Genomic DNA, 54326 nt, shown 5'->3' with positions numbered 1-54326 from the left:
CGGGGCGGGGCGCCGCTCGCCGAAGGCTGGTCCGGTTCTCTGGATTGGACCTGGAAGGGCAGGGCGGATGCAGCCCCAGAACAGCCTGTTGTCGGCAACCGGCACCACCATCTTCACGGTGATGAGCGCCCTCGCGCTCGAACATGGCGCGATCAATCTCGGCCAGGGCTTCCCGGATTACGACGGGCCCGCGGATGTCATCCATGCCGCCGCCGCGGCGCTGCTCGATGGCCGCAACCAGTATCCGCCGCTCGCCGGCGTGCCGGAACTGCGCCAGGCCGTCGCCGCCCACAACCGCCGCTTCTACGGGATTGAGGCCGATCCCGCCGCCGAGGTCGTCGTCACCTCGGGCGCCACCGAGGCGATCACCGCCTGCCTGGTGGCGGTGCTGAACCCCGGCGACGAATGCGTGCTGATCGAGCCGCTCTACGACACCTACCTGCCGGTGGTGAAGCTGCTCGGCGCGGTGCCGCGGCTGGTGCGGCTGAGCCCGCCCGAATGGGCGCTGCCACGGGCTGAGCTGGCCGCCGCCTTCGGGCCGAAGACCAAGGCCATCCTGTTCAACAGCCCGATGAACCCGACCGGCAAGGTCTTCACGGCGGCCGAACTCGCCTTCATCGCCGATCTCGTGGCCAGGCATGACTGCTACGCGATTTGCGACGAGGTCTATGAGCACCTCACCTTCGATGGCTGGCGGCACATCCCGCTGATGACCCTGCCGGGCATGCGCGAGCGCTGCATGCGGATCGGCAGCGCCGGCAAGACCTTCAGCCTGACCGGCTGGAAGGTGGGCTACATCACCTGCGACCGGTCGCTCGCCGGCAATGTGGCCAAGGCACACCAGAACCTCACCTTCACCACGCCGCCCAACCTGCAGCGCGGCGTGGCGGTCGGGCTGATGAAGGACGATGCCTATTTCGCCGGGCTCTCCGCGCATCTCCAGGCCAAGCGGGACCGGCTGGCGGCCGGCCTGGCGGGGCTCGGCTTCGGCGTGTTGCCGACCCAGGGCAGCTACTTCATCACCACGGATTTCCGCCCGCTCGGCTTCAATGGCGACGACGTGGCCTTCTGCCGGGCGCTGACGGAGCAGGCCAAGGTCGCGGCGATTCCCGTGACCGCCTTCTATGCTTCCCCCGATGCGCCAAGCCACTATGCCCGCTTCGCCTTCTGCAAGAACGAGGCGCTGCTGGATGCGGCGCTGGAGCGGATGCGCGGCTGGGTGGAGGCCCGCGCCACGGCTCGCGGCGCGGAAGGACCGGCGCCTGGGCAAGGCAGCATATTGACGGCGGCGGCCGGCTAGACGTATCTCCCGCGGCCCGGGCCTCGGTGCCCGGCAGTGTGGCGGCCATAGCTCAGTTGGTAGAGCGCCAGGTTGTGGTCTTGGATGTCACGGGTTCGAGTCCCGTTGGTCGCCCCACCTTTCCCCCGTCCCCCCGGACCGGCAGGATGGTTCCAGCAACCATCCCAATGGGGGGAATGATCCGATGCAATTGACACTCGATGGCCGCGCGGCCCTGATCACCGGCGGCTCCAAGGGGCTTGGCCTCGCCATGGGCCGCGCCTTTGCCGAGTCCGGCGGGCATGTGGCGCTGGTGGCGCGCGGCGCCGAGGCGCTGGCCAAGGCCGAGGCCGAACTCCGCGCCGCCGCGCCCGCTGCCAAGGTGGTGGGCATCGCCGCCGACATCGCCACCGCCGAGGGCTGCGCCCATGCCTTCGCCCAGGCGGAAAAGGCGCTGGGCCAGGTGGATATCCTCATCAACAACGCGGGAACCAGCCAGCGCGGGCCCTTCCTGGAGGTCTCGGACGAGCTCTGGCAGCATGACCTCGACCTCAAGCTCTTTGCCGCCATCCGGCTGGCGCGGCTGGCCATGCCGGGGATGCAGGCGCGGAAATGGGGCCGCATCATCAATGTGCTGAATGTCGGTGCCAAGGCGCCGCCGGCCGAAGGCGCGCCCACCGCCGTCTCCCGCGCCGCCGGCATGGCGCTGACCAAGGTGCTGGCCAATGAGGGGGCAAAGCACAACGTCCTGGTGAATGCCCTGCTGGTCGGCATCATCGAGAGCGACCAATGGGTGCGCCGCCACGCCGCCGAGAAGCGCAACATCACCTGGGAGGAGTGGAAGGCCGAGGCGGGCAAGCCAGTGCCGGTCGGCCGCCTCGGCAAGCCGGAGGAATTCGCCGGCCTGGCGCTGTACCTGTGCAGCCAGGTCGGCGGCTATGTGACGGGCACCGCCATCAATGTGGATGGCGGCCGCAGCCCGGTGGTGTAGCCGGTGGCCGGCCGGCGGAAGCCCCGCCGGCCGGCCCTTGAGGCGTCAGCGCCTGGCCGGATAGGCGCCGGAGGTATTGGACCCGGTCGCGCGGTCATAGGCGCGCTCGGCGGCCGTGCCCGGCGGGTTGGCGCGGGTGCCGTCCGACTGGCCCGGATAGGCGCCGGAGGTATTGGTGCCGGCGGCGCGGTCCAGCGCCCGCTCCGCGGCGGTGCCGGAGGGGTTGCCGCGGGTGCCGTCGGCCGGGGTCGCCGGGCTGCCGGTGGCGCTGTCATAGGCGCGCTGCGTGGCGGTGCTGGGCGGGTTGTTGCGGGTGCCGTCGCGGGTATTGTCGCAGGCGGCGAGCGTGACGAGCAGCCCGGCGGCGGCGAGGCCGCGCAGCATGGTGCTGGCTTGCATGTTGGTGGTCTCCTCGGATGTTTGCGGACCTGCGTCGGGGCCGGTCATTCCGCATAAAGCGCGGCCACCCGAATGGTTCCGCATCCGGCTGCGGCGGGCCTCGCCCTTGGCTTCGGCATCTGCTACCGCGGCAGGGCAGCGGCCAGGGGAGCGGAAACATGGCAAGGACATTGACGGTGGCGATCGGTGGGCTCGGCGCCATCGGCGCGCATCTGGCGCGGGCGCTGGATGCCGGGGTGGAGGGGCTGCGCCTCACCGCCGTCGCCGCGCGCGACCAGGCGAAGGTGGCGCGGACGCTCGCCGGGTTCCGCGCGAAGCCGGCCATCGTTTCCCTGGGCGAGCTGGCCGAGCAGGCGGATATCGTGGTGGAGGCGGCGCCGGCCGCGGTCTTCGAGGAGATCGCCACCTCCGCCATCCGGCGCGGCCGCATCTTCGTGCCTTCCTCGGTCGGCGCGCTGCTGCCGCGGATGCATCTGGTGGAGCAGGCGCGGGAGAGCGGCGCGCGCATCATCGTGCCGACCGGCGCGCTGCTCGGCCTCGATGCCGTGCGCGCCGCGGCCGAGGGCGAGGTCGAGAGCGTCACCATCGAGACCCGCAAGCCGCCGCGCGGGCTGGAGGGCGCGCCCTACCTGGTGGAACACGGGATCGACGTGCTCTCCGTCACCACGCCGAGGCGCGTCTTCCAGGGCAATGCCTTCGACGCGGCGCGCGGCTTCCCGGCGAATGTGAACGTCGCCGCCGCCCTGGCGCTGGCCGGCATCGGCCCGCAGCGCACGCAGGTGGAGATCTGGGCCGATCCCGGCGTGACCCGCAATACCCACACCATCCGGGTGGAGGCGGCGGCGGTGCGGCTCACCATGACGATCGAGAATGTGCCGAGCGAGGAGAATCCCCGCACCGGCAAGGTCACGCCGCTCTCCATCCTGGCCTGCCTGCGTGGCTTGACCAGCACGCTGAAGGTGGGGAGCTAGGATAGATCGCGGACGGGCATGGACGTCCGGGAGCCTGGAGCCGCCTATGCCGAATATCGCTATGATCCCGAGCACGACCTTGCGAGTTTGGGGGCGAGGGTTCGAATCCCTTCGCCCGCAGCGGGAGGAACTGGGGAATGAAACTCTCTGGGCCTAGATGGCGTGAAGCCACTCCCGTTGGAGCGCCACCGCTCGTCGAACACCCGGTTGAACATCTTGCGAAGCATTAAGGAGCAAGTGCGGTGTCGACGACGGACCTCGGAAGCGCCGGGCTCATGGCAATGCCGCACGACTGCGGGAGCTGATCTCGTGGTGTGAGCTGCCAGGCGAGCATGCACGTCTATGGCAGACCAGGGAGCAGCCAGCCCAAAGTACCCGTCCCTGGCACCCCACTGTGCCGCTATGCCGCAGACTTCGGTTTCGCAGTGATGCTGTCGACCTCCTCCAGTTCGGCGGATGTCAGAGCCCAGCCGCCGGCGGCCACGTTCGCCCTGATCTGCTCAGGCGTGGTCGCTCCCGCGATGACACTCGAGATCGGCGGGCGGGCCAGCAGCCAGCCAAAGGCCAGTTCCAGCAGCGTGTGACCGCGCGCTTCGGCAAAATCGTTCAACTTCTCGGACAAGGCCAGGTTCTCATCCGTCAGGTATCTGTCGGCCAGGCGTTGCATCTTGGTCAGCCTGGCACCTGGCGGCAGCGACATATTCCGCTTGTACTTGCCCGTCAGCAGGCCGCTGGCGAGTGGGAAGTAGGGAAGCAATCCGAGGTCGTAGGTGCGCATGGCCGGCATCAGATCCGTCTCGTGCTTGCGGATCAGGAGAGACACCTCGTCCTGGCAAGAGATGAAGCCCGAGAGCCCGGAGCTGCGGGCGGTCCAGACCGCTTCTGCCACTTGCCAGGCAGGCAGATTGCTGCACCCGGCATAGCGAATCTTCCCGGCGCGCGTCAGATCGTCGAGGGCGCGCAGGGTTTCCTCGATGGGCGTCAGAGGGTCCGGCTGGTGCAGTTGGTAAAGGTCGATCCAGTCGGTGCGTAGCCGCTTCAGGCTGGCCTCGACGGCAGTGACGATGTAGCGCCGGCTCGCCCCTTGGAGTGTCCCCGCTGCATCCATCGGCCTGCCAATTGGTGGCCAGCACGATGTCCTTGCGGCGTGAGCCGAGAATCTCACCCAGCGCTGTCTCCGAGCCGCCTTGTTCTCCATAGACATCTGCCGTGTCGAACAGGGTGATGCCTGCATCGAGGGCAGCGTGCACGACGGCGCGGCTGGCCTCAAGGTCGATTCGGCCACCGAAGTTGTTGCAGCCCAAGCCGATGACCGAAACCCGAAGGCCCGATCGGCCGAGATTGCGCATTTCCATGACAACGCATTCCTTCCAGCAGCATGGGCTCCGAGCCTGCGGAGCGAACCTGAACTGATCCTGCCTCGGCTCGCGCCGTGTGTCTGCATCGTCCCGGTAGCCGTCACACCCATGGTCTGATGATTAAGGGCCGATCCGTAGCCCCCGTGAGTTCATCGCCCTGCAGTCAGCCAACCAAGCCGCATGTCCGGTTTGATGCGGGCTACTCCCTGCAGCAGCACCAGGTCGTGTCGCGGGAGGAGTGGCTTGCCGCGCGCAAGGCGCTCCTCGCCCGGGAGAAGGAGGCGACCCGGCTGCGAGACAGCATCAATGGGCAGCGCCTCGCGCTGTCCAGGGGCGGGTTGGCTGGCGCGACAGGCCCCGCGGGGAGTGTTCATTGCATCACCCGATCGCGCAATGCCGGCACGACCCGGCGCACTCTCCCTTGGCCACCCCGCCTGCGGCAGCGCAGGATGGCGGCGGGAGAGGGAGGTAAGGACCATGCGGTTTCATCGTCGCGCGCTGCTGGCTGTGGCTGGCGTGCTTTCGCCTGTGATGCGCGGGGCGCTGGCCCAGTCCGGCTTCCCGGACCGCCCCGTCCGCATCGTCGTCCCCTTCGCCGCCGGCACCAGTTCCGATGTGCAGGCACGGCTGGTGGCGCAGCGGATGGGCGAGCGGCTCGGCCAGAATTTCATCGTGGAGAACCGCGCCGGCGCCGGTGGCACCCTCGGCGCCGAGGTGGTGGCGAAGGCGCGGCCGGATGGCTACACCCTGCTGCTCGGCTCCAATGGCCCGCTGGTGAACAACCCGGTGCTGCAGGCCCGCATGCCCTATGACGTGGCGGCGGATTTCGCGCCGATCGCCCTGCTCAGCCGCAGCCCGCTGACGCTTTCCGTGCGCGCCGACAGTCCCTTCCGCAGCGCCGCCGAGCTGATCGCGGCGGCGAAGGCACGGCCTGGCGAGTTCAGCATCGGCTCCTCCGGCCAGGGCAGCGCCACGCATTTCCTGATCGAGCAATTGATGGCCCAGGCCGGCATCCGGCTGACGCATGTGCCCTATCGCGGCAGCAGCCTCTCGGTGCCGGATCTCGTGGCCGGCAATATCCCGGTGGTGATGGCGGAATTCTCCACCGTGCTGCCGCTCTGGCGGGACGGGCGCATCCGCATCCTGGCCGTCTCCACCGCCAGCCGCTCGGCCCTGGCGCCCGAGGTGCCAACCTTGATCGAGAGCGGATTGCCGGGCCTCACCGGCGGCTCCTGGGCGGCGCTGGTCACAGCCGCCGGCACGCCGGCCCCGGTGCTCGCCGCCCTGGCCGGCGCGGCCGCCGCGGCGCTGGACGACCCCGGCTACCGGGAGCGCCAGGCCGAGGTCGGCGCGCAATTGGCGGGCGAGGCGGAGCGCAGCCCCGCCGGCCTCGCCGCCTTCCTGGCGGAGGAGCGCGCCCGCATCCGCCGCACCGCGGAGATGGCCGGGATCCGCCCGGAATAGCCGGGGAAGTGCCGGCCTTGGCCGACAGCTTCGCCTATGCGCTGGTGGCGCTGCTGGTGATCCTGGACCCGCCGGGCACCGCAGCGCTGTTCGCCGCCATGACGCCGGGGGCCTCGGTGCCGGAGCGGCGGCGCCAGGCGCTGCGCGCGGTGGGCATCGCCTTCCTCATCCTGCTGGGCTTCACCCTCGGCGGCGGCTGGCTGCTGCGCGCGCTGGGCATCGGCCTGCCGGCGATGAAGGTGGCGGGCGGGCTCCTGCTGTTCCTGATGGCGGCCGACATGGTGATGGGCCGCCACCTGCTGCGCGCCTCGCCGGAGGAGGAGGAGGCGGCGGTGCGGGAGGAGGATATCAGCGTCTTTCCCCTCGCCATCCCGCTGCTGGCCGGCCCCGGCGCCATGACCAGCATGGTGCTGCTGCATGAGGAGGCCGGCGGCGATGCCTGGCGCCTGGCCGGCGTGCTGGCGGCGCTGGTGGTGGCGCTCGGCCTGACCCTGCTCTGCCTGCTGGCGGCGGGGCAGGTCGGGCGGCTGCTCGGCGCCACCGGGGCGAATGTCATCGGCCGGGTGCTGGGCGTGCTGCTGGCCGCGCTGGCGGCGCAGATCGCGCTGGAGGGGCTGCGAGAGAGCCTGGGCTGAAGCGGCCCGATGACCGCAGGGCCGCATGGCCTGGAGGTCTGAATCGGGCCGGAGATACAAGGCGGCCCGATGACCGCAGGGCCGCATGGCCCGGAGGTCTGAATCGGGCCGGAGGTACCAGGCATTCCCGGCCCCGGAACTTCGCCCGGGCTCCCCCGTTCCTGTGTTTGTTGCAGTGCACAATGGCTTGGCCGCCTTCCGCCCCTTGTGGAAAGCCGCGTCGCGCCGATCCGCTGCCGGAACCTGGATTTGGAGGGGGCGTGAACCGAATGGCATCGCGGGCGAAACTGCGTGGGTTATCAGCCGGGGTTTCCGGCACCGGCATCGCCTTGGGCATCGCCGCAGCCGGCTTGGCCGCCGCCCTCTGCAACCGGCAGCGGGCGCGGCGGGCGGAAGCCCGGCACCCGCCTCTCGGCCGCTTCGTCGAGGCCGGCGGGCTGCGGCTGCACTACCTTGAACGGGGCGAGGGCGGCCCGCCCATCGTGCTGCTGCATGGCAATGGCGCCATGGTGGAGGATTTCGCGCTCAGCGGCCTGATTGATCTTGTGGCGCGGCACCGCCGGGTGGTGGCCTTCGACCGGCCGGGCTTCGGCCATAGCGCGCGGCCGCGCAACCGGCTCTGGACGCCGGAGGCGCAGGCGGCGGTGCTGGTGGAGGCATTCACGCGGCTTGGGCTGGAGCGCCCGGTGGTGCTCGGCCATTCCTGGGGCACGCTGGTGGCCCTGGCCCTGGCGCTCAACCATCCGCAGGCGGTGGGCGGGTTGGTACTGGCCTCGGGCTATTACTTCCCGACGGTCCGCGCCGATGTGCCGTTCTTCGCGCCCCCCGCCATCCCGGTGATCGGCGATGTCATCCGCTACACGATCGGCCCGCCGCTCGGCCGGCTGATGGCGCCGGGGCTGATCCGCCGGATGTTCCAGCCCGCCCCGGTGACGCCACGCTTCAAGGCCGGCTTCCCGGTTCCCATGATGCTTCGGCCCTGGCAGATCCGGGCCAGCGCCGAGGATACCGGGCTGATGGTCCCGGCGGCGGCCGCCTTCCGGCACCGCTACCAGGAATTGCGCTTGCCGGTTGCCATCCTGGCGGGGGAGGGGGACCGGATCGTCGATGTCGGCCGGCAATCCGCCCGGCTGCACCGGACGCTGCCGCAGAGCGTGCTCACGGTGGTGCCGGGCCTCGGCCATATGCTGCATCACGACGCACCGGAATTGGTCGCCGGCGTGGTCGAGGCCATTGCCCTGGCCGCGGCGGAGCCGGATAGCGCCGCCGCCAATTAGATCAGATCGCCGCAGGGCGGAACCGCCCGGAGGCGTGAATCTGCTCTACAAACAACAGGCTACAGCGGCGTGCCGAACCATCAATTCGGCACGCCGCTGTAGGAGCCGGCTATGGCCTACGCGGCAGCAATTGCTCCGTCAGCGTCGCCCAGTAGCTGGCGCCGATCGGCAGGATGGCGTCGTTGAAGTCGTATTTCGGGTGGTGCACCTGCGGGTCGGCCTCGCTGCGGCCGGCGCCCAGCATGATGTAGCTGCCCGCCTTGGCGTTCAGCATGAAGGAGAAGTCCTCGCCGCCCATGGTGGGTTTCGGCATCTCCTGCACCTTCGCCTCGCCGGCCACGGCGCGGGCGGCATCGAGGGTGAGCTGCGTGCTCTCGGGCTCGTTCACCGTGGCCGGGTAGATGCGGTCGAAGCGCACCGTGGCCTCGGCCCCGAAGGCGGTGGCGACGCCGCCGGCGATCTCGTGGAACTTGCGCTCCAGCAGGTCGCCCACCTCCGGTTTGAACCAGCGCGCGGTGCCGCGCAGCCGCACGCTTTCGGGGATGACGTTGAAGGTATGGCCGCCCTCGATATGGCCGATGGTGATGACCCCGGCCTCCACCGGTTCGAGGTTGCGGGCCACCACGCTTTGCAGCGCGGTGACGATATGGGCTGCGATCACCACGGGGTCGTTGCCCTGGTGCGGCATGGCGCCATGCGCGCCGCAGCCGGTGATATGCACGTCCAGATTGGCCACGGCGGCCATGATCGGCCCCTCGCGCCACCAGAAGGTGCCTTCCGGCGCGCCGGGCCAGTTGTGCATGCCGAAGACGCGTTCCATCGGGAAGCGGGTGAAGAGCCCTTCCTCCACCATCACCCGGCCGCCGGCCAGGTTCTCCTCGGCGGGCTGGAAGATGACATGGACGGTGCCGCTGAAATCCCGCGTCTCGGCCAGGTATTTCGCGGCGCCGAGCAGCATGGCGGTATGCCCGTCATGGCCGCAGGCATGCATGGTGCCGGGGGTGCGGGAGGCATAGGGCAGCCCGGTTTCCTCCAGGATCGGCAGGGCGTCGATATCGGCGCGGAGCCCGATGGCCCGGCCCACCCCGGCGCCGCCGGCGCCATGGATCACGCCGACCACGCCGGTTTTGGCGATGCCGGTCACCACCTCGTCGCAGCCGAATTCGCGCAGCTTCATGGCGATGACGCCGGAGGTGCGGACCTCCTCGAAGCCGATCTCGGGGTGCTGGTGCAGGTCGCGCCGCCAAGCGGTCATCTCTGGGTGGAATTCGGCGATTCGGTTCAGGATTGGCATGGCATCCGCCACAGGCTGAAGTTCATCCCAGCTATCGGGAGGATGCTACGCATTTGCAAGCCCCTGCGCCACCGAAATGGCCGGGCGGCCCCGGCCATCGCGGCGCCTGCCTATTCGCCCGCAGGCCGCAGGAAGGCGAGGTCGGCCCCCTCCGGCGCCTGCAGCACCTGGTCATGCACCAGCCGGTCCCAGCCGCGGCGCGGCCGGGCAGGGGCCTTCCAGGCGGCGCGGCGGCGGGCCAGTTCCGCCTCCCCCACCAGCAGGTCCAGGCGGCGCTCCCGCACCGAGAGGCGGATGCGGTCGCCGCTCTCGACCAGGGCAAGCGGCCCGCCGGCGGCTGCCTCGGGCGCGATATGCAGCACGATGGTGCCGAAGGCGGTGCCGGACATCCGGCAATCGCTCATCCGCACCATGTCCTTCACGCCGGCCCGCGCCAGCTTCTTCGGGATGGGCAGGTAGCCGGCCTCCGGCATGCCCGAGGGGGTGAGCGGCCCAGCATTCTTCAGCACCAGGATGTCCTTGGCGGTGACGTCCAGCGCCTCGTCATCGATGCGGGCGGCGAGGTCCTCCAGCCCGTCGAAGACGACGCAGCGGGCCTCCGTCTCGAACAGGGCAGGGGTGGCGGCGCTCCGCTTCAGGATGGCGCCGTCCGGGGCCAGGCTGCCGAAGAGCGAGACGATGCCGCCGACCGGGCTCACCGGCGTGGCGCGCGCGCGGATATAGGCGCGGTCCACGAAATCCGAGCCCTCGTCCAGCCGCTCCGCCAGCGTGCGGCCATAAAGGTCCTTGCAACCCAGGTGCAGCAGGTCGCGCATCTCCCGCAGCAGTGCCCGCATGCCGCCGGCGGCGTTGAAATCCTCCATGTAGCCCTCGCCGGTGGGCTTAAGGTCGACCAGCACGGGCGTTTCCTCCGAGAGTGCGTCCAGCCGCCGGAGATCGACCTGCACCCCGGCGCGGCCGGCGATGGCGGTGAGGTGGATCAGCGCATTGGTCGAACCGCCCAGCGCTAGCAGCACCCGCAGCGCATTCTCGACGCTGGCCGGGGTGATGAGCTCGCGGGGCCGCACGGGATGGGTGATGAGCCGGACCGCCAGCGCCCCGGCCTCCTCCGCCAGGCGCAGCCGGTCGGCATGCACGGCCGGGGCCGAGGCGGCGGCCAATGGCATGAAGCCGAGCGTCGCCGCCAGGCAGGCCATGGTGGAGGCGGTGCCCATGACGCCGCAGGTGCCGGCCGTGGTGGCGAGGTTGCCCTCGATCTCGCCGATCCGCTGCTCAGAGACATCGCCGGCGCGGTAGCGGCCCCAGTAGCGCCGGCAATCCGTGCAGGCGGAAAGCCGCTCGCCCTCGAAGCGCTGCGCCAGCATGGGGCCGACCACCAGCAGGGCGGCGGGGATATCGGCGCTGGCCGCGGCCATGAGCTGGGCCGGCACGGTCTTGTCGCAGCCGCCGATCAGCACCGCCGCATCCATCGGCTGGGCGGTCAGCATCGCCTCCGTGTCCAATGCCATCAGGTTGCGGTAGTGCATGGAGCAGGGATGCAGGAAGGGCTCGCAGAGGCTGACCGTGGGGAAGCCCATGGGCAACCCGCCGGCCGCCAGCACGCCGCGCTTCACCGCCTCCACCAGCTCCGGCACGCTGCGGTGGCAGTTGTTGAAGTCCGAGGCGGTGTCGGCGATGCCGACCACCGGCTTGTCCAGCATCGCCTGGGAATAACCCATGGATTTGGCGAAGCTGCGGCGGAGATAAAGGGCGAAATCCTTGTCGCCGTAATTGGCGGCATTGCGGCCCAATCCGCGGGGCGCGGATCGGGAGCCGCTTCCGCGGGGGGGCGTTGTGGCGGTCGGCGTCGTCCATGGGCATTCCCTCCGTGCCGGCGCAGGCTAGGGCGGGAGTCCGGCAGATGCTACCCGGGACCGGATGCCCGGCTCGGCCTTATGGCATCCCGTAAGCATGGCCGCGATGGAGTCCACGCAAGGCCGCAAGGCACCGAATGCCTTGCGCCTGGGGTTGCGGTGCCGGGGCTGCCATAGGGGCGTGCCTGGCGGGTTGCTGCTGGCAGCGACAGGATCGGAAACAACCTGGGCCATCCACCGCTTCGCCCTATCCCACGCTTGTCGGGGACGGCCCGCGGCATTACATGTAACGTGCCGGCGCTTCCTTCGCCCTACTCCCGGAGACCGCCCATGCCCGATCCATCCCAGAACCGAGCCAGGGTCAGGCGGCATCGTGATGCGCTGCGCGCGCGCGGCCTGCGTCCCGTCCAGCTCTGGGTTCCCGACACGCGCTCACCGCGTTTCGCCGAGGAGGCGCGCCGCCAGGCCAGGCTGGTTTCCGAGGCGCCGGAGCATCAGGACGACATGGATTTCCTGGAGCGCGTCTCCGAATTCGACGAGGCCAGGGACGGCGATGCGGCGGGGTGATGTCGTCAGCGTGGCCGACAAGGGCGGCGACTATACGGGCAAGCCGAGACCTGCCCTCATTGTCCAGGCGGATGCGTTTGCCACGGACTCCGTCACCCTCTGCCCGCTCACGCATATCGAGCGCGACGCGCCCCTGCTGCGGCTCAGGCTCGAAGCCTCGGAGCGGCTGCCCCTGGCAACCACCTACTGGGTGCAGATCGACAAGGTCACGACCGTGCGGCGCTCCCGGCTGGGCCCGGTGATCGGCCGAATTCCTGAGGAGACCGGGGTCGAGCTCAACCGCCTGCTCGCCAGCTTTCTTGGCATTGCCTGACGCCGGTGCGGCCGACGGCCGCGCCTGGCTGTGGCATGGGCGTGGTTCCCTGGCAGCCAACCTCGCCCGGAAGCCGGGCAACGGGCAGGCGGCGTGGCGAGCCTCTCCCGAAATGCGGTATCATGTTACCACAAGCCCGAAACCCGCTTTCCGCTTGACCTTGGGCGCTGCCGCCGGCATAACCCGCGCCTCATTCCCGACCGGACAAGATCAGGACGATGCTGCAGACGCAGACCCGCTCGCTGAAGCCGGCGGAGGTCAAGAAGGGCTGGACGGTGATCGATGCGGACGGGCTCGTGCTCGGCCGCCTCGCCGCCATCGTGGCCAATCGCCTCCGCGGCAAGCACAAGCCGCAATTCACCCCGCATGTCGATTGCGGCGACCACGTCATCATCGTGAACGCCGAGAAGGTGCGGCTCACCGGCCAGAAGGCGGAGCAATCCAAGTTCTACTGGCACACCGGCTATCCTGGCGGCATCAAGGAGCGCACGATGCGCGACCGCCTCGAGGGCAAGCACCCGGAGCGGGTGATCGAGAAGGCGGTGGAGCGGATGATCACCCGCGGCCCGCTCGGCCGGCGGCAGATGGAGAATCTGCACGTCTATGCCGGGCCGGAGCATCCGCATGCCGGCCAGCAGCCCGTCAGCCTCGATGTCGGCGCGCTGAACCGCAAGAACACCGCCGCCGGCGGCCCGCAGAAGGTGGCCTGAGCCCATGAGCGAGCAGACGACCGACACGCCCCTCACCGGCACGCTGGCCGACCTGAAGACGCTGGTCCAGGGCACCCCGGCCGCCGGCGAGCAGGCCGTGACGCGGGAGGCCAAGCGCGACGAATTCGGCCGCTCCTACGCCACCGGCCGCCGCAAGGACGCGGTGGCGCGGGTCTGGGTGAAGCCGGGCAAGGGCACCATCGAGATCAACGGCAAGCCGGTGGTGAAGTATTTCGCCAGGCCCGTGCTGCGGATGCTGCTGACCCAGCCCTTCCTGGTGGCCGACCGCTACCAGCAGTTCGATGTCATCGCCACCGTGGTCGGCGGCGGCCTCTCCGGCCAGGCCGGCGCGGTGCGCCATGGCATCAGCCGGGCGCTGACGCATTACGAGCCGGAGCTGCGGCCGATCCTGAAGAAGGCCGGCTTCCTGACCCGCGACCCGCGCGTGGTCGAACGGAAGAAATACGGCAAGGCCAAGGCGCGACGCAGCTTCCAGTTCAGCAAGCGCTGAGCCGGGCGGACGCCGGCTCACGCGCCGGCCGCAAGGCTGTCATTACGAAGGGGCGGGTCCGCAAGGGTCCGCCCCTCTTGCGTTCAGGGCCGGTTTTCCCGGCAAATGGGTTCCAGAGGAGGGCCGCCACATGGCCAAGGGTCAGACCCCCACGGTGTTCATCGACGGCGAGGCCGGCACCACCGGCCTGCAGATCCGCGAGCGGCTGGCGCGCCTGCCGCATGTCGCGCTCCGCTCCATCGCCCCCGAGCGCCGCAAGGATCCCGAGGCCCGCCGCGCCCTGATGGCCGAGGTGGACCTGGTGGTGCTCTGCCTGCCCGATGACGCGGCCAGGGAGAGCACGGCGTTGGCCGCCTCGCTCGGCGGTGCGGCGCCGCGGCTGCTGGATGCCAGCACCGCCCACCGCACCAACCCGGACTGGGCCTATGGCCTGCCGGAACTCCGCCCGGAGCAGCCGGCGCTGATCGCCGCGGCGCCCCGCGTCAGCAACCCCGGCTGCTACCCGACCGGCGCCATCCTGCTGCTGCGGCCGCTGATCGAGGCCGGGCTGCTGCCGGCCGACCACCCCATCTCGGTCAATGCCGTCTCCGGCTATTCCGGCGGCGGCAATGCCATGATCGCCGCCTATGAATCGCGCGGTGCCCCGGATTTCGAGCTTTATGCGCTGGGCCTGGAGCACAAGCACATCGCCGAATTGCAGCTCCATGCCGGGCTGGCGCGGCGGCCGATCTTCATCCCCTCGGTCGGCGATTTCCGCCAGGGCATGATCGACAGCATCCCGCTGCATCTCGACCTGCTGCCGGGCCGGCCGCAGCCGCGCGACCTCGAAGCCGCGCTCGCCGCCCGCTATGCCGGCTGCGACTACGTCCGCGTCCTGCCGGCCGAGGCCAAGCTGGAGCCGCAGGCGCTGAACAACACCAACATGCTGGAACTCCGCGTGCATGGCAGCGAGGCGCGGCGCCAGGCGGTGCTGACGGCGCGCTACGACAATCTCGGCAAGGGCGCCTCGGGCGCCGCAGTGCAGAATATCGGCCTCATGCTCGGCGTGCCGGTGGAAACCCGGCTGCCGTAGGCGGCCGAATAGCCAAAAGGAGACGCGCCATGGACCACAACCTGCCAACCGTCACCGGCCCGCTTTTCCCCTTCGAGGGCAAGCAGCCGAATGTGCATCCCAAGGCCTTCGTCGCGCCCACCGCCGCCGTCATCGGCCAGGTGGAGATCGGCGAGGGGGCGAATATCTGGTACCACTGCGTGCTGCGCGGCGACACCAACACCATTACCATCGGGCCGCGCAGCAACATCCAGGACGGCACGATCATCCATGTGAATGCCGGCACCCAATGCACCACCATCGGCGCCGATGTCACGGTGGGGCATGCCGCCATCATCCATGCCTGCACCCTGAAGGACCGCGCCTTCGTCGGCATGGGCGCCACGGTGCTGGATGAGGCGGTGATCGAGGAGGGCGGCGTGCTCGCCGCAGGCTCCGTGCTGCCGCCGGGCAAGCGCATCGGCCCGCTGGAGCTCTGGATGGGCAACCCCGCCAAGCTGGCCCGGGTGCTGACGCCGGAGCAGCGCGCCGGCTTCGACCGCACGGCGCCGCATTACGTGGAACTGGCCGGGCGGCACCGCGCCTCGCTGCGCGGCTAGCGCGGAACGCGGACGGAGGTTCCTGTCCGTCCGCGAGCCGCCCTACCGGCGCGGGCGCCAGTAGTCGTTCGCCGCGGCGATGGTCTGGAAATGCACCGCCACGACCTGGGCCGCCTCGATCAGCTCGTTGCCGTCGCGGGCATAGTCCCGGCGTACCTCGCCGCGCACCGCCGCATCCCGCTGCATCATCGGGACCGCCCGGCGCGCCAGCCGGACGGCAAGGTCGAAGCCTTCGGCCGGGGTGGCGGTGATCAGGGATTCGAGCGGCGGCGGGCCGGCGGGCGCCGGGGTCTGGGCCAGGGCGCCGAGTGGCATGGCAGCAAGCCCGGCCAGGCAGGCGAGGCGGATCATCGCGCGCATCTCGGGACTCCCTCCAGGAAGAGGGGCGAGTGAAGCACCGCGCCCGGATGCTGTCCACGCGGGCTGCGCGGACCCGGGTTGCCAGCCCGGCCCGCGCAACCGATGCTCCGCCCCATGGCGGATGCGGCGATCTTCGATGTGGCGGTCATCGGCGGCGGTGTCGTCGGCGCGGCGGTGGCCCGTGGCCTGCTCGGCGCTGGGCTCTCGGCCTGCATCCTCGACGAGGGCGACATCGCGCACCGGGCCAGCCGCGGCAATTTCGCGCTGGTCTGGGTGCAGTCCAAGGGGCTCGGCATGGCGCGCTACGGCGCCTGGACCCGCGCCTCCTCCGATGCCTGGGCGGCCTTCGCGGCGGACCTCGAGGCCGAGACGGGCATCGATGTGGCGCATCGGCGCCCCGGCGGCTTCAACCTCTGCCTCTCGGAGCAGGAGCTGGAGACGCGGCGCGGCGCCCTGGTGCGCATGCACAACCAGCCCGGCTGGATTCCCTATGACTGGGAGGTGTTGGACCGCGCCGCGCTCGCCCGCGAATTCCCGGATCTCGGGCCGGAGGTGGTGGGCGGCCTCTTTTGCCCGCTCGATGGCCATGTGAACTCGCTGCGGCTGTTCCGCGCGCTGCACGCCTCCTTCAAGGCAGGCGGCGGCGCCTATCGGCCGGAATGGCCGGTGACGCGCATCGCGCCGCTCTCCGCCGGCGGCTTCCGGATCGAGACGCCGCGAGGCGTGGTCGAGGCGGGGAAGGTGGTGCTGGCCGCCGGCATCGCCAATGCGCGCCTCGCGCCCATGGTCGGCCTGGCGGCGCCGGTGCGACCGCAGCGCGGCCAGATCCTGGTTACGGAGAAGGCCGCGCCCTTCCTGCACTACCCGATCGTCACCCTGCGCCAGACCGACGAGGGCAGCGTGATGATGGGCGACAGCGCCGAGGAGGCCGGGCTGGACGAGCGCATCGGCCTCGGCGTGCTCTCCGTCATGGCGGAGCGCGCGGTGCGGATGTTCCCCCGCATCGCGGCGCTGAACGTGGTCCGCACCTGGGCGGCGCTACGCGTCATGTCGCAGGACGGCTTCCCGATCTATGACCAGTCCGAGGCCGCGCCCGGCGCCTTCATCGCCACCTGCCACAGCGGCGTGACGCTCGCCGCCGCGCATGGGCGGCTGCTGGCGCCGATGATCGCGCGCGGCGCCCTCGATGCCGACTTGGCCCCCTTCAGTGCGCGGAGGTTCGATGTTCCGCAGACTGCCTGAGCCGCCCGCGCGGCGCATCGGCTTCAGCCTGGACGGCGTGGCGGTGCAGGGCGCGGAGGGCGACACCGTCGCCGCCGCGCTGCTGGCGCTCGGCCGCACCGCCTGCCGGGAGACCGCCGTCTCCGGCGCGCCGCGGGGCCCCTATTGCATGATGGGTGTCTGCTTCGATTGCCTCGTCGTCATCGACGGCCTGGGCAACCGCCAGGGCTGCCTGGTGCCGCTGCGCGAAGGGATGGTGGTGGAGACCCAGCATGGCCGGCGGGACGCCGCGCGGTGAGGCGTCTCACTGATGTGGGCGCGCTGCGCGAAGCCTATGACCTGGTGATCGTTGGCGCCGGCCCCGCCGGCATGGCCGCGGCGGTGGAGGCCGCCGGCCAGGATCGTGCGGTGCTGGTGCTGGACGAGAATCCAGGGCCCGGCGGGCAGATCTACCGCGCCATCGGCACCGCGCCGCTGCGCGACCCCAGGGTGCTCGGTGCCGCCTATTGGGAGGGCGCGGCGCTGGCCGATGCCTTCGCGGCGGCGGAGGTGGATTATCTTCCCGGCGCCACCGTCTGGCACCTGGACGATGCGCTGGAGATCGGCGTCTCGGCCGGCGCCCGCTCGGCGGTGCTGCCGGCGCGGCGGGTCATCCTCGCCACCGGCGCGCTGGAGCGGCCCATGCCGCTGCGCGGCTGGACCCTGCCGGGGGTGATGAGTGTCGGTGCCGGGCAGGCGCTGCTGAAGGCGCAGGGCATTGCGCCGACCGGGCGCGTCGTGCTGGCGGGCTGCGGGCCGCTGCTCTGGCTCTACGCGGCGCAATGCATCGCGGCGGGGGCCGCGCCCTCGCTGATCCTGGAGACGACGCCGCGGGCGAATTGGCGCGGCGCGCTGCGGCACCTGCCGGCCTTCCTGGCCACACCCTATGCGCGCAAGGGCCTGGCCCTGATGGCGCGGGTGCGGCGGCATCTGCGGGTGGTCCCGCACGTCGCGGCGCTGGCCATCGATGCGGAGGACGGGGCGCTGCGCGTCACCTGGGCGGAGGGCACTGCCTTCACCGCCGATCACGTGCTGCTGCATCAGGGCGTGGTGCCGACCCTCAACCTCGCCCGCGCGGCGGGCTGCGCCATCGCCTGGGACGAGGGCAATGCCTGCTTCGCGCCGGTGACGGATGCCTGGGGCACGGCCTCGCTGCCAGGCATCGCGGTGGCCGGCGACGGCGCCGGCATCGCGGGTGCGGAGGCCGCCGCCTTGCGGGGGCGGCTCACGGCGCTGGAGGCGCTGCGCGCGCTCGGGGTGCTGGACGAGGCTGGGCGCGATGCGCGGGCCGCACCGCACCGGGCCGCGCTCGCGCGGTGGTCGCGTGGCCGCGCCTTCCTCGATGCGCTCTACCGCCCGGCGCCGCATTTCTGCGCCGCCCCGCCCGATGCCATGGCCTGCCGCTGCGAGGAAGTGACCGGCGCCGCCCTCCGCGACGCCGCCCGCATGGGCGCGACCGGCCCGAACCAGCTCAAGGCCTTCCTCCGCTGCGGCATGGGGCCATGCCAGGGGCGGATGTGCGGGCCGACCATCACCGAGACCATCGCGCAGGAACGCGGCATCCACCCGCGCGAGGTCGGCTACATGCGGCTCCGCACCCCGGCCAAGCCGATCACCCTCGGCGAATTCGCCGCGCTGCGGAAGACGGAGGCGGATAGGAGGGCCGTCGAACGGCGCTGATCCGGGACGACCGGCGGGGAGGGGCACCCGCGAAAACGGCTGCGGGATGCCGGCCCGGCGCCGATCGCCAGGCTGTAGCGGAACCGGGGCGCGACGAGCAGGGGGCTTTGAGGCGCCCCCCCGGCCTTCCATCTTGGCTGCGCGGGCGAGATGCGGCGCGGGAAGGCCGGTGATGAAGACGCTGCTGATCGTGTTCCAATCCAGGACGGGCGGCACCCGGCAGATGGCGGAGGCCGCCGCCCGCGGCGCGACCGCCGAGCCGCAGGTGCGGGTTCGCCTGCTGCCCGCAACGGAGGCGCAGCCCGAGGATGTCCTGGCCGCGGACGGCTATATCTTCGCGGCGCCCGAGAACCTGGCGGCGATCGCCGGGCTGATGAAGGAATTCTTCGACCGCAGCTACTACGCGGCCCTGGAGCGCATCAATGGCCGGCCCTATGCGGTGCTGGTCTGCGCCGGCAGCGACGGCCAGAACGCCGCGCGCCAGATCGGGCGCATCGCCACCGGCTGGCGGTTGCGTGCCGTGGCCCATCCGCTGGTTGTCTGCGTCCATGCAGAGACGCCCGAGGCCATCCTGGCCCCCAAAATGATCGGTGCCGCCGATCTTGGCCGCTGCGAGGATCTCGGGGCGGCGCTCGCCGCGGGCATGGCGATGGGGATCTTCTGACAGCCCCGGCCGGGTGCCTCAGTCCCGCGCCTCGGCCAGTTCGACCCGTGCCGCCTCGGCCGAAGTCACCTCGACCGGTGTCACCTCGACTGGGGCGACGCCCTGGGCGATCATCCCGAGATGCTCGGCGAGCCGGGGGCTGAGGTCGATGATGCGGCCGGCGACGAAGGGGCCGCGATCCTCGACCGTGGCCATGGCGGAACGGCCATTGCCGAGATGCGTCACCAGGACCTTGGTGCCGAAGGGCAGCGTCCGATGCGCCACCGAGGTGGAGCGGGGGTCGAACCGGCGGCCATTGGCCATCTTGCGGCCGGTGAATTCGGGGCCGTAATAGGAGGCCTTGCCCAGTTGCTGCTCGCCGAGCGGCCGGATCCCTGGCTGCTCCGATGCCGACTCCAGGCTGTCTGGCCGGGCGGCCTCGGGCGGCGCGGTGGCGGTGCGCTCCTCCCCTGGGGATGCTGCCGTGGAGGCCAGCGACCGATCGGCCATCGGGGCGCAGGCGGCGGCCAGGGAGGTGAGGCCAAGTGCGGCGCAAGTCACGGCCAGGCGCCAGTCAGCCGCCGCCACTATGCGGCGCCCTCCTCCCGCGGCCTCCTTCGGCGGAGGGCGGCGTGGCGGCCATGGACAGACAGGGTGTGGTGGCGGTCGAACGCCATTCAGGGGTTCTCCTTCGGTTTCTTGCGGGCCAGCCGGCCGCCTCGAGGCGGATGCCGGACAAAGGCGCCAGGGCGTGAAAGGCGGACCGCGGACGGGATTGCCTGCGGCCGGATCGCCATCGCTCTGCCGATAGGCGGCAGAAGCCGGCAGGATGCGTGGACGGCGGCAGGCTCGATGCCGGCGCCGTGAGCAGGCTTCTGGTATACAAACACTGCGGGGATGGCAAGGACCAGGGCCGGAAGACCGTGCCGGAGCGGCAGGGCAGGGCGGCATCAGACCCGGCATCGCGGGCTTTCGGGGCGCGGGGTCCGCCGCTAGGCTCGGCCGCCGCAGGGTGGCGCGAAGCCCGCCCGCGGAAGGGAAGGATGGTCCATGCGCCTCGTGCTCGCCGGCCTGTTGACGCTCGCGCTTGCCCTGCCCGCCCGGGCCCAGGTCCCGATCACCCTCGTGGTCAATTTCGTCGCGGGCGGGCCCACCGACCTCATGGCCCGGCTATTGGCCCCGGAGCTCTCGGCCGCGCTCGGCACCCCGGTCGTGGTCAAGAACAGCGTCGGCGCCGCCGGGACGATCGGCGTCGCCGAGGTCGCGCGGTCGCGGCCGGATGGGACGACATTGCTGCTGTCGCCGATCGGCGCGATGGTGATCCAGCCGCATTTCCGCACGGACCTGCCCTATCGGCCGGAGGATTTCGCGCCGATCTGCCAGATCGCCGATACGCCCGTCGTGGTGATGACGGCGCCGAACAGCGGCATCCGCACGCTGCCGGAACTGCTCGACGGCGCGCGGGCGGCGCAGGGCGCCTTCAACTTCGCCTCCACCGGCCCCGGCTCGATGCCGCATATCACGACCGTGGCGCTGGCCCGGGCCGCGGGCGTCGAGATGACCCATATCCCCTATCGCGGCAATGCCGAGGCCGTGACCTCCCTCCTGCGCGGCGATGTCGGGGTCTTCGCGGACCAGCCCGGGACCCTCCGGGCCAATGACCTGCAAGCGGTCGCGGTCATGGCCGAGCGCCGCTCGCCGGAATCCCCCGAGACGCCGACCATGCGGGAGCTTGGCTTCGACCTCGTCTACTCGATCTGGTCGGGGCTCTTCGCCAGGGCCGGGACGGCGCCCGAATTCCTGGGCCGGGTGGAGGCCGCCTGCCAGCGTGCGCTCCAGGCGCCGGCGGTGATCGAGGGGTATCGCAGGCTGGCCACGCCCATCGTGTTCCGCGGCCAGCGTGACTTCGCCGGTTTCTGGCAGGACGAGCTCGCGAAGTTCAGCGGCATCCTCCGTGCCGCCGGTATCCGCGCCGGCGACTGAGGCCCGGCTCCTGCAGTCCTGGCCGATTGCAGCGAAGGCATTCAGGATGGTTGCAGCGGGAGAGCAAGGGGAGCAACAGTCTTCCGCCTTGCGGCTTTCGGGGGCCAGCCCCTGCCAGGCCGAATGCGAGGCAGACCCGGGTGGACGCAGCCCTTGCCGCCCATCGGTGCAGCCGCTCGATCGTCGCGGGGCTTGGCGCGCCCATGGTCGGAAGGGCGGAGAGGAGGGGACGACCCGTGACCCTGATCCGCGCCTGGCTCGACCTTCCCATCGGAGCGGTCTTCCTGGTGCTGGCCGCCTGCCTCGCGGTGGTAACCATCGCCATCCACTGGCTCAGCTTCGGCCGCATCACCCGCCCCTGGGCGCAGGGCATCGCCGGCGTCGTCGCACCCTATGCAGGTGTCCTGGCGGTGCTCTTCGCCTTGCTGACCGGCTTTCTCGCCAACGACATCTGGGAGCGCGAGAGGCAGGCGGAGCGGGCGGTCCTCGCCGAGCGCGATGGGCTGATGGCGGCCCATGAGCTCAGCGCCGCCATCACCGCCGACATGACCGGCCTGCGGGACGCCTTGCGCGCCTATGTCCAGGTGGTGGTCGCGGAGGAATGGCCACTCATGGAAGAGGGGGGCAGGTCGGCGGCGGCGGACGACGCCCTCGACGCGCTGCTGCGCGAGGTGGCGAAGCCGGGCGCCGCGGCGGCGGCCGGCCAGGTCGTGCATGGCGCCCTGCTGGGCAGCCTCCTCCAGGTCCGCCGGGCCCGCGACGACAGGCTGCTGCTGAGCGGCGACCAGGCGGATCAGACGAAATGGGCGGCCGTGCTGATCCTGGCGCTGCTGACCCTCATCGCGCTGGGAATCGTCCACCTGGAACGGCCGCGGGCGCAACTCGCGGCCCTGGTCCTCTTCGCCGTCGCGACCGCGGCCACGCTCGGCCTCGTCGCAGTGCGCGAGCGGCCCTTCGCCGGTGCCGAGCGCGTGTTGCCCACGCCGCTGGAGGAGGTCCTGGCCACCGTCACGGCCGCGGCCCCTCGCTGATCCGGGTGCCCATGCGGGCCGGGGGCCTGGCCGGGCCGGGCAACCCCGCGGCCCCAGGCGCTTTGCTTCCATCGGCCCGCCCAGGGCCAAGGAGGAGACGGTCATGCCGGAGCACGTCTACAAGGTGGTCGAGCTCGTGGGCTCGTCGACGACGAGCATCGATGACGCGATCCGTACAGCGGTCGCCCGGGCCGGCGCCACCTTGCGCAACCTGCGCTGGTTCGAGGTGAAGCAGGTCCGGGGCGCCGTCGGCCTGGACGGGAAGGTCGACCACTTCCAGGTGACACTCAAGGCCGGCTTCACGCTCGAGGACGAATAGGGCCGGCCGGCGCCTGGGGCTGCGCATGGCCCAGGGATGCGGGCCATGCGGGTGGGACGGCCTTGGCCTAATCGCCCCGCAGGCCGGTTTCGCGCACCACGGCGCCCCAGCGCGCCCAGTCGTCCTCGATCACCCGGGCGAATTGCTCCCGGCTGCCCCCGGCCGGCTCGGCCCCGAATCCGCGCAGGCGCTCCAGGATGCCGGGAAGGTGCAGGATCGCATTGACCTCATGGTTGAGGCGGTCGAGCACCGCCGGCGGCGCGGCGCGCGGGGCGATGAAGCCGGACCAGAAGATCGCCTCGTAGCCCGGCAGGGTTTCGGCGAAGGTGGGGACCTCCGGCAGCACCGGCGAGCGCTGCAGCCCGGTCACCGCGACGGCGCGGATATGGCCGGCCTCGAGCAGCGGGCGCGTGGCGAAGAGGGAATCGCTGGCGAGGTTCACGTCGCCACGCATGAGCGCGTTCAGCGATGGCTGGTTGCCGTTGAATGGCACCAGCGTGAACTCGATGCCCTCCCGCCGCGCGAAGACCGCGAGCGAGAGGTGGTTGATGCCGCCGGTGCCGGGATGCGAGATGGTGATCCGCCCCGGCCAGTCCCGTGCCATGGCGGCGATCTCCGGAAGCGTGCGCGCCGGGAAGTCGCGGTTGGCGACCAGGATCATCGGCGATGCCTGGGCCATGGAGACCGCGGCGAAATCCCGCGTCGGGTCCAGGCCCGAGCCGCGGTTGATGAGCGGCGTGATGACGGTGGAGGAGGAGGCGTACATCAGCGTGTAGCCATCCGGCGCGGCGCGCGCGACCATCTCCGCGGCGAGCAGCGTGCCCGCGCCGGGGCGGTTCTCCACGACGAAGGGCGCGCCGCCGAGCCGCTCGGTCAATTGCGTGCAGAGCAGCCGCGCCATGATGTCGGTGGCGCCGCCCGCAGCGAAGCCGATGACCACGCGCACGGCGCGCGCCGGGTAGTCCTCCGCCCCGGCCTGGCCGCTCGCCCCGAACAGCAGGAAGGGCGCGCCGAGCAGGGCGCCGCGCCTGGCAATGGCCATCATCCCATCCTCCCTTGGTGGGGGAGGTGCTTTGCCGCCCTCCCGGGCGCCACGCTAGGGGAAGGCCGGCCCGCGGGGGAAGCAGCGTGTTTGGGGGCCGGGCGGGTCTCCGGGCAGCCCGAGGGCGGGCTGGCAACCTGGGCGCGAATTTCCGGGCCTGGTCCCTGGGCGGCAGGCAAGGGGGGCGCTGCGGCGGAGCCGTTATTTCCCATCACGCTGCGCCCTGTCTCGCCGGAACCCCCCTTGTCCCCGGCGGTTCCGCCGGGCAGTTTGCGCGGCAGGGGAAGACAACGGCCGCAGCGCAATGACGCTGCGGGCACGAGCCGTGCGGCCGCCGGCAGGGGAGCGGAAGCCGCGCAACGAAAAACAAGGAGACCCAAGCCCTGCCGCTCTATCTGTTGCAGCCCATCCAGGCCCGTCTCGCCGACCCGGCATGGTCGGCCACATCCCATCATGCGCATTGCATGGTCACCGCGTTCAGTGAGCGCGCGGCCCGAGAGGGCGCGGCAAGGGCCCTGGCGCGTCGCGGCCTCGCCGGCATCCCAGCCCTGGAGCGGCTGGCCCTGCAGGATCCCAATGCCGCGGAAGCGGCGCCACTCTCGCCCTGGCTGCAGGCACGCCTGGTCGAGATCCTGGAGGCGCCGGCCGTGACCGCCACGAGCCTGGCCGAGGCACTCGATCCCGGCGTGGTGCTGGTGCCGCGCGACCCCGGCAGCCCCGTGGCGGAATACCGGGTGCTCGGCGCCGCCGAACCCCAGCCTGCCGCAGCGCCGCCGCAGGCCGCGGCCAGCGCGAAACCCAGCCGCGCAACCAAGCCGGCCACGCCGGCCGGTCCGCGCCGCGCCGAGCCGAAGGCGGCAAAGCCCGCACTGGCCGCGCGCGCCAGATCCGGCCAGAAAAGCAGCCAGGCCGCGGCGGGCAAGAAGGCGGCCAAGCCCGCGCCGAAACCTGCCAAGGCTGCGGGCCGGCAGGCAAGCCGGGCCAGAGCCAAGCCGCGCGGCCCGGTGGCGCCGCCGCCCCGGCCGGCAATGGCGAAGCGCGGCGCGGCGGCCGGGCGGAGCAGGCGTTAGCCGGCACTCCGGCCGGGGCGCCCCTGGGGGTCCGGCAAGGGCCTGCTTGCCGCACGCCATCGCCTCGGAATGGCCTTGCCGGGCTGCCCGCCCGGGCAACGAGGGGTGAGACCGATGTATATCGCCATGAACCGCTTCAGGGTGACGCCCGGTGCCGAACAGGAGTTCGAGCGGGTCTGGGCATCGCGCGACACCCATCTCCGGGCCGTTCCCGGCTTCGTCGAATCCCACCTCCTGCGCGGGCCTGCCCGGGAGGATTGCGTGCTCTACGCCTCCCACACCGTCTGGCGCAGCCGGGCGGATTTCGAGGCCTGGACCCGGTCCGAGGCATTCCGGCGCGCGCATGCGCATGCCGGGCAGAACCGGCCGCTCTATCTCGGCCATCCCGAGTTCGAGGGCTTCGAGGTCATCCAGACCCTGCGCCAGGGCACGGGCTGAGGCCATCACGTGGGCCCCGCCACTGCCAGCGCGGCGGCCCATCAATGCGGCAAATGGCACGCATCAATCCTTTGCATTGGCGCAAGCGCGGCGAATTGCCCAGCCTTGCGGCAACAGGTCCGGCCCTCGTGCCGGCCTCCCGCAAAGGCCAATTACCATGTTCCGCAGCATCCTGCCCGTCGCCGCCCTGGCGCTGGGCCTCGGCACGGCATCCGCTCCCGCCCAGCCCGCCTTCTCCCCGGTGATCGCGCCCGAGGGTTCCACGGCAGCGCGGACCCTGGAGCAGAACCGGCGCGCCGTCATCGGGCGGCCGGTGGCCTCTGGGATTCGCAGCCCGGCCCCCGGACCGGATTCGGCACCCCGCGACCCGAGGGCCGCAGCAGCCGTCGGCCGCCTCGACCTGGCCGCGGGCGGCAATCCGGGCGCGCCGCGATAGCCGGGCGGGCCCCATTCCCCGGGCCGGCGGCCCGGTGCTAGGCTTCCCGAAAAGGAGGAACGCCATGGCCGCCCTTGCCGAACGCCTGATCGAGGTGGTGCCCTTCGCCGCGCCGCTCGGCGCCGAGATCCGCGGCGCGGACCTCGCGCACCTGGATGACTCCACCTTCGCCGCCATCAAGCAGGCCTGGCTGGAGCGCAAGGTGCTGCGCCTGCGCGGCCAGCGGATCGACGATGACGCGCTGGCCGATTTCAGCCGCCGCTTCGGCAAGCTCGACAAGGCGCCGATCACCCGCACCGGCCGGCCGCACGAGCCGACCCGGCCGGAAGTGACCGTCATCTCCAATATCGTCGTCAACGGGGAGCCGATCGGCGGCCTCGGCGCCGGCGAGGCCGAGTGGCACACCGACATGTCCTACAACGAGGTGCCGCCCGACGCGAGCGTGCTCTACGGCATCGAGGTGCCGGAAGGCCACGGCAATACCTGGTTCTGCGACATGGAAGCGGCGCTGGCGGCGCTGCCCGCGGCCATGCGCGAGCGCATCGCCGGCCTCACCTGCAAGCACGACGCCACGCGCAACAGCGCCGGCGAGCTGCGCGCCGGCTTCCGGGAAAGCTACACGCCGGAGGAACTGCCCGGCGCGCTGCACCCGCTGGTCCGCACCCATCCGGAGACCGGGCGCAAGTCGCTGTTCCTCGGCCGCCGCCGCAACGCCCATGTCATGGGCCTGCCGCAGGAGGAGAGCCAGCGCCTGCTGGACGAGCTCTGGGCCTTCGCCACGAAGCCGGAATTCACCTGGGTGCAGCAGTGGAAGACCGGCGATGTGCTGATCTGGGACAACCGCTGCGTCATGCACCGGCGCGACCCCTTCGATGCCAGCCTGCGCCGCCTGATGCACCGCACGCAGATCCAGGGCAGCCGGCCCTATTGAGGGCCGTGCCGATGCCCGTCTCCCGCCGCGCCGCCCTCGGCCTGGCCCCGGCGCTCGCGGGCCTGGCCGCCCGCCCCGCCGCGGCCGAGGGCGACTATCCCAACCGGCCCATCCGCCTGGTGGTGCCCTTCGTCGCTGGCGGCAGCGTCGACCTGCTGAGCCGCGCCGTGGCCCAGGCGCTCGGCCGGGAACTCGGCCAGACCATCGTGGTGGAGAACCGCCCCGGCGGCACCACGGTGATCGGCACCACCCATGTCGCCCGCGCGGCGCCGGATGGCTACACGCTGCTCTCGGGCGGCGACAGCGTGGAGCTGAACCGCTACCTGATGCCCTCGCTGCCCTACGACCCGGAACGCGACCTGGTGCCCATCCTGCACCTGGCCGACGTGCCCTATGTGCTGCTCGTCAACCGGCGGCTGCCGGTGCAGTCGCTGCGCGAGCTGATCGCCCATGCCAAGGCACGGCCAGGGGAGCTGACCTATGCCTCCTTCGGCATCGGCGGCGCGGGGCACCTGTGTGGCGAGTTGCTGGCCCGCATGGCCGGGATCGAGATGCTGCACATTCCCTATGCCGGCAACCCGCCGGCGCTGATCGACGTGGTGGCCGGCCGCGTCGCCATGATGTTCTGCACCATCCCGGTGGCGCTGCCGGAGCTGCAATCCAACCGCGTCCGGCCCATCGCCATGTCCTCGCCGCGGCGGGTGCCGGTGCTGGGCGAGGTGCCGACCCTGGCCGAGGCCGGCCTGCCGGGCTATGATTCCACCAGCCAGATGGTGCTCTACGCGCCACGCGCCGTGCCGCCCGGCATCGTCCGCCGCATCAATGCCGCGACGCGGGAGGCGATGGCCGACCCCGACCTCGCCCGGCTGCTGGAGGCCCAGGGCTTCGTCCTGGCGCGGCCCGGCAGCCCGGAGGAAACGGCGGCGCAGATCCGCGAGCATTCCGGGAAATGGGCGGAGGTGATCCGGGCGGCCGGCATCCGCCTCTGACCGGCTACAGCGGATGCGCCGCCAGGTGCTCCAGCAGCAGCGCATTGACCCGGTCCGGCACCTGATCCGGCGCATAGTGGCCGACACCGGGCAGCACCTCGAAGCGGTAGGGCGCGGTGATGAAGTCCCGCGTGCCCTCCGCCGCCATGCGGCCCACCGTGTCGTCGGCATCGCCCCAGATAAACAGCGTCGGCACCTCGATCGGGCCGATCGGCCGGTGCACGGTGCCGCGGGCGCGATACCAGGCGAGCGCCGCCTCCATCGCGTCAGGGTTGCCGAGGACCGAGAGGTGCTTCTCGGTCGCCTCCGGCGGCACGCCCTGTGCGGCATGGCGGGTGCGGAGCCACTTCGCATCCTCAGCGAGCAGGCTGGCCGCCGCGCCGGGATCGAGGAAGGCCTTGTGGTGGCGGGAGCGGTGCGGCTGCCCGGGGTCCTCGCGCAGCGCGCGGGCGAAGGCGAGGGGATGCGGCCGGGACAGCATGGTGAGCGAGCCGAGGCGGCCCGGATGCCGGGCCGCGATCTCCCAGGCCAGGCTGCCGCCCCAGTCGTGGCCTACCAGGTGGAAGCGCCGCGCGCCGTGGCCGAGCGCCGCGACGAGGGCCAGTGCATCGGCGATCAGCAGCTCGATATCGTATTGCGTGACATCCGCGGGGTTTGGCCGGGCGCCGGGGGGAATAGCCGCGCTGGTTCGGCGCCACGGCGAAGAAGCCGGCACCGGCGAGGGCGGGGAGCTGGGCGTCGTAGAGGTGGCGGGAGACGCCGAAGCCGTGGAGCAGGAGGACGAGGGGGGCCGAATCAGTGCCGGCGACGGAGGTGTCGAAGGTGAGGCCGGGGGTGGTTTCGATGCGGCAGGGGAGCATCGGGTTGGTTCCGGGGAGGTGCGAGGTGACGAGAGCATTGCCGGATTAACGAGGCAAGACAGTGACGGCGGGCATCCTTGCAGGGCAGCACCATCGCTTCAAAATATATTTGAAAGGGTAATGAGCAAGAGGCCAGCGTTGAATTTTTGCTGTGTAGAGTGGGATTCACCAAAGAGAGGCAGCGGCCATCTCGGCGCGCCGCTTAGAGGTGAGATCGACAAGCTCGGCAACTGCCCTTGGGAGCTCTGAGTGTTGTTTGTCGTATTGATAACGCACGCACTGCAAACCGAAACAGTCCCGGTAAACTCTCTGAAGTTCTGAGCTTTGCTTGTTGTCGATGAGGCAAACATGCTCACCGAAACCGATTGAGATTGCAGCTAAATCTTCCAACATCAGCACAAGATCGGGGTCTCTTAAGCCGCAACCAATAAATATAAGAGTGTTTGTAACGGCGAGAGAAGAAAGGACTCTTTGAAACAGCGGGTTTTCATTCCGCAATTTTATATAATCTGACCGTGTGAAAACCATAGACCCTATATCATCGATACTACCATGTACCTTCAGCAACACACGAGACTGAGCATCTCCCTTAGCCAGAAGAGCTAGATCCTTATCTCGGTAGGTCTTAACCTTTACAGTTGAGGAAGAAAGTTTTGTTGCTGCACTTTGGTATACTTTGTCAAAATTAGTCGTCATTATTATTGGGAGGTCCAGGGCATATATGTGAGTATGTAATTCCCCAGGTTCTAAGCGCTGGTTCCCAAACGCGGCTTCGACGCACCTAGGCCAGTCCGCACCCAAATGTGTCTTAATAATCTCGCACGCGGATAAATATTCACTAGCGTTAACTAACTTTTTTGCCTCAGATTTCGGGGCAACAGCAAGACGGTCGGCCGCGGTGAGAAGAAACTCTTTCCACCCAGGAGGGCGCGCCGACCCCGGCAGTGGGGTTGAATGAAACGAACTTCCGGCCCCAAGTACGACAATAGCACGTCGTCTTGCCACCGCTTCGACAACATTTTCAAGCCACAAAGACATTAGATTTGCGAGAGCTCGTTGATATTTCTTTCCAGTCGATTCGCTATACCACCAAAGGTATCTTTTAGCTCACGCACCTTTAGAAAATGTGAGCCAACCACTCCGTCCTTTGCGCCTAGGGCAAAAATAGGTGCCCGAGCGCTTTGCGCCATTGGAATAAGGCTATGCAAAGTAGGGATGTTTCCAAGAGCATAGTCCTCTTTGCGAAGTGGAGAAGCTTGGTCACCTAAAAAATGCTCTGCGATCAGGTCGGGAATGCGCTTCGATATCTTTTCGTAAGCTGCTACCGGCCTTGCGTGCCCCTCAGCATCTCGCTTAGCTATATATTGCTGAGAAACATAGCCAGCGAACCGCAGGCGCCAGTTATAACTTCGCATCGGAAGCTCTTCTGGTTCCGGATTTTCTTCTAAACCCCTCGATAGCTGGCGGCTCCAATTCTCTAAAGCTGAAGCAATATTTTCGAGTGCGCGTAGGCTGAATATGTCCACAGACATCGGGCTGATAAAGAAATTACACGCAACGAGAACGGCACGGTTAATGGACCCGAGACTCGGGCTCACATCAAAGAGAACATAATCGTATTCTCCGCACCTACTTAGTAGCTCTGAAAATAGAAGAGTGGTTCGTAAGCCCCTCGTATCGCCGGACACGGCGGTTGACCAGTCACGTGCAAGCACATCTTCAGCTAGTGCCAGTCGAGGATCCCCGACAATGACATCGACACCGAACCGTTTGCTGCGCTCCACTGCCAGTGACGCGCTATAGCCTTTACCGGCCGCGAGGGGTTGAACTACTTTGTAGATAGAAAAGCTATTTTTATTTGAATACCTCCTATCAACGAAGTCATCAGTGAACATGGCTTGCGTTGCGTTGCATTGTGGATCGGCATCAATGAGTAGGACACGCCGTTTCTTCTCAAGAGCGAGGTAGGCAGCGAGGTTTACCACAAGTGTGGTTTTGCCTACACCTCCTTTATTATTGAAGAATGCAACTGATTGCATGAATTTTTTATCCGGAGGTCCATGTATCTGTCGGCATGAGCCACGTAGCGCAGCTGAAATCCGATTTGGGCAGGATACCGGGAAACCTAAGGTTGGGAAAGATCTGCCGAATGGAATAGGAAAACAGTCTTCCAAATCTATTCCGCTTCCGCTACTCTCGCGCCTTTCTCAGGCGGAGGCCCACCCCATGCCGCACTTCACCCCCCGCCGGGACTGGGCGCCGCTCTCCGATGCCGAGTGGTCCGCACTCACGCCGCATCTCCGCCGCTGGATGGCTGCCGCACCCGGCTCGGCCAGGCGGCGGGCCGGACGGCCGCTCGGCAGCGAGTGGCGCGCGCGCCTCGATGCCATGCTGTGGATCGCCGTCTCGGGCCAGCCCTGGCATGCCCTGCCGGAGCAGTTCGGCAAGCCCGATACCGTCAGCCGCCACTTCCGCCGCCTCGCCCATGCCGGGCTCTGGGCCCGCCTGCTGGCGGCCCTGGCGCTGCCCACCTGCCCACCCGCACTCCGGGCCATCGAGTATTGGCTCTGCCGCGCCGCGCGCCGCGCCATGCGCCTGCTCGGCATGGCCGGCCTGACGCTCGCCCGTCGCCTCGGCCTGTTCAGCGCGCTGCCGATGCTGCCCTGCTACATGCCGAACCGGGATTTGTCCGAAGCGCTGCACCGCTTCCAGGCCAGGCTGCTGGATCGCCTCTTCTCGGACCCGCCGCCGCCCGGCACCCTCACCCGGCTCGGCCGCCTGCTTGCCTATGCCGGCGGCCGAAGGGTCTGGTCGAAGAAATTCGCCCCGCCATGAACTCGGAGAAAGCGATGGGGGCGCGGGGGAAGTGTCTTCCCCCGCTCTTACTTCCCTCCGTAGTCCCGCCTCGCCGCCGCCTCGCTCACCAGGCCGAGCGTCACGTCCCGCGCCACCCGCTCGGGCTCGCGCGCCTTGGGGTCGCCATAGCCGCCGCCGCCCGGCATCTCCACCACCAGCCGGTCGCCGGCCGGGATCACCTGGAAGCCCTTGCCCTTCATCACCGTGCCGGAGCCGAGCGAAAGCCGCCCCGCGCCGCCCGGCCCGCCGCCCTCGCGGCCGCGCGCGGGGTGGTGCACGCGCTCGAAGGTGGCGAAGATGCCGAAGGGCGCGCCGTGCCGGTGCTCCACCTCCATCACCTGGCCGAGCCCGCCGCGCTGCTTGCCGGCGCCGCCGGAATCCGGGCGGAATTCCTTCCGCCACACCACCACGGGGGCGATGGTCTCGGTGATCTCCACCGGCACGTTGCGCACGCCGGAGGGGAAGGGCGTGGCGGAAAGCCCGTCCTGCGCCGGCCGCGCCCCGGCGCCGCCGGAATGGAAGGTGGTCACCATGAAGGGCGGGCTATTGGCGCCTGTTGGCCCGGTGATGCCATGCCCGGCACCGAGCTTCAGGTTCCAGAGATTGCTGGTGCCCTCCGCCGGAACCCTGCCGGGCAGGCACTGGTGCAGCGCGCCATAGACCACATCCGGCAGCATATGCCCGATGGTGGAGCGCGCATTCACCGCCGCCGGCCAGAGCGCGTTGACGATGCTATTCGGCGGCGCCGTCACCAGGATGCTGTCGAGCGTGCCCGCATTGTTCGGGATGGAGGGGCCGACGATGCATTTCACCCCGAAGGCGGTATAGGCCTCCGTGTAGCACATCGGGCAATTGATCCCGTATTCCGAGGCACCGGAGGTGCCGGCGAAATCCACCGCCACATGGTCGCCGGCGATGGTGACGGCGGCCTTGAGGTCGATCGGTTCGTTGTAGCCGTCGATCCGCATTTCGCCATGCCAGGTGCCCTGCGGCAGCCGCGCCACCGCCGCCGCCATGCCGGCGCGGGAGCGGCTGATGATGTGATGGCCGAGTTCGTCGAGGTCGGCGATGCCGTGCTCCGCCATCATGGCGGAAAGCCGCTGTTCGCCGACCAGGTTGCAGGCCACCAGCGCATGCAGGTCGCCCTCCACCTGCACCGGTTCCCGCACATTGGCGCGGACCACGCGCATCAGGCTTTCGTCGAAGACACCCTCCCGCACCAGCGGCAGCAGCGGGATGAACAGCCCCTCATGGAAGACCTGCCGCCCGTCCGGCGACTGGCCGAGCCCGCCGATATCCACGACATGCACGGTGCAGGAGAACAGCGCCACCAGCCGGCCCCGATGGAAGGCGGGCGAGGTGATGACGATGTCATAGAGATGCCCGGTGCCCTTCCAGGGGTCATTGGTGATGAAGTGGTCGCCGGGCCGCATCGTCTCGGCCGGGAATTCGCGGAGGAAATGCACCACGCTGCGGGCCATGGAATTCACATGGCCCGGCGTCCCCGTCACCGCCTGCGCCAGCATCTGGCCTTCGAGGTCGAAGACGCCGGCGGAGATGTCGCCGGCCTCGCGGGCGCTGGTGGAGAAGGCGGTGCGCACCAGCGCGCGCGCCTGTTCCTCCACCACCGAGAGCAGGCGGTTCCACATCACCTGCAGGCGGATATCGCCGATCGCGGTCATTGGCTGTCCTCCAGGATGATCTGGCGCAGGGCATTGATGCGGGCGGTGAAGCCGCGCGGCACCACGGTGGTGGTCTCGTCCTCGACGATCAGCGCCGGGCCGGGGATGCTGGCGCCGGGCGGCAGGCCGGCCCGCTCGTGCAGCGCCGCTTCCTCGGTGGCGCCGGTCACCGGGTCGAGCAGGCTGCGGTGGCCGGCGGGGGGGCGGCGCCGCGGTGGGCGGCGGGTCGGCGACGGGGGCGGGCAGGGGCCGGTCGGTGGCCAAAGCCAGGGTCCAGGTCAGCGCCTCCACCTCCAGCCGCGGGATGGTGCGGCCGAACAGCGCGGCATATGCGGTGTCGAAGCGGGCCCGCAGCTCCGCCGCATCCGCCGCGGTGAAGTCGCGCGCCGGCAGCGGCACCGCGATCTCATGGCCCTGGCCGCGATACCGCATGAAGCCGGTGCGGGTCTCGACCAACGGCTCATCCGGGGCGCCCAGCCGCACCACCGCCTCGGCTTCCGCGCGCATCTCCGCCAGCAGGGCATTGAGCGGTGCGGGGTCGAAGGCATCCATGCGGAGGTGCCGGGTGCGCACCACCTCGAAGCCGATCGGCGCGCGCAGGAAGCCATATGCGGAGCCGACGCCGGCGCCCACCGGCACCACCACCCGCCGCATGCCGAGCTTCCGCGCCAGCCGCGCCGCATGCAGCGGCGCCGCGCCGCCGAAGGCGATCAGGGTGCGGTCAGCGGTATCCTTGCCATTCTCCACCGCATGCACGCGGGCGGCGCTGGCCATGGTCTCGTCCACGATCTCGGCGATGCCGGCCGCCGCCCCCGCCGCGTCCAGGCCGAGCGGCCCGGCCACGCTTTGCAGCGCCGCTGCGGCGCGGTCCGCATGAAGCGGAATCGTGCCGCCGGCGAAGCGCCCGGGATCGAGCCGGCCGAGCATGGCATCGGCATCCGTCACCGTGGGCTCGGTGCCGCCGCGGCCATAGCAGGCCGGGCCGGGCACGCTGCCGGCGCTGTCCGGCCCCACCTGGATGCGGCCCAGCGCATCCACCCGCGCGATGGAACCGCCACCGGCGCCGATCTCCACCAGCTCGATCACCGGGATGCGCACCGGCAACCCGCTGCCCTGGATGAAGCGATAGGCGCGCGCCACCTCGAATTGGCGGGAGCGTTGCAGTTCCAGCTCATCGAGCAGGGTGAGCTTTGCCGTGGTGCCGCCCATGTCGAAGGCGACGGCGCGGCGGAGGTCGTTCTCGGCCGCGATGTATTGCGCCAGGATGGCGCCGCCGGCCGGGCCGCTCTCCACCAGGCGCACCGGCAGGCGCCGCGCCGTCTCCACCGTGGTGACGCCGCCCGAGGACATCATCAGCAGCAGCGGCGCACCGATGCCAAGCTCCCGCAGCCCCGCTTCCAGCGCGCCGAGATAGCGGCCCATCAGCGGCAGCACATAGGCATTGGCGATGGTCGTGGAGGCCCGCTCATACTCGCGGATCTCCGGCGCCACCTCGCAGGAGAGGGAGAGCGCCACCCCCGGCAGTTCCTCGGCCAGGATCGTGCCGGCGCGCCGCTCATGCGCCTCGTTGGTGAAGCTGTGCAGGAAGCAGACGGCGACCGACTGCACGCCGGCGGCGCGCAATTCGGCGGCGATGCGGCGCAGCGCGGCCTCGTCCAGTGGCAGCAGCACCGCGCCATCCGCCGCCACCCGCTCCGGCACGCCGAGGCGCAGGTTGCGCGGCACCAGCGGCTCCGGCCGTTCCATGTGGATGTCGTATTGCTCGAAGCGGTGCTCCCAGGCGATCTCGACGGAATCGCGGAAGCCCTCGGTGGTGACCAGCGCGGTGCGGGCGCCCTTGCGCTCGATCAGCGCATTGGTCGCCAGCGTGGTGCCATGCACCACCAGCCCGACTTCGCCCGGTGCGCAGCCGGCCTGGGCCAGGATGGCGCGCGCGCCCTCCAGCACCGCGCGTTCCGGCGCCTCCGGCGTGGTCAGCAGCTTGCTGGAAAAGCTCCGTTCCGGGGTTTCCAGAACGAGGTCGGTGAAGGTGCCGCCGATATCGACGGCCAGACGTGCCTTGCTCAATCGCTGTCCACCCGAATGTTGCCCGTGCGCACGACCCGGCCCCAGGTCTCCGAATCATGGCGCAGGTAGTCGTTGTATTCGCCGAGGCCGAGCGTCGCCGGCTGCAGCCCGGCATCCTCGAAGCGCCTGGCCACCTCGGGCTCCGCCATCACCTTGCGGATATGCGCCGAGAGGAATTGCACCACCTCCTCCGGCGTGGCCGGCGGCGCGGCCAGGCCGTACCAGTTCTCCGCCTGGTAGCCCGGCACGGCTTCCGCGGCCGCCGCGGTCTCGGGCAGCAGCCGCCAGCGCTCGGGCGAGGTGACGGCGATGGCGCGGGCCTGGCCGTTCTGGATCAGGCCGAGCGTCGCCGGGTCGCCGAAATAGGCATCCACGATGCGGGCGGCGAGGTCGTTCAGCGCCGGGCCGGTGCCGCGATAGGGCACATGCACCATGCTGAGGCCGGACATCTGCTTGAACAGTTCGCCGGCCAGATGCTGGCTGGTGCCGATGCCGCCCGAGGCCCAGCGGATCTCCTGCCGTCGTCCCAGCGCCATGAACTCCGCCAGGGTGGCGGCCGGCAGGTCGTTGCGGACGGCGATGATGAAGGGCATCCGCACCAGCCGCGTGACATGGCGCAGCGCCGCGGGATCATAGGGCAGGCGGCGGAGATGCGGCCCGGCGGTGACGGTGCCGGCACCGGTGAGGCTGAGCGTATAGCCATCCGCCGGGCTGCGTGCCATGGCCTCGACGCCGATCACGCCGCCGGCGCCGCCGCGGTTCTCGATCACCACCGGCTGGCCGATGTCGCGTGCCAGCGGCTCGGCCAGCAACCGTGCGGTGAGGTCCACGCCGCCACCGGGAGGGAAGGGCACGATCAGCCGGACCGGACGGTTCGGATAGGGTCCGGCCTGGGCGCGCGCCGCTGCGGGCAGCAGCGCGGCCAGGACCGGCAGGCTTCGGCGGGGGGAACCGCATGGGTGCTCCTTCGGGGCGTCGGAGGCAGGCTAGCACCTGCGGCGCCGGGCGGAACCCCGGCCCGGCTACCCATGCCTTGGGCCGATGCCGCCGCATCGGCATGCAGTTGCTGCCCGGCAGGCGCAATTGGGGGACTGGCAGCGCGCCGCGCCCGTGTCATTCTGCGCCGCAACGGGCGGTGGGGCGCGAACCCCTGCCGGCAAAGGAAGGAGGCTTCGATGCTCCGTCACCTGCTGCGCGGCATGGCCGCGGCGGCCCTGGGAACCATGCTGGCGGCGCCCGCCCTGGCGCAGATGCCGGCCAGCCTGCCGGCCGGGCCGAAGGTGAGCATGGTCGCGGTGACGCAGCCGCTGCCCTCGCAGCCGCAATATACCCGCGTGGACATCCCCTATCTCCGGGAGATGATGGCGCAGCGGACCGGCGGGAGGATCGAGACCACGCTTGCCTCGCATGCCGAGCGCAACCTCGGCGGCACCGAACTGGTGCGCCTGGTGCGCTCCGGCCAGGCCGATATCGGCGCCGCCACCCTCACCACCCTCTCCGGCGATGTGCCGATCCTGGATGGCGTCGACCTCGCCGGCCTGGCGCCCGGCATCGACGTGGCGCGGAAGATCGCCGAGGCGATGATGCCGGTGGTGAACCGCGACCTGGAGCGGTTCGGCGCGCGGCTGGTCATCATCTATCCCTTCCCGGCGCAGGTGGTCTTCTGCCGCCAGGGCTTCACCAGCCTGGCCGACCTGCGCGGCCGCAAGATCCGCACCTTCGGCAATTCGCTGGTGGACATGGTCGGGGCGCTCGGCGCACAGCCCGTCTCGATCGGCTTCCCCGAGGTCTATTCCGCGCTGGAGCGCGGCGTGGTGGATTGCGCCATCACCGGCACCGGCAGCGGCGTCGCCGCCCGCTGGCCGGAGGTGACGACGCATATCTCGAACCTACCCGTCGCCTGGGCGCTGGCCGGCTACATGGTGAACATCAGCTGGTGGAACCGGCTGGACCCGCAGGTGCGGAGCTTCCTGGAGGGCACCTTCCGGGAGATGTCGGACAAGCTGTGGGAATTGGGCGATGCCGCCACGCGCGACGGCATCGACTGCGCCATCGGCCGCGCCGCCGACTGCCGCATCCACAGCCTGGCCGCCCGGCCGATGACCGAGGTGCCCGCCACCGACGCCGATCGTGCCGCGCTGCGCGAGATCCTGGAGAAGACCGTGCTGCCCGGCTTCGTCCGCCGCTGCGGCGCCCGCTGCGGCGAGACCTTCAACCAGGTGATCGCGCCGCTGGTCGGCGTGCGCTTCGGCGGGTGAGCGGCACCGCGCCGCCCGCCATCCTGCGCGCGGCGCGGGGGCTTCGCGCCGGTGTCGCCGCCCTGGCCACCGGCATGGCCTACGTCGCCGGTTGGAATTACATCGCCTGCGCACTGTTCATCACCGCGGATGTCATCGGCCGCAGCGCCTTCGGCGTCTCCTCCGCCGCGACGGTGGAGATCACCGGCTACATGCTGGCCGGCGGCATCGCCTGGGGCCTGGCGCATACCCTGGCGCGGCGGGCACATATCCGGGTGGATGTCTGGCTGGGCCGGTTGCCGCTGGCGCTGCGCGCCTGGCTGCACCTGCTCTCGCTGCTGCTGCTCGGCGGCTTCGCGGGTTTCTGCGCCTGGGCGGCCTGGGCGCTGGTGGAGGAGAGCGTCCTGTTCGACGCGCATGACAACAGCGCATTGCGCGTGGCGCTGGTGATCCCGCAGGGCATCTGGCTCTTTGGCATCATCGCCTTCTGCGTGATGATCCTGGTGCTGGCGCTGGAAAGCCTGCTGTCGCTGCTGCTCGGCCGTGCGGCGGAGCTGGACCGGCTGCTCGGCTCCCGCACCATCGAGGACGAGACGGCGGAGGCGCTGGAGGCGGTGGAGATGGCGCGGCAGGGCGACGCCCGATGATCGCGGTGGCCTTCCTTCTGGTGCTGCTGGGCGTCGCCATATTCGCCGCGGCCACCGGCGGCCAGGCGGTGCCGGTCGTGGAGATCCTGGCGCTGAGCGGCGTCTTCATCGTCTTCTTCGGCGCCGGGGTCTATATCGCGGCGGTGCTGGGGGTGCTCGGCATCCTGATCGGCCTGACCTTCTCGGACCGGCCCTGGTGGGCCTTCGCGGGGCAGACGCTCTGGGGGCCCTCCAGCAATTTCGTGCTGGTGGCGGTGCCGCTGTTCCTGCTGATGGGCGAGATCCTGCTGCGCGCCGGCCTTTCGGACCGACTCTACCGGGCGCTGAATGTCTGGCTGAACCGGCTGCCGGGGGGGGCTTGCTGCACACCAATATCGCCTCCTGCGCGGTCTTCTCGGCGATCTCCGGCAGTTCGGTGGCGACGGCGGCGACCATGGGATCGGTGGCGCTGCCCTATTTCACCGGCACGCGCTACAGCCAGCGCATGGTGCTGGGCTCGCTGGCGGCGGGGGGTGCGCTGGGCAACCTCATCCCGCCGGGCATCACCTTCATCATCTATGGGCTGATCACCGAAACCTCGGTCGGCGCCCTCTATATTGCCGCGATGCTGCCGAGCATCCTGGTCACCGGATTGTTCATCCTGGTCATCCTCGGGCACGGGCTGGCGCATCCGCTGCCGCGGCCGGAGCCGCTGCCGCTCGGGCTGCGGTTGCGCGCATTGCTGGACCTGATCCCGACGCTGCTGCTGATGTTCCTGGTGCTCGGCTCGATCTATGCCGGCTATGCCACGCCGACCGAGGCGGCGGCGCTCGGCGTGGTGGGCGCGGCCGCCTTTGCGGCGCTGGAGGGCAAGCTCAGCCTCCGCCTGCTGAATGCCAGCGCCGAGGCCACGGCGCGCAACACGGCGCTGCTCGGCCTCATTATCCTTGGCGCCTATCTGCTGAACTACCTGCTCACCACCATCAACGTGCCGCAGGCCCTGGCCGGCTTCATGGCCGGGCTGCCGCTGCCGCCCTGGGCGATCATGGCCTGCATCCTGGCGCTCTACCTCGCGCTCGGCACCTTCATGGAGGGGTTCTCCATGATCATCACCACCGTCCCGGTGGTGTTCCCGGTCGTCACCGCGCTGGGCTATGATCCGATCTGGTTCGGCGTGATGGTGACGATGCTGGTGGAGATCGCGCAGATCAGCCCGCCGGACGGCACGGTGATGTATGTGCTGCAGGGCATGCGGCCGCGGCCGGGGCCGATCACCGATGTCTTCGCCGGCGTGCTGCCCTTCCTTGGCGCCTATCTGCTGGCCGTGGTGCTGCTGATGATCTGGCCGGAGATCGCGCTCTGGCTGCCGCGCATGATGGGCTGAGAATGAACCCGAGAGAATGGCCGTGACCGCATCCCAGGATTCCCGCCCGCTCCGCATCGCCGTCGATATCGGCGGCACCTTCACCGACCTCCAGATCCTGGATGCGCGGAGCGGCGCCGTCTGGGCCTGGAAGACACCGACCACGCCGGAGGACCCCTCCATCGGCTTGATGGCGGGCGTGCGGGAGGCAGCGGAGCGCTTCGGCTTCGCGCTCGCCGAGGTGGGGCTGCTGCTGCATGGCACCACCATTGCCACCAATGCGGTGCTGGAGCGCCGCCTGGCGCGCGGCGCGCTGCTGACCACCGCCGGCTTCGAGGATGTGCTGGAGATCACCCGGCATGTCCGGCGCGAACTCTATGTTCTCGCGCCCGATCCCTTCCCGGTGCTGGTGCCGCGCGATTGCCGCCTCGGCGTGCCGGAACGCATGCGCGCCGATGGCAGCGTGGAAACACCGCTCGATGAGGCGGCGATCCCCGGCCTGCTGGCGCGGCTGGAGGCGCTGGGGGCGGAGGCGGTGGCGGTCTGCCTGCTGCACAGCTACGTCAACCCGGCGCATGAGCAGCGGCTGCGCGCGCTGATCCGGGCGGCGCGGCCGGACCTGCCGGTCTCGCTCTCCAGCGAGATCAGCCCGGAGATCCGCGAATACGAGCGCGCCAGCACCACCGTGCTGAACGCGCTGCTGGCGCCGGTGGTGAAAGCCTATCTGGACCGGCTGGAGCAACGGCTGGGGGAGGGCGGGTTCCAGCCGCTGGTCTTCCTGGTGCAGTCGAATGGCGGCGTTTGCAGCCTGGCGACGGCGGCGGAACAGCCGGCGCGGCTGCTGCTTTCCGGCCCCTCCGGCGGGGCGCTGGCGGCCGGGCGCATCGCGGAGCTGCTGTCGCGGCCGAACCTGGTGGCCGTGGACATGGGCGGCACCAGCTTCGATGTCTCGGTGGTGCAGGCGGGCAGGGTCAGCGTCGTGACCCAGGGCGAGATCGACCGCCTGCCGGTGCGTCTGCCGATGGTGGAGATGCGCACCATCGGCGCCGGCGGCGGCTCCATCGCCAGTGTCGAGGGCGGTGGCCGGCTGGTCGTCGGCCCGCGCAGCGCCGGGGCGCGGCCAGGGCCGGTGGCCTATGGCCGCGGCGGCACGGAACCTACCGTGACGGATGCCAATCTCGCCCTCGGCCGGCTCGACCCGGAATACTTCCTGGGCGGCGCGATGAAGCTCGACATGGCGGCGACGCGGGCGGCCATTGCGGAGCGGGTCGGCACGCCGCTCGGGCTTTCGGTGGAGCAGGCGGCGCAGGGCATCCTCACCGTCACCAATGCGAATCTCGGCGCGGCGGTGCGGCTTTCGCTGTTCGAGAAGGGGTTCGATCCGCGGGATTTCGCGCTGCTCTCCTTCGGCGGCGCCGGCGGGCTGCATGCCACGGAGGTCGCGGCCGAGATGGGCATCACCGAGGTGATCTTCCCGCGCGAGCCCGGCACGCTTTCCGCCTATGGCATCCTCTACAGCGACCTGGTGCAGGACCTCGCCCGGTCCCGCCTGCTGCGCGCCGAGCCCGGCAACCTTCCCGCCATCGCCGCGCTGGCGGCGGAATTGCGGGAGGAGGCGGAGGCGCGGCTGGCGCGGGACGGCGTGGCGCCGGCGCGCCGGGTGCTCGAACTCGCCGCCGACATGCGCTACCACGGCCAGGCCTTCGAGCTGCTGGTGCCCTGGGGCGAGGTGGCGGTGCCGGATGCGGCCGCGCTGGAGATGCTGCGGGCGCGGTTCCACGAGATGCACCAGCAGCGCTTCAGCTATTCCGACAGGAACGAGGCGGTGGAGATCGTGACCTTGCGCGTCACCGCCATCGGCCGGCTGCCGAAGCCGGATGCCGCCGAAGCCGCCCCGGCCGCGCGCCCCGCCCGCAAGGGCACCCGCCGCGTCTTCGAGGCCGGCGCCTGGCGCGACCTGCCGGTCTGGGACCGCGATGCGCTGCGGCCCGGGGATGTCGTCATCGGCCCCGCCATCGTCGAGGAACCCTTCGCCACCCATGCCATCACCGCCGGCTGGTCCGCCGTGCCCGGCCCCGCCGGCGCGCTGATCGCCCGGCGGGTTTGAGGAGCGCCCGCATGCTCGGCCCCATCGAGATCGAGGTCATCCGCAACGCGCTGACCGCCGCTGCGGCGGAGATGGACGTGACGGTCTGGCGCACCAGCCGCAGCACCATCGTGCGAGAATTGCTGGACTATTCCACCGCCGTCTTCGATGCGGAAGGCAACAACCTGGCGCAATCCGCCCGCATCCCGGGGCACCTCAACAGCATGTCGCACCTGCTGCGCGAGCTGCTGGACAGGTGGGTGGACCCCGATTCCTGGGGGCCGGATGACGTGGTCATCACCAACGACCCCTATTGCGGCGGCCAGCACCTGCCGGACATCACCGCCTTCAAGCCGGTCTTCCATGAGGGGCGGCGCATCGCATTCGTCGGCACGCTCTGCCACCATATCGATGTCGGCGGGCTGGCCGCGGGCAGCTATGCCGCCAAGGCGATCGAGATCTTCCAGGAGGGGCTGCGCATTCCCCCGGTGAAGCTGATCGAGCGCGGCATCCGCAACGAGGGCGTCTGGGCGATGATCCGCCAGAATGTCCGCAAGCCCGACCTGCTGCTGGGCGACCTGCAAAGCCAGATCGCCAGCCTGGAGGTGGGCGCCGCCGCGCTGCGCCGCCTTGCCACCCGCTATGGCGCGGCGGGCATGATCGAGGCGGGCGCGCGCATCCTCGACATGAGCGAGGCGGCGATGCGCGCCGCCATCGGCCGCATGCCGGACGGCACCTATGAATTCACCGATTTCCTCGATGACGACGGCATCGACCTCGGCCAGCCGATCCGGTTGCAGGTGCGGCTGACGGTGGCGGAGGAGGAGATCACGGTCGATCTCTCCGGCTGCTCGCCGCAGGTGCAGGGACCGACCAATGCGACGCTCGCCAGCAGCAATTCCGCGGTGATGTTCGCAGTGATGTGCGCGTCCATGTCCCCTGGGGACGAGCCCATCGCCGCCAATGCCGGCTGCTACCGCCCGGTGCGCACCATCGCGCCGGAAGGGCTGGTGGTGAATGCGCGGCATCCGGCGCCGGTGGTGCATCGCGTCGCCGTCACGCACCGGCTGCTGAACGCCATGTTCGGCGCGCTGCACCAGGTTGTGCCGGACCGCATTCCCGCCGCCTATTATGGCAATTCCTATGTCTGCACCTTCCAGACCGTCGCCGCCGATGCCAGCCGCGAGGTGCTGGTGGAGATCGAGATCGGCGGCAGCGGTGGGCATCCGGCGAAGGATGGCGTCAGCGCCTTCGCCAGCGGCATGCACAACAACTCCAACATCCCGATCGAGATGATCGAGAGCCAGATGCCGCTCACCATTACCCGCTACGGGCTGCTGCCCGACAGCGGCGGCCCGGGCGCAAGGCGCGGCGGGCTCGGCCTGTTCCGGGAATGGCGGGTGGACAGCGAACGCTGCTTCTTCACCGCCAATATGGACCGCTTCGTGCATCCGCCCTACGGCCTGGCCGGCGGCCAGCCCGCCTCGCTCGGCCGGCTGATCCTGACGCGGGAGGGGCAGGAAGTGGCATTGCAGCCGAAGGCCGACAACGTGCCCCTGGTGCGGGGTGACAGGGTGCGGCTGGAGACCTCCGGCGGCGGCGGCTTCGGCCCGCCCGAGGCGCGCGACCCCGCGGCGCTGGCCCGCGATGTCGCGCTCGGCTATGTCACGCCGGCCGCGGCCCGCGCTGCCTATGGTGCCGGGGCATGAGCTTCGATCCGCGCGCGCACCGGCTGGTGGAGCAGCAGCGCTGGTTCGAGGATTTCGTGCTGGGCGAGCGTTTCCCGCTGCCCAGCCGGACCATGACCAGCGGCCTCTTCGCCGCCTTCCAGGCCGCCTCCGGCGACAACCATCCGGTGCATTACGATGCGGAATACTGCCGTGCCCGCGGGTTGCCGGGCATGCTGGCGCATGGCTTCCAGGTGGCGATCCAGACCTGCGCCGGTGCCGGCCTGTTCCCGCATATGGTGGAGGATTCGCTGAAGGGCTTCATCGAGCAGTCCAGCCGCTTCCTGCATCCGGTGGTGCTGGGCGATACGCTCTATCCGCTGCTGGAGGTGGATGAGCTCACCCCGCAACGCAGCACCGGAATCCTGGGCCTGCGCAGCACCATCCACAACCAGCGCGGCGTGCTGGTCATGGATGGCCGCCACCGCTACCTGCTGCGCCGCCGTCAATCCGCCTGACGCATGCCGGCGGCCTCGATCACCTCGTGGTATTTCGCTGCCTCGGCGCGCGTGAACTCGGTGAACTCGCGTCGTCCGAGATAGCGGATGGGATGCCCGAGCCGTGCCATGCCCTCACCGATGGCGGGCGCGCGCAGCGTGCGTTCGCAGGCGCCCTCCAGCCGTGCCAGGACCGGCTCCGGCGTATTGGCCGGGGCATAGAGGCCGGTCCAGAGCGCGAAGACCAGGTCGTGGCCCTGTTCGCGCATGGTTGGCATGTCGGGGGATTCCGGCAGGCGCTGCTCGGCGAAGGCGCCGATCGCGTGCAACTCGTACTGCTTCACCAGGTTGGCCTCGGCGGCCAGCATCAGCACGGTGCCGGATTGCAGCGCGATGATGGCGTCGCCGGAGCCGCGGAAGGGGATGTGGTTCATCTCGATGCCGGTCGCGCGGATCAGGCCGGTCATGGCGATATGGCCCATGCCGCCGACACCGCCGGAGGCGAAGGGCACCTGGCCCGGCGCCGCCCGGGCTCGCGCCACCACATCCGCCACGCTCCGCAGGCCGGAATTACGCGTCGTCATCAGCACCGCCGGCGCATCGGCGACCAGGCATACCGGGGCGAAGCTGTCCGTGCGGTAGGGAATGCTCGGCCGGAAGCTCGGCTGCACCACCACGGGCGCCATCGAGGTGAGCATCAGCATCGTGCCGTCCGGCTTGGCCCGCGCCACCTCGGCCGCGCCGATCGTGCCGGTGGCGCCACCGACATTGCGGATCACCACACCGGTGCCAAGCTCCTCGGCCAGTGTCGGCTGGATGAGGCGGCCGATGATGTCGGTGGCGCCCCCCGGTGGGGAAGGGGATGATGACCTGGACCTGCGCCACGGCCCTTTCGGCGGCGCCCAGCCACAACGCCGCGCAGACCGCCAGCAATACCTTCACGTCCATTGGTGCCGTCTCCTCTCCCTTGCGGCCCGCTTGTTGTCGCGGGCATCCAGGGGAGGCTATCGGGCCCTGCGCATTTAGCCGAGCAATTTCCGCATGTAGCGGCGCGAACTGCGGAAATGGTCGCGCATGCGGATGGTCCATTCGGTGCTGCGCGCCGCTTCCCATTCCGGGGTCTGGTTCACCTCCGGCCGGTCGAAGCGATAGGCGGCGAGCAGGTTGGGCGCGCCGCCATCCAGCCGCTGGTAGCGGGTGCCGCCGCGGCAGCCCGGGCAGGAGGTGAGCATCGGCAGGTGCTCCTTCTCATACCACTCGAAGACCGCCGGCAGGTTCTCCTCCGCGATGTCCAGCTCCACCGTGTAGAGGAAGGGCGCGGGTGTCCGTACATCGCCGAGCGAGGCGAGGAAGCGGTAGGGGATGCCGCCTGGCGGCACCGGGTCCTGCTGCGTCCCTTGGGGCGCCTCGATCCAGGTCCAGATATCGGCGGGATCCTCGATATTGGCGTAGTGCAGGCCGGCGCCGCGACCTGGCAGGATGACGAGATCGGCCATTGGGTTCCTCCCATTCCGGCGGCAGTATCGCCCGGCACGAGCATCAGGCAAGGGAAGGAAGCGCAAGCATGGCACGGCTCCCCTATTCCAACCCCGAGGACCCGGAGCGGCGCGAGGCCGCGGCGCAGGTGGTGGCGAGCCGGAAGAAGCTCGGCCATCTGCACCGGATGCTGCTGCACAGCCCGCCCATCGCGGTCGGCTGGATCCGCTTCTGGGACGCGGTGCGGCGGGAGACCAGGCTTTCCGGAAAGCTGCGCGAACTGGTGATCTGCCAGGTCGCCGCCATCAATGGCGCGCAATACGAATGGGCCGCGCATGCGCCGATCGGGCTCGAGGAAGGGCTGACCCAGGCGCAGCTCGATGCGCTGCCGGACTGGCAGGCCAGCGCGGGTTTCGATGCCACGGAACGCGCCGCGCTGGCACTCTGCGACGCCATGACCCGGCATGTGCATGTGCCGGCGGAGGTCTTCGCCGCGGTGAAGGCGGCGCTGCCGGAGCGCGAGGTGGTGGAGCTGACCGTCACCATCGCGAGCTATAATTGCGTCTCCCGCGTGCTGGAGGCGCTGGAGATCAACGGTGCCGATCCGTTGCAGGCTTGACCGCGGCGCCCCGCTGCACAAGCCTGCCCACCCTGGCTTTCGGGAGGGATGACCATGAATGGCGCGGAATGGTTGGCGCGCAGCCTGCACGCCTCCGGCCAGACGCATTTCTTCTTCGTGGATGCGGTGCTGCGCCGCACCCTGCTGGAGATGGAGCGCCTCGGCGTGCAGCCGGTGCTGGCGCATACCGAGAAGGCGGCGACCTATATGGCCGATGCCTATGGCCGCATCGCCGGCCGCCCCGGCGTGGTGGCGGCGCAATCGGTGGGAGCGGCCAATCTCGCGGCCGGCTTGCAGGACGCCTATCTCGGCCGCAGCCCGGTGCTGGCGCTGACCGGGCACAAGCCCAGCGCGCACCAGCACCGCAACGCCTATCAGGAATTGCCGCATGCGCCGCTTTTCGCGCCGGTGACGAAATTCGCGGCCGAGCTTGACCTCGCCGCCGAATTGCCGCGGGTCTTCCGTCAGGCCTGGGCGGCCGCCATCGCCACGCCGTCGCGGCCCGTGCATCTCGACCTCGATGGGCTGATGGGCGAGTTCGTCGAAACCAGCCAGACCGATGCGCCGCTGGCCGCGCTCGGCGACTGGCGCACGCCACCGCACCGGCCGGTGGCCGATGCTGCTTCCATCGAGGCTGCCGCCGCGGCGCTGCTCTCGGCTGGCAAGGTGGTGATCGTGGCCGGCGATGGCGCCGCGCTGTCCGGCTGCGGCGCGGAGGTCCTGGCGCTGGCTGAGGCGCTCTCCGCCCCCATCGCCACCTCGCTCGGCGCCCGCGGCCTGGTGCCGACGCAGCATCCATTGCATGTCGGCGTGGTCGGCAATTACTCGGCGCCGCCGACCAACCGGGTGGTGCATGCGGCGGAGCTGGTCTTTTTCATCGGCTGCGATACCGGCGACCAGGTGACGCATACCTGGCGCGTGCCACGGCCCGGCACCCGCGTGGTGCAACTCGATGCCGATCCGCTGGAATTCCACCGCAGCTATGCCGCCGAATGCTGCCTTCTCGGCGACCCCAAAGCCACGCTGGCGGCGCTGCTGGCGGTGCTCGGGCGGCCGGCGCGGGATGGCGGCTTCCTCGCCTGGGCGGCGGGGCAGATGGCGGAATGGCGCGCCGCGGTGGCGCCCCGCCTCGCCAGCGATGCCGTGGCGATCGACCCGGCGCGGCTCTGCGCCGAGATCACGCGGGCCTTGCCGGAGGACGGCATATTGGTGGCCGATACCGGCTATTCCGGCATCTGGACCGGCACGCTGATCGACCTCAACGGCGCCGGCCAGACCTATCTCCGCGCCGCCGGCTCGCTCGGCTGGGCCTTCCCGGCCTCGCTCGGCGCGAAATGCGCGGCACCGGACCGCAAGGTGGTGTGCTGGTCCGGCGATGGCGCGCTCTACTACCACCTGCCGGAGTTGGAGACGGCACGGCGCCGCGGCATCGCCGTGACCCTGGTGGTGAACAACAATTCCGGCTTCGGCCAGGGCTGGCCCAATTACCTGAAGCAGGCCGGCAACCGGCCGCGGGCGGCGGAGCAGGTGCTGCGCTTCGGCCCCACCGATTTCGCCGAGATGGCCCGCGGCTTCGGCCTCAAGGGCATCCGCGTGGAGCGGCCGCAGGACCTGGCCGCCGCCTTGCAGGAGGCCATTGCCGCGCATGAGACCGTGGTGGTCGATGTCGTCACCGATATCGACTGCCGCGCCCCGGAACCCTGGACCCCGACGGAGGAAGGCTGAGTCATGGCACGGATCGCGGTTGTCGGCGCCGGCACGATGGGCCATGCCATCGCGCTGGTCTTCGCGCTCGGCGGCCATCAGGTGCGCCTCACCGACAGCAACCCGGCGACCTTGGCCAAGGCGCAGGGGCTGATGGAGAAGGCGCTGGCCACCCTGGTGGCAGGCGGCGAGGCGCCGCCGGACTGGACCTCGGCACATCTCTCCCAGGCGGTGACGCGCCACGAAACCTTGGCCGAGACGGTGGATGGCGCCGAGGTGATCGTCGAGGCGATCATCGAGACGCCGGAGGCCAAGCGCACGCTGTTTGCGGAACTGGACCGGCTGGCGCCGCCCGATGCGATCCTCGCCAGCAATACCAGCGGGCTGGATGTCTTCCCGCTGGTGCCGGCCGCGCGGCAGCGCCGCGCGCTGATCGCGCATTGGTACACGCCGCCCTATCTGGTGGACCTGGTGGATCTCGTCGCCGGGCCGGAATGCGACCCCGCCGCGCTGGCGACGGTGCGCGACATGATGGTGGCGATGGGCAAGCAGCCGATCGTCATGAAGAAATTCGTCCCCGGCTATGTCGCCAACCGCATCCAGGCGGCGATCGGCCTGGAGGTGCAGCAATTGCTGGATGACGGCGTGGCGACGCCGGAGGAGATCGATGCCGCCATCGTCCATGGCCTGGCGCTGCGCCTGCCCATCCTCGGCGTGCTGGCCAAGGCGGATTTCACCGGCCTCGAACTCTCCCGCGCCATCCTGGCGAACAAGGGCTACACGCCGCCGTCGGTGCGCGGGCATAGCGAGACGCTGGACCGACTGGTGAAGGCCGGCCGCACCGGCGTGCTCTCCGGCGCCGGCTATTACGACTGGAGCGGCAAGTCGCCCGAGGCGCTGTTCGAGGCGCGCGACCGCCGCCTGATCGCGCTGAAGCAGGCATTGCGGGAGATCGGCACCATGGCAGGGCTGGAGCGAAGCGAATGATCCGTTACGACCTCAAGGGCAAGGCGGCGCTGGTGACCGGCGGCGCCTCCGGCATCGGCCTCGCCACCGTCACCATGCTGGCGGAGAATGGCTGCCGGGTGGCGATCAACCACCTGGCCGATGATGCGCGCGGGCCGGAGCAGGTGGCGGCGCTGCGCAACCGCGGCTTCGATGTCATCGGCGCCCCCGGCAATGTCGGCGATGCGGAGGATTGCGAGCGGATGGTGGGCAAGGCCGTGGCCGATCTCGGCCGGCTGGACTTCCTGGCCAATAATGCCGGCACCCCCGGCACCCGCACCAGCATCCCGCCCCAGGCGCTTGACCGCATCACCGAGGAATTATGGGAGACGGTGCTGCAGGTGAACCTGCTCGGCGTCTTCCGCTGCGCCAAGGCGGCGGCGCCGGCGCTGCGGGCGGCGCGGGGCGCGGTGGTGAATACCGCCTCGATCGCCGGGCTGAACTCGCCCGGGAGTTCCATGGCCTATGGCGCGACCAAGGCGGGGGTCATCAGCCTTACCAGGAACCTGGCGCGCAGCCTGGCGCCGGAGGTGCGGGTGAATGCGGTGGCGCCCGGCGCGGTGGACAGCAATTGGCAGATCGAATGGACCAATGAGCAGCGGGCAGGCAGCATCGACAAGGCCCTGCTGAAGCGCCGCTGCACCACGGAGGACCTGGCCGAGGTGATGGTCTTCCTGCTGGCCGGCGCCGCCATGGTGACGGGCCAGACCATCGTGGTGGATGGCGGGCTGACGCTGGGCTGAGCCCGCCTCACCGTGGCCGCAGCGGGTTGCGCAGCAGCAGCCCGGCCTGGCGCAGCGCTGCGCCCAGATGGATGGCGGCCGGCATGGCGGCATAGGCCTGGGCCGGCGGCAGCCAGCGCAGCAGCAGGGCCAGCCCCTCCCGCCGGGCGCCGCGCTGGACCAGGGCGCAGCCCAGCAGCAACTGCGCCTCCTCCGCCGCCACATCGGGGCAGAGGGGGCAGCCGAGCGGCAGGGGCTGCCAGGCCGCGAGGCCATGCAGCAGGGCATCGAGCGGCGCGATGGCGACGGCGGCGTCCTCGGCGATGAGGGGCGGACGCAGCGCCGGCAAAGGCGGGTGGCCGGCCCGGGCGGCGGCGGCCCAGCGCCGCATGGCCTCCAGCAGCAGGCGCTCGGCCGGGGGCAGGTCATCGGCCGGGGTATCGGCCCAGGGCCAGGTGGGGAGTCCATGTGTCGCCATCGGTGGGTCTCCTGCCGGGGCGGCAAGGATACTGCAATTGAGACTGATTCGCAAATAAAGGATGGCCATGGCCGGTGCCCGGGGATCGGCAGCCAGATCAGTCGACATCATGGCGGGGTGGGAAGCGGGTGCGGCGGCGCCTGGCGCGGCCGGGCGTGGTTTCGGCGGCAGGGTCGCTGCCGGGTAGGGCCACGAAGTCTGTCCCCGGTTGCTCCGCGGCGTCCATCTCCAGCCCCTCCGCATGGTCCAGCTCCAGCCGCTCGGCGGCGGGTTTCCAGACCACCCGCCAGCTCTGCGGCCGCCCGCCACGGCAGCGCAGCAGGTCGAGTTGCCAGCGTGGGTCGCCGAGGCCATGCGCCGCACCCTCCGCAAGGGTCCGGCCGGCGGCGAGCGGCGTGCCGGCCCCGGCCAGCGCGCCGACGCGCCAGCGGGTCAGTGCCGCCGAGTCGCCCGCCGCCTCGCTGTCCGGGCGCAGCAGCAGGCCGATGGCGCCTCCCGCCTCGGCCGCCAGTTGCAGCCGCCGCGCGGCGGTGAGGTCGAGTTCCGGCAGCACCAGCAGCGCCCCGGCCACGCCGGGGCAGCGCAGGCTTTCCTCCATGGCCCAGAGGCCATCGTCCGGATGCGGCGCCCGCACCAGCACGAGATCCGCCGGCGAGAGGCCGAACCGCGCCAGGCCGGGCGGCCAGGCCTCCGGCTCCGCCGCGATCCACACGACCGCGCCGAGCGGCGTCCCTTCCAGTGGGCGTGCGGCGCGGGCGAGGAGCATGGCGCAGAAGCCGGCGGCGGCACCGGGATCGGCAGCCAGCACCTCATGCGCCGCAGCGCGGGCCAGGCCGCCGCCGGGAAGCCCCTGGTCGATCGCTGCGCATAAGGGCAGGGTAGGGGGCAGGTGGGCGCCACGGGCAACGCGCGCCCGCAACGCGGCGAGCAGGGCGGGGCGGTCCATGGGATGGCCGGCGGCATCGCCGGCACCCTGATCGGGGGGATTGGCTGAGGTCATGTTCGCTTTGTGTTCTAATGGCGGGCCAAGGCTGGTCAAGCACCCTCGCCAGCAAGGATCCATTCGAATGCATGGGTCAGGCCATGGATCGCTGCCTGGCCCCTTGAATACCCACCAGACCCGCCAACAGATCACCAGGAGCGCGGAGGCCCCATGAACGCCGAACCAACCCCAACCTCGACCCATGTGGTGGACGGCTTCGCCGGCGCCGTCGGCAATACGCCGCTCATCCGCCTCCGCCGCGCCAGCGAGGCCACGGGCTGCGAGATCCTGGGCAAGGCGGAATTCATGAATCCCGGCGGTTCGGTGAAGGACCGCGCCGCGCTCGGCATCATCGAGGATGCCGAGCGGCGTGGCCAACTGATCCCGGGCGAGCCCGGCATGGTGGTGGAGGGCACGGCCGGCAATACCGGTATCGGCCTGACCCTCGCGGCCAATGCGCGCGGCTACCGCAGCATCATCGTGGTGCCGGAGACGCAGAGCCGCGAGAAGATCGACTTCCTCCGCATGATCGGCGCGGACCTCAGGCTGATCCCGGCCAAGCCCTACCGCGACCCTGGCCATTACGTGCATTTCTCCCGCCGCATCGCCGAGGAGATGCAGGCGGCGGGGGAGCGCGTGATCTGGGCCAACCAGTTCGGCAACCTGGCCAATGGCGCGGCGCATGAGGCGACCACGGGGCCGGAGATCTGGGCGCAGACCGGCGGCAGGGTGGACGCCTTCACCTGCTCCTGCGGCACCGGCGGCACGCTGGCGGGGGTGGCGCGCGCGCTGAAGGCGAAGCGGCCCGGCGTGCGCATCGTTTTGGCCGACCCGATGGGCAGCGGCCTCTATTCCTGGATCAGTACCGGGGAGATGAAGGCCGAGGGCAATTCCGTTACCGAGGGCATCGGCCAGGCCTCGAACGTGCCGGGCAACCTGGAGGTCGCGCGGGGCGTGATCGACGGCGCGGTGCAGATCCCGGATGAGGAGGCGCTGGAACAGGTGTTCGGCCTGCAACTGCACGAGGGCCTCTCGGTCGGCGGTTCGGCCGGGATCAATGTGGCGGCGGCGATCCGCGTCGCGCGCCAGATGGGACCCGGCCATACCATCGTGACGGTGCTCTGCGACGGCGGCGCGCGGTATCAGAGCAAGCTGTTCAATCCGGCCTTCCTGCGCGAGCGGAACCTGCCGGTGCCGTCCTGGCTGGCGTGAGGTGATCCGGGAATCGGCTCACCAAGATGCAAGGGGCCTCTGATGGAACTGATCGAGCTCGCCCGCACCGTCCGCGCCCGTGACCCGGCACGGCCAGGCTGGCTGGAAGCCTTCACCTGCTATGCGGGCTTGCAGGCGGTGCTGCTGCACCGGCCGGCGCATGCGCTCTACCGCGCCGGGCTGCGCGGCCTGGCGCGCATGGTTTCCCATACCAACCGCTTCATCACCGGCATCGAGATCCATCCCGGCGCCCGCATCGGCAGGCGGCTCTTCATCGACCATGGCATGGGCGTGGTGGTGGGGGAGACGGCGGAGATCGGCGATGACGTGCTGATCTATCACGGCGTCACGCTGGGCGGCCTGTCCGGCAGCCCGGGCAAGCGGCACCCGACGATCGGCGATGGCGTGGCGATCGGCGCCGGCGCGCAGGTGCTGGGGCCGATCCGCGTGGGCGATGGCGCCCGCATCGGCGCCAATGCGGTGGTGGTGGCCGAGGTGCCGCCGGGCGCCACCGTGGTCGGCATCCCGGCACGGCCGCCGCAGGAGCATCGGGTCATGCCGGCGCGGCCGGTGGCCGGCACCTCGCCCGGCTATGGGCTGGGCGACACGCCCTGCGACCCGGTAGGCGAGGAACTGGCGGTGCTGCGGGCCGAGGTGGCGACGCTGCGCGCCGAGATGGCGGAGCTGCGCCGGCAATCCATGGGCGTGCCGGCGGGGGAGTAGCGCGCCCAACCCATGACGGGATGATCCCGTTCAACTGCGCGGGCAGGGGCAGGCCCGGTCCGCGCCACAACCGGGGAGATGCATCGCATGGCCACCATCCACCGCAACGGCAGCGCCGCTTGGCAGGGCACCGGCAAGGAGGGCAAGGGCAGCCTGAGCACCCAGAGCGGCACCCTGCGCGACACGCCCTATGGCTTCTCCGCCCGCTTCGAGAATGGCCAGGGCACCAACCCGGAGGAGCTGATCGCCGCCGCCCATGCCGGCTGTTTCACCATGGCGCTGGCTTTCAAGCTCACCGGCGCCGGCCATACCCCGGAAAGCCTCAGGACCGAGGCCAAGCTTTCCATGGAGCAGGAGCCGGGCGGCTGGAAGATCGCCGCGGTGGCGCTCTCGCTCCGCGCCCGGGTGCCCGGCTGCAAGGAGGAGGAGTTCCAGCGCCTGGCCGGGGAGGCGAAGGCCGGCTGCCCCGTCTCCCGCGTGCTGAACGCCGAGATCACCCTCGACGCCAAGCTGGAGTGATCAGCAGCGGCGCCCGAGATCCCAAGGCGCGCGGCCGGCTTCCGCCAGGGCATCGGTGCGGCTGAGGCCGATGTCGCGCAGCATCCGGTCGTCCATCTGCGCCAATTGCCGCCGGGTCTGGATGGCGCGCAGCATGGCGATCAGTGAGGGAAGGCGCGGCACGGCCAGGTATGGCCAGCCGGTGCGGTGCAAGCTGTGGGGATGCAGGATGTCCGGGATCGCCATGGTCAGGTGCTCCTCTCGTCCCGGAGCCTGCCGCGATGGAGAAGATAAGGAAAACGAATTGTATTGACGGTCTATATCAAGGTTTTTGATAATCCGCGGCGAGGAGTGCCGCCCATGTCCGGCTTGCCGCCCGGCCTCGACCCCGATCTGCTGCGCGCCTTCGTCCTGGTGGCCGAAGGCGGCAGCGTCACCCGCGCCGCTCAGCGCGTCGGCCGCACCCAATCCGCCGTCTCCATGCAGATGCGCCGGCTGGAGGAATTGCTCGGCCAGCCCCTGCTGGAGCGCGGCCCTCGCGGCATGGCGCCGACGCCGCATGGCGCCTGGCTGCTGGAGCGGGCGCGGTCCTTCCTCGCCATGCATGACGAGATCCTGGCCGGCTTCCACGCGCCCGGCGTGGCCGGCACGGTGCGGCTCGGCACCCCGGACGACTATGCGCTGCGCTGGCTGCCCGGCATCCTGGCCGCCTTCGCCGAGACCCATCCCGCGGTGGAGGTCCAGGTGACCTGCGCTGCCTCGACGGAACTGGTCGAGCGCCTGCGCCGGGACGAGCTCGATCTCAGCCTCATCACCGAGGGCGACTACCACCCGTCGCCGGGGGAGGCGACCACGCTCTGGCGCGGTCCGCTGCACTGGGTCGGCAGCGCCACCCAGCCGATCCACCGGCGTGACCCGCTGCCGCTGGCCCTGGCGCATCCGGGCTGCTGCTGGCGCTCCGCCGCGCTGCGGGCGCTGGAGGCCCAGGGGCGGCGCTTCCGGGTTGCCTATACCAGCCAGACCCAGACCGGGACCCATGCGCCGGCCCTGGCGGGTCTGGCCATCACCATCAGCACGCCCGGCCCCTTGCCGCCGGGGCTGAGGCGCCTCGGTGCGGCGGAGGGTCTGCCGCCGCTGCCGGAATTCGGCATCCTGCTGCTCCGCGGCGGCGGGGGCGTGGTGGCGGAGGCGCTGGCGCAGCAGATCGAGGCCGGCTTCCAGGCCGATACCGCCATGGCCGAGCTGGTCGAGGCTTGAGCCCGCATTGCCGGCCCTCCACTTTTCCTGCGGAATTCCATAGGCTGGCAACACAACAAGCGCCAAGGATCGCCCATGCATCGTCGCACCCTGCTGGCCGTGACGGCCGCCGGCCTCGCCGCGCCGTCCCTGCTCCGTGCCCAGGGGGGGCGGCGCAGGGGCCTGGCCCGAGCGGCCGGTGCGCCTCATCATCCCATTTCCGCCGGGCGGTTCCACCGACACCATCGCGCGCATCTTCCAGGCCAAGCTATCTGA

At 70.5% G+C, this 54326-nt stretch carries 57 protein-coding genes, 1 tRNA gene and 5 pseudogenes (1 of these 63 cut by a window edge); 44 read left to right on the top strand and 19 right to left on the bottom strand.

Annotated features, from left to right (window positions below):
- The first annotated feature begins 67 nt into the window (after positions 1–67).
- From KSF81_RS19235 to KSF81_RS19225, 3 genes are all read left to right on the top strand, one after another.
- The gene (locus KSF81_RS19235; RefSeq protein WP_217380339.1) at positions 68–1300 is read left to right on the top strand and encodes an aminotransferase; all 1233 of its coding nucleotides are present in this window, start codon (positions 68–70) and stop codon (positions 1298–1300) included.
- A gap of 41 nt (positions 1301–1341) precedes the next feature.
- Positions 1342–1417, top strand: a tRNA-His gene (locus tag KSF81_RS19230).
- Positions 1418–1484: 67 nt separating this feature from the next.
- Positions 1485–2270 (top strand): SDR family NAD(P)-dependent oxidoreductase, encoded by a 786-nt coding sequence (locus KSF81_RS19225; RefSeq protein WP_217380338.1) that lies wholly within the window; start codon positions 1485–1487, stop codon positions 2268–2270.
- A 45-nt stretch (positions 2271–2315) separates the two neighbouring features.
- Here the strand turns inward: KSF81_RS19225 and KSF81_RS19220 are convergent, their stop codons facing one another.
- A complete protein-coding gene (locus KSF81_RS19220) occupies positions 2316–2669 on the bottom strand; it encodes a hypothetical protein (RefSeq protein ID WP_217380337.1) in 354 nt (117 codons plus the stop codon).
- 158 nt (positions 2670–2827) lie between these two features.
- Between KSF81_RS19220 and KSF81_RS19215 the strand changes: the two genes are divergently transcribed.
- The gene (locus tag KSF81_RS19215) at positions 2828–3640 is read left to right on the top strand and encodes an aspartate dehydrogenase (protein ID WP_217380336.1); all 813 of its coding nucleotides are present in this window, start codon (positions 2828–2830) and stop codon (positions 3638–3640) included.
- 400 nt (positions 3641–4040) lie between these two features.
- Here KSF81_RS19215 and KSF81_RS19210 read toward each other — a convergent pair.
- Positions 4041–4890: pseudogene (locus KSF81_RS19210) on the bottom strand (aldo/keto reductase).
- Between KSF81_RS19210 and KSF81_RS30035 the strand changes: the two are divergent.
- The 5 genes and pseudogenes from KSF81_RS30035 to KSF81_RS19195 all read left to right on the top strand — a co-directional run bounded on the left by KSF81_RS30035 (position 4828) and on the right by KSF81_RS19195 (position 8374).
- Positions 4828–5115 (top strand): hypothetical protein, encoded by a 288-nt coding sequence (locus tag KSF81_RS30035; RefSeq protein WP_254453619.1) that lies wholly within the window; start codon positions 4828–4830, stop codon positions 5113–5115. The pseudogene KSF81_RS19210 and the gene KSF81_RS30035 overlap by 63 nt on opposite strands.
- A pseudogene (locus KSF81_RS32320) lies at positions 5115–5315 on the top strand (DUF899 family protein); the annotation flags it as partial. The gene KSF81_RS30035 and the pseudogene KSF81_RS32320, both read left to right, overlap by 1 nt.
- A gap of 160 nt (positions 5316–5475) precedes the next feature.
- Positions 5476–6462 carry a tripartite tricarboxylate transporter substrate binding protein gene (locus KSF81_RS19205; protein ID WP_254453618.1) on the top strand — a complete coding sequence of 329 codons (987 nt, stop codon included), beginning with the start codon at positions 5476–5478 and terminating at the stop codon, positions 6460–6462.
- A gap of 8 nt (positions 6463–6470) precedes the next feature.
- Positions 6471–7097 carry a MarC family protein gene (locus tag KSF81_RS19200; protein WP_375293337.1) on the top strand — a complete coding sequence of 209 codons (627 nt, stop codon included), beginning with the start codon at positions 6471–6473 and terminating at the stop codon, positions 7095–7097.
- A 329-nt stretch (positions 7098–7426) separates the two neighbouring features.
- Positions 7427–8374, top strand: a complete 948-nt coding sequence (locus tag KSF81_RS19195; RefSeq protein WP_217380333.1) for an alpha/beta fold hydrolase — start codon at positions 7427–7429, stop codon at positions 8372–8374.
- Positions 8375–8483: 109 nt separating this feature from the next.
- Here the strand turns inward: KSF81_RS19195 and KSF81_RS19190 are convergent, their stop codons facing one another.
- A complete protein-coding gene (locus KSF81_RS19190) occupies positions 8484–9668 on the bottom strand; it encodes a M20 aminoacylase family protein (protein WP_217380332.1) in 1185 nt (394 codons plus the stop codon).
- Positions 9669–9778: 110 nt separating this feature from the next.
- Positions 9779–11458, bottom strand: coding sequence for a dihydroxy-acid dehydratase (locus KSF81_RS19185; protein WP_217380331.1), 1680 nt, complete (start codon positions 11456–11458; stop codon positions 9779–9781).
- 393 nt (positions 11459–11851) lie between these two features.
- Here KSF81_RS19185 and KSF81_RS19180 point away from each other — a divergent pair, with 393 nt between their 5' ends.
- The 6 genes from KSF81_RS19180 (at position 11852) to KSF81_RS19155 (ending at position 15272) form a co-directional block, all read left to right on the top strand.
- Entirely contained in the window at positions 11852–12088 is a 237-nt protein-coding gene (locus KSF81_RS19180; RefSeq protein WP_217380330.1) for an antitoxin MazE family protein, read from the top strand.
- 10 nt (positions 12089–12098) lie between these two features.
- Complete coding sequence (locus tag KSF81_RS19175; protein ID WP_309139616.1) at positions 12099–12401, top strand: type II toxin-antitoxin system PemK/MazF family toxin; 303 nt, start codon at positions 12099–12101, stop codon at positions 12399–12401.
- Positions 12402–12619: 218 nt separating this feature from the next.
- Positions 12620–13111 carry a 50S ribosomal protein L13 gene (gene rplM, locus KSF81_RS19170; RefSeq protein WP_217380328.1) on the top strand — a complete coding sequence of 164 codons (492 nt, stop codon included), beginning with the start codon at positions 12620–12622 and terminating at the stop codon, positions 13109–13111.
- 4 nt (positions 13112–13115) lie between these two features.
- A complete protein-coding gene (rpsI, locus tag KSF81_RS19165) occupies positions 13116–13622 on the top strand; it encodes a 30S ribosomal protein S9 (RefSeq protein WP_217380327.1) in 507 nt (168 codons plus the stop codon).
- A 130-nt stretch (positions 13623–13752) separates the two neighbouring features.
- A complete protein-coding gene (gene argC / locus KSF81_RS19160; protein ID WP_217380326.1) occupies positions 13753–14694 on the top strand; it encodes an N-acetyl-gamma-glutamyl-phosphate reductase in 942 nt (313 codons plus the stop codon).
- A gap of 29 nt (positions 14695–14723) precedes the next feature.
- Entirely contained in the window at positions 14724–15272 is a 549-nt protein-coding gene (locus KSF81_RS19155; protein ID WP_217380325.1) for a gamma carbonic anhydrase family protein, read from the top strand.
- A 42-nt stretch (positions 15273–15314) separates the two neighbouring features.
- Here the strand turns inward: KSF81_RS19155 and KSF81_RS19150 are convergent, their stop codons facing one another.
- Entirely contained in the window at positions 15315–15632 is a 318-nt protein-coding gene (locus KSF81_RS19150; protein WP_217380324.1) for a hexameric tyrosine-coordinated heme protein, read from the bottom strand.
- Between the two features lie 102 nt (positions 15633–15734).
- Between KSF81_RS19150 and KSF81_RS19145 the strand changes: the two genes are divergently transcribed.
- The 4 genes from KSF81_RS19145 (at position 15735) to KSF81_RS19130 (ending at position 19236) form a co-directional block, all read left to right on the top strand.
- Positions 15735–16874 (top strand): FAD-binding oxidoreductase, encoded by a 1140-nt coding sequence (locus tag KSF81_RS19145; protein ID WP_254453617.1) that lies wholly within the window; start codon positions 15735–15737, stop codon positions 16872–16874.
- Positions 16855–17151 (top strand): (2Fe-2S)-binding protein, encoded by a 297-nt coding sequence (locus KSF81_RS19140; protein ID WP_217380323.1) that lies wholly within the window; start codon positions 16855–16857, stop codon positions 17149–17151. Before KSF81_RS19145 ends, KSF81_RS19140 begins: the two co-directional genes overlap by 20 nt.
- On the top strand, positions 17148–18572 hold the full coding sequence (locus KSF81_RS19135) for a (2Fe-2S)-binding protein (protein ID WP_309139615.1): 1425 nt from the start codon (positions 17148–17150) through the stop codon (positions 18570–18572). The genes KSF81_RS19140 and KSF81_RS19135 overlap by 4 nt, the downstream gene beginning before the upstream one ends.
- Positions 18573–18744: 172 nt before the next feature.
- Positions 18745–19236 carry a flavodoxin family protein gene (locus KSF81_RS19130; protein ID WP_217380322.1) on the top strand — a complete coding sequence of 164 codons (492 nt, stop codon included), beginning with the start codon at positions 18745–18747 and terminating at the stop codon, positions 19234–19236.
- A gap of 18 nt (positions 19237–19254) precedes the next feature.
- On the opposite strand, the gene KSF81_RS31160 is transcribed toward KSF81_RS19130, so the two are convergent.
- Positions 19255–19803 (bottom strand): septal ring lytic transglycosylase RlpA family protein, encoded by a 549-nt coding sequence (locus KSF81_RS31160; RefSeq protein ID WP_309139614.1) that lies wholly within the window; start codon positions 19801–19803, stop codon positions 19255–19257.
- Positions 19804–20265: 462 nt separating this feature from the next.
- Here KSF81_RS31160 and KSF81_RS19120 point away from each other — a divergent pair, with 462 nt between their 5' ends.
- The 3 genes from KSF81_RS19120 (at position 20266) to KSF81_RS19110 (ending at position 22548) form a co-directional block, all read left to right on the top strand.
- Entirely contained in the window at positions 20266–21198 is a 933-nt protein-coding gene (locus tag KSF81_RS19120) for a tripartite tricarboxylate transporter substrate binding protein (RefSeq protein WP_217380321.1), read from the top strand.
- 236 nt (positions 21199–21434) lie between these two features.
- On the top strand, positions 21435–22229 hold the full coding sequence (locus KSF81_RS19115; RefSeq protein ID WP_217380320.1) for a DUF4239 domain-containing protein: 795 nt from the start codon (positions 21435–21437) through the stop codon (positions 22227–22229).
- Positions 22230–22332: 103 nt separating this feature from the next.
- Positions 22333–22548: a dodecin gene (locus KSF81_RS19110; RefSeq protein ID WP_217380319.1), complete on the top strand. Its 216-nt coding sequence runs from the start codon at positions 22333–22335 to the stop codon at positions 22546–22548.
- A gap of 67 nt (positions 22549–22615) precedes the next feature.
- On the opposite strand, the gene KSF81_RS19105 is transcribed toward KSF81_RS19110, so the two are convergent.
- Positions 22616–23593: a tripartite tricarboxylate transporter substrate binding protein gene (locus KSF81_RS19105; protein WP_217380318.1), complete on the bottom strand. Its 978-nt coding sequence runs from the start codon at positions 23591–23593 to the stop codon at positions 22616–22618.
- Positions 23594–24054: 461 nt separating this feature from the next.
- Between KSF81_RS19105 and KSF81_RS19100 the strand changes: the two genes are divergently transcribed.
- The 5 genes from KSF81_RS19100 to KSF81_RS19080 all read left to right on the top strand — a co-directional run bounded on the left by KSF81_RS19100 (position 24055) and on the right by KSF81_RS19080 (position 27454).
- On the top strand, positions 24055–24660 hold the full coding sequence (locus KSF81_RS19100; RefSeq protein ID WP_217380317.1) for a hypothetical protein: 606 nt from the start codon (positions 24055–24057) through the stop codon (positions 24658–24660).
- Between the two features lie 114 nt (positions 24661–24774).
- Positions 24775–25098, top strand: a complete 324-nt coding sequence (locus KSF81_RS19095; protein WP_217380316.1) for an antibiotic biosynthesis monooxygenase — start codon at positions 24775–24777, stop codon at positions 25096–25098.
- 157 nt (positions 25099–25255) lie between these two features.
- Complete coding sequence (locus KSF81_RS19090; RefSeq protein WP_217380315.1) at positions 25256–25534, top strand: hypothetical protein; 279 nt, start codon at positions 25256–25258, stop codon at positions 25532–25534.
- Between the two features lie 64 nt (positions 25535–25598).
- Positions 25599–26465 (top strand): TauD/TfdA family dioxygenase, encoded by an 867-nt coding sequence (locus KSF81_RS19085; RefSeq protein ID WP_217380314.1) that lies wholly within the window; start codon positions 25599–25601, stop codon positions 26463–26465.
- Between the two features lie 11 nt (positions 26466–26476).
- Positions 26477–27454, top strand: a complete 978-nt coding sequence (locus KSF81_RS19080; protein ID WP_217380313.1) for a tripartite tricarboxylate transporter substrate binding protein — start codon at positions 26477–26479, stop codon at positions 27452–27454.
- Between the two features lie 4 nt (positions 27455–27458).
- On the opposite strand, the gene KSF81_RS19075 is transcribed toward KSF81_RS19080, so the two are convergent.
- From KSF81_RS19075 to KSF81_RS19065, 3 genes are all read right to left on the bottom strand, one after another.
- Positions 27459–28169 (bottom strand): alpha/beta fold hydrolase, encoded by a 711-nt coding sequence (locus KSF81_RS19075; protein WP_217380312.1) that lies wholly within the window; start codon positions 28167–28169, stop codon positions 27459–27461.
- A gap of 310 nt (positions 28170–28479) precedes the next feature.
- A complete protein-coding gene (locus KSF81_RS19070) occupies positions 28480–29010 on the bottom strand; it encodes an SIR2 family protein (RefSeq protein ID WP_217380311.1) in 531 nt (176 codons plus the stop codon).
- Between the two features lie 341 nt (positions 29011–29351).
- Complete coding sequence (locus KSF81_RS19065) at positions 29352–30353, bottom strand: ParA family protein (RefSeq protein ID WP_217380310.1); 1002 nt, start codon at positions 30351–30353, stop codon at positions 29352–29354.
- Between the two features lie 187 nt (positions 30354–30540).
- Here KSF81_RS19065 and KSF81_RS19060 point away from each other — a divergent pair, with 187 nt between their 5' ends.
- Positions 30541–31149: a transposase gene (locus tag KSF81_RS19060; protein ID WP_217380309.1), complete on the top strand. Its 609-nt coding sequence runs from the start codon at positions 30541–30543 to the stop codon at positions 31147–31149.
- 47 nt (positions 31150–31196) lie between these two features.
- Here the strand turns inward: KSF81_RS19060 and KSF81_RS19055 are convergent.
- From KSF81_RS19055 to KSF81_RS19045, 4 genes and pseudogenes are all read right to left on the bottom strand, one after another.
- Positions 31197–32822, bottom strand: a pseudogene (locus tag KSF81_RS19055) (hydantoinase B/oxoprolinase family protein); the annotation flags it as partial.
- Positions 32823–32848: 26 nt separating this feature from the next.
- Positions 32849–33022, bottom strand: a complete 174-nt coding sequence (locus tag KSF81_RS30025) for a hypothetical protein (RefSeq protein ID WP_309139735.1) — start codon at positions 33020–33022, stop codon at positions 32849–32851.
- Between the two features lie 478 nt (positions 33023–33500).
- Positions 33501–34919: pseudogene (locus tag KSF81_RS19050) on the bottom strand (hydantoinase/oxoprolinase family protein); the annotation flags it as partial.
- Entirely contained in the window at positions 34916–35773 is an 858-nt protein-coding gene (locus tag KSF81_RS19045; RefSeq protein WP_217380307.1) for a tripartite tricarboxylate transporter substrate binding protein, read from the bottom strand. The gene KSF81_RS19045 and the pseudogene KSF81_RS19050, both read right to left, overlap by 4 nt.
- A 321-nt stretch (positions 35774–36094) precedes the next feature.
- Here KSF81_RS19045 and KSF81_RS19040 point away from each other — a divergent pair, with 321 nt between their 5' ends.
- The 7 genes and pseudogenes from KSF81_RS19040 (at position 36095) to KSF81_RS19015 (ending at position 43416) form a co-directional block, all read left to right on the top strand.
- Entirely contained in the window at positions 36095–37177 is a 1083-nt protein-coding gene (locus KSF81_RS19040; protein ID WP_217380306.1) for a TRAP transporter substrate-binding protein, read from the top strand.
- On the top strand, positions 37174–37803 hold the full coding sequence (locus tag KSF81_RS19035) for a TRAP transporter small permease subunit (RefSeq protein ID WP_217380305.1): 630 nt from the start codon (positions 37174–37176) through the stop codon (positions 37801–37803). The genes KSF81_RS19040 and KSF81_RS19035 overlap by 4 nt, the downstream gene beginning before the upstream one ends.
- Positions 37800–38153: pseudogene (locus tag KSF81_RS30020) on the top strand (TRAP transporter large permease subunit); the annotation flags it as partial. The gene KSF81_RS19035 and the pseudogene KSF81_RS30020, both read left to right, overlap by 4 nt.
- Before the next feature lie 65 nt (positions 38154–38218).
- On the top strand, positions 38219–39166 hold the full coding sequence (locus KSF81_RS19030) for a TRAP transporter large permease subunit (RefSeq protein ID WP_375293336.1): 948 nt from the start codon (positions 38219–38221) through the stop codon (positions 39164–39166).
- Between the two features lie 22 nt (positions 39167–39188).
- Positions 39189–41252 carry a hydantoinase/oxoprolinase family protein gene (locus tag KSF81_RS19025; protein WP_309139613.1) on the top strand — a complete coding sequence of 688 codons (2064 nt, stop codon included), beginning with the start codon at positions 39189–39191 and terminating at the stop codon, positions 41250–41252.
- A gap of 11 nt (positions 41253–41263) precedes the next feature.
- A complete protein-coding gene (locus KSF81_RS19020; RefSeq protein ID WP_217380302.1) occupies positions 41264–42940 on the top strand; it encodes a hydantoinase B/oxoprolinase family protein in 1677 nt (558 codons plus the stop codon).
- Positions 42937–43416: a MaoC family dehydratase gene (locus KSF81_RS19015; protein WP_217380301.1), complete on the top strand. Its 480-nt coding sequence runs from the start codon at positions 42937–42939 to the stop codon at positions 43414–43416. The genes KSF81_RS19020 and KSF81_RS19015 overlap by 4 nt, the downstream gene beginning before the upstream one ends.
- Here KSF81_RS19015 and KSF81_RS19010 read toward each other — a convergent pair.
- Positions 43404–44213: a tripartite tricarboxylate transporter substrate binding protein gene (locus KSF81_RS19010; protein ID WP_309139734.1), complete on the bottom strand. Its 810-nt coding sequence runs from the start codon at positions 44211–44213 to the stop codon at positions 43404–43406. The two genes, KSF81_RS19015 and KSF81_RS19010, sit on opposite strands and share 13 nt — an antisense overlap.
- Positions 44214–44417: 204 nt before the next feature.
- Positions 44418–44891 carry a DUF4286 family protein gene (locus tag KSF81_RS19005; protein WP_217380300.1) on the bottom strand — a complete coding sequence of 158 codons (474 nt, stop codon included), beginning with the start codon at positions 44889–44891 and terminating at the stop codon, positions 44418–44420.
- A gap of 68 nt (positions 44892–44959) precedes the next feature.
- Here KSF81_RS19005 and KSF81_RS19000 point away from each other — a divergent pair, with 68 nt between their 5' ends.
- The 4 genes from KSF81_RS19000 to KSF81_RS18985 are packed head-to-tail and all read left to right on the top strand — an operon-like array spanning position 44960 to position 48942.
- On the top strand, positions 44960–45490 hold the full coding sequence (locus KSF81_RS19000) for a carboxymuconolactone decarboxylase family protein (protein WP_217380299.1): 531 nt from the start codon (positions 44960–44962) through the stop codon (positions 45488–45490).
- A 54-nt stretch (positions 45491–45544) separates the two neighbouring features.
- Positions 45545–47215: a thiamine pyrophosphate-binding protein gene (locus tag KSF81_RS18995; RefSeq protein ID WP_217380298.1), complete on the top strand. Its 1671-nt coding sequence runs from the start codon at positions 45545–45547 to the stop codon at positions 47213–47215.
- A 3-nt stretch (positions 47216–47218) separates the two neighbouring features.
- Positions 47219–48181, top strand: a complete 963-nt coding sequence (locus tag KSF81_RS18990; RefSeq protein WP_217380297.1) for a 3-hydroxyacyl-CoA dehydrogenase family protein — start codon at positions 47219–47221, stop codon at positions 48179–48181.
- Positions 48178–48942 (top strand): SDR family NAD(P)-dependent oxidoreductase, encoded by a 765-nt coding sequence (locus tag KSF81_RS18985; protein ID WP_217380296.1) that lies wholly within the window; start codon positions 48178–48180, stop codon positions 48940–48942. Before KSF81_RS18990 ends, KSF81_RS18985 begins: the two co-directional genes overlap by 4 nt.
- 7 nt (positions 48943–48949) lie before the next feature.
- Here the strand turns inward: KSF81_RS18985 and KSF81_RS18980 are convergent, their stop codons facing one another.
- Entirely contained in the window at positions 48950–49399 is a 450-nt protein-coding gene (locus KSF81_RS18980) for a hypothetical protein (protein WP_217380295.1), read from the bottom strand.
- Positions 49400–49496: 97 nt separating this feature from the next.
- Entirely contained in the window at positions 49497–50399 is a 903-nt protein-coding gene (locus KSF81_RS18975; protein ID WP_217380294.1) for an ImuA family protein, read from the bottom strand.
- 153 nt (positions 50400–50552) lie between these two features.
- On the opposite strand from KSF81_RS18975, the gene KSF81_RS18970 reads away from it, so the two are divergent.
- The 3 genes from KSF81_RS18970 to KSF81_RS18960 all read left to right on the top strand — a co-directional run bounded on the left by KSF81_RS18970 (position 50553) and on the right by KSF81_RS18960 (position 52835).
- The gene (locus tag KSF81_RS18970; RefSeq protein ID WP_217380293.1) at positions 50553–51593 is read left to right on the top strand and encodes a cysteine synthase A; all 1041 of its coding nucleotides are present in this window, start codon (positions 50553–50555) and stop codon (positions 51591–51593) included.
- Between the two features lie 42 nt (positions 51594–51635).
- Positions 51636–52316, top strand: coding sequence for a serine O-acetyltransferase (gene cysE / locus KSF81_RS18965; protein ID WP_217380292.1), 681 nt, complete (start codon positions 51636–51638; stop codon positions 52314–52316).
- An 87-nt stretch (positions 52317–52403) separates the two neighbouring features.
- A complete protein-coding gene (locus KSF81_RS18960; RefSeq protein WP_217380291.1) occupies positions 52404–52835 on the top strand; it encodes an OsmC family protein in 432 nt (143 codons plus the stop codon).
- On the opposite strand, the gene KSF81_RS18955 is transcribed toward KSF81_RS18960, so the two are convergent.
- On the bottom strand, positions 52836–53060 hold the full coding sequence (locus tag KSF81_RS18955) for a DUF1127 domain-containing protein (RefSeq protein WP_217380290.1): 225 nt from the start codon (positions 53058–53060) through the stop codon (positions 52836–52838).
- 114 nt (positions 53061–53174) lie between these two features.
- Between KSF81_RS18955 and KSF81_RS18950 the strand changes: the two genes are divergently transcribed.
- On the top strand, positions 53175–54071 hold the full coding sequence (locus tag KSF81_RS18950) for a LysR substrate-binding domain-containing protein (protein ID WP_217380289.1): 897 nt from the start codon (positions 53175–53177) through the stop codon (positions 54069–54071).
- A 178-nt stretch (positions 54072–54249) separates the two neighbouring features.
- Positions 54250–54326 carry the start of a tripartite tricarboxylate transporter substrate binding protein gene (locus KSF81_RS18945; protein WP_309139612.1) on the top strand. 802 nt of this gene lie beyond the right edge of the window, so 77 of the gene's 879 nt are visible here — the first part of the coding sequence; its start codon is at positions 54250–54252; its stop codon lies beyond the right edge, outside the window.

It is taken from the genome of Siccirubricoccus sp. G192, from assembly GCF_019084075.1.
GTDB lineage: Bacteria > Pseudomonadota > Alphaproteobacteria > Acetobacterales > Acetobacteraceae > G192.
Note: the sequence above shows the minus strand (reverse complement) of the source record. Positions and strands in the feature narration are given on the sequence as shown.

What these genes read in the sequence shown, in the direction of transcription:
- KSF81_RS19235 (WP_217380339.1), top strand. Translation starts at nt 68, where the DNA reads ATGCAGCCCCAGAACAGCCTGTTGTCGGCAACCGGCACCACCATCTTC.
- KSF81_RS19225 (WP_217380338.1), top strand. Translation starts at nt 1,485, where the DNA reads ATGCAATTGACACTCGATGGCCGCGCGGCCCTGATCACCGGCGGCTCC.
- KSF81_RS19220 (WP_217380337.1), bottom strand. Translation starts at nt 2,669, where the DNA reads ATGCAAGCCAGCACCATGCTGCGCGGCCTCGCCGCCGCCGGGCTGCTC.
- KSF81_RS19215 (WP_217380336.1), top strand. Translation starts at nt 2,828, where the DNA reads ATGGCAAGGACATTGACGGTGGCGATCGGTGGGCTCGGCGCCATCGGC.
- KSF81_RS19205 (WP_254453618.1), top strand. Translation starts at nt 5,476, where the DNA reads ATGCGGTTTCATCGTCGCGCGCTGCTGGCTGTGGCTGGCGTGCTTTCG.
- KSF81_RS19190 (WP_217380332.1), bottom strand. Translation starts at nt 9,668, where the DNA reads ATGCCAATCCTGAACCGAATCGCCGAATTCCACCCAGAGATGACCGCT.
- KSF81_RS19180 (WP_217380330.1), top strand. Translation starts at nt 11,852, where the DNA reads ATGCCCGATCCATCCCAGAACCGAGCCAGGGTCAGGCGGCATCGTGAT.
- rplM (WP_217380328.1), top strand. Translation starts at nt 12,620, where the DNA reads ATGCTGCAGACGCAGACCCGCTCGCTGAAGCCGGCGGAGGTCAAGAAG.
- rpsI (WP_217380327.1), top strand. Translation starts at nt 13,116, where the DNA reads ATGAGCGAGCAGACGACCGACACGCCCCTCACCGGCACGCTGGCCGAC.
- argC (WP_217380326.1), top strand. Translation starts at nt 13,753, where the DNA reads ATGGCCAAGGGTCAGACCCCCACGGTGTTCATCGACGGCGAGGCCGGC.
- KSF81_RS19155 (WP_217380325.1), top strand. Translation starts at nt 14,724, where the DNA reads ATGGACCACAACCTGCCAACCGTCACCGGCCCGCTTTTCCCCTTCGAG.
- KSF81_RS19150 (WP_217380324.1), bottom strand. Translation starts at nt 15,632, where the DNA reads ATGCGCGCGATGATCCGCCTCGCCTGCCTGGCCGGGCTTGCTGCCATG.
- KSF81_RS19145 (WP_254453617.1), top strand. Translation starts at nt 15,735, where the DNA reads ATGCTCCGCCCCATGGCGGATGCGGCGATCTTCGATGTGGCGGTCATC.
- KSF81_RS19140 (WP_217380323.1), top strand. Translation starts at nt 16,855, where the DNA reads ATGTTCCGCAGACTGCCTGAGCCGCCCGCGCGGCGCATCGGCTTCAGC.
- KSF81_RS19130 (WP_217380322.1), top strand. Translation starts at nt 18,745, where the DNA reads ATGAAGACGCTGCTGATCGTGTTCCAATCCAGGACGGGCGGCACCCGG.
- KSF81_RS19120 (WP_217380321.1), top strand. Translation starts at nt 20,266, where the DNA reads ATGCGCCTCGTGCTCGCCGGCCTGTTGACGCTCGCGCTTGCCCTGCCC.
- KSF81_RS19110 (WP_217380319.1), top strand. Translation starts at nt 22,333, where the DNA reads ATGCCGGAGCACGTCTACAAGGTGGTCGAGCTCGTGGGCTCGTCGACG.
- KSF81_RS19105 (WP_217380318.1), bottom strand. Translation starts at nt 23,593, where the DNA reads ATGATGGCCATTGCCAGGCGCGGCGCCCTGCTCGGCGCGCCCTTCCTG.
- KSF81_RS19100 (WP_217380317.1), top strand. Translation starts at nt 24,055, where the DNA reads ATGGTCACCGCGTTCAGTGAGCGCGCGGCCCGAGAGGGCGCGGCAAGG.
- KSF81_RS19095 (WP_217380316.1), top strand. Translation starts at nt 24,775, where the DNA reads ATGTATATCGCCATGAACCGCTTCAGGGTGACGCCCGGTGCCGAACAG.
- KSF81_RS19090 (WP_217380315.1), top strand. Translation starts at nt 25,256, where the DNA reads ATGTTCCGCAGCATCCTGCCCGTCGCCGCCCTGGCGCTGGGCCTCGGC.
- KSF81_RS19085 (WP_217380314.1), top strand. Translation starts at nt 25,599, where the DNA reads ATGGCCGCCCTTGCCGAACGCCTGATCGAGGTGGTGCCCTTCGCCGCG.
- KSF81_RS19080 (WP_217380313.1), top strand. Translation starts at nt 26,477, where the DNA reads ATGCCCGTCTCCCGCCGCGCCGCCCTCGGCCTGGCCCCGGCGCTCGCG.
- KSF81_RS19070 (WP_217380311.1), bottom strand. Translation starts at nt 29,010, where the DNA reads ATGACGACTAATTTTGACAAAGTATACCAAAGTGCAGCAACAAAACTT.
- KSF81_RS19065 (WP_217380310.1), bottom strand. Translation starts at nt 30,353, where the DNA reads ATGCAATCAGTTGCATTCTTCAATAATAAAGGAGGTGTAGGCAAAACC.
- KSF81_RS19060 (WP_217380309.1), top strand. Translation starts at nt 30,541, where the DNA reads ATGCCGCACTTCACCCCCCGCCGGGACTGGGCGCCGCTCTCCGATGCC.
- KSF81_RS19040 (WP_217380306.1), top strand. Translation starts at nt 36,095, where the DNA reads ATGCTCCGTCACCTGCTGCGCGGCATGGCCGCGGCGGCCCTGGGAACC.
- KSF81_RS19020 (WP_217380302.1), top strand. Translation starts at nt 41,264, where the DNA reads ATGCTCGGCCCCATCGAGATCGAGGTCATCCGCAACGCGCTGACCGCC.
- KSF81_RS19015 (WP_217380301.1), top strand. Translation starts at nt 42,937, where the DNA reads ATGAGCTTCGATCCGCGCGCGCACCGGCTGGTGGAGCAGCAGCGCTGG.
- KSF81_RS19005 (WP_217380300.1), bottom strand. Translation starts at nt 44,891, where the DNA reads ATGGCCGATCTCGTCATCCTGCCAGGTCGCGGCGCCGGCCTGCACTAC.
- KSF81_RS19000 (WP_217380299.1), top strand. Translation starts at nt 44,960, where the DNA reads ATGGCACGGCTCCCCTATTCCAACCCCGAGGACCCGGAGCGGCGCGAG.
- KSF81_RS18995 (WP_217380298.1), top strand. Translation starts at nt 45,545, where the DNA reads ATGAATGGCGCGGAATGGTTGGCGCGCAGCCTGCACGCCTCCGGCCAG.
- KSF81_RS18990 (WP_217380297.1), top strand. Translation starts at nt 47,219, where the DNA reads ATGGCACGGATCGCGGTTGTCGGCGCCGGCACGATGGGCCATGCCATC.
- KSF81_RS18985 (WP_217380296.1), top strand. Translation starts at nt 48,178, where the DNA reads ATGATCCGTTACGACCTCAAGGGCAAGGCGGCGCTGGTGACCGGCGGC.
- KSF81_RS18980 (WP_217380295.1), bottom strand. Translation starts at nt 49,399, where the DNA reads ATGGCGACACATGGACTCCCCACCTGGCCCTGGGCCGATACCCCGGCC.
- KSF81_RS18975 (WP_217380294.1), bottom strand. Translation starts at nt 50,399, where the DNA reads ATGACCTCAGCCAATCCCCCCGATCAGGGTGCCGGCGATGCCGCCGGC.
- KSF81_RS18970 (WP_217380293.1), top strand. Translation starts at nt 50,553, where the DNA reads ATGAACGCCGAACCAACCCCAACCTCGACCCATGTGGTGGACGGCTTC.
- cysE (WP_217380292.1), top strand. Translation starts at nt 51,636, where the DNA reads ATGGAACTGATCGAGCTCGCCCGCACCGTCCGCGCCCGTGACCCGGCA.
- KSF81_RS18960 (WP_217380291.1), top strand. Translation starts at nt 52,404, where the DNA reads ATGGCCACCATCCACCGCAACGGCAGCGCCGCTTGGCAGGGCACCGGC.
- KSF81_RS18955 (WP_217380290.1), bottom strand. Translation starts at nt 53,060, where the DNA reads ATGGCGATCCCGGACATCCTGCATCCCCACAGCTTGCACCGCACCGGC.
- KSF81_RS18950 (WP_217380289.1), top strand. Translation starts at nt 53,175, where the DNA reads ATGTCCGGCTTGCCGCCCGGCCTCGACCCCGATCTGCTGCGCGCCTTC.